The sequence below is a fragment of the Bradyrhizobium sp. SSBR45G genome, assembly GCF_030159255.1.
GTDB lineage: Bacteria > Pseudomonadota > Alphaproteobacteria > Rhizobiales > Xanthobacteraceae > Bradyrhizobium.
Genome location: NZ_BSCT01000045.1, coordinates 1 through 56302, shown reverse-complemented (window position 1 = coordinate 56302; position 56302 = coordinate 1). Strand labels below are relative to the sequence as shown.

The window sequence follows — 56302 nt, the reverse complement described above, 5'->3', positions numbered from 1 at the left end:
CGACGGCCTGCGCGCCGGCGACAAGGTCGTCGTCGACGGCTTCCAGAAGTTCGCCGCGGGCGACAAGATCGCGCCGCAGGCCTGGACCGAGGTCAGCGCCGCGACCCAGATCGAACCGAAGTCAGCGGCCCGGTAGCGCCGATGCCGAGTTTCTTCATCGACAGGCCGATCTTCGCCTGGGTCGTCGCGCTGTTCATCTGCCTGATCGGCGCGATCGCGATTCCGCTGCTGGCGGTGGCGCAATATCCGATCATCGCGCCGCCCTCGATCTCGATCTCGACCAGCTATCCCGGCGCCTCGCCGGAAAACCTCTACAACAGCGTGACGCGGCTGATCGAGGAAGAGCTCAACGGCGCCTCCGGCATCCTCAATTTCGAATCGACCAGCGACTCGCTGGGACAGGTCGAGATCACCGCGAACTTCGTGCCGGGCACGTCGACCAACGACGCCTCGGTGGAGGTGCAGAACCGCCTCAAGCGCGTCGAGGCGCGGCTGCCGCGCGCGGTCATGCAGCAGGGCATCCTGGTCGAGGAAGCCTCCGCCGCGGTGCTGCAGATCATTACCCTGCAGTCGACTGACGGCAGCCTCGACGAGGTCGGCCTCGGCGACTTCATGATCCGCAACGTGCTCGGTGAAATCCGGCGCATCCCCGGCGTCGGCCGCGCCACGCTGTATTCGACCGAGCGCTCGCTGCGCGTCTGGCTCGATCCGGCCAAGCTGATCGGCTACGGCCTCACCGCCGACGACGTCACCAAGGCGATCGGCGCGCAGAACGCGCAGGTCGCCTCCGGCAGTATCGGCGCCGAGCCGGCGACATCAGTGCAGCGCACCTCGGCGCTGGTGCTGGTCAAGGGCCAGCTCGATTCGCCGGATGAGTTCGGCGCGATCATCCTGCGCGCCAATGCCGATGGCTCGACGGTGCGGCTGCGCGACGTCGCCCGAATCGAGATCGGCGGTTTGAGCTATCAGTTCAACACCCGCCTCAACGGCAAGCCGACCGCGGGCCTGTCGGTGCTGCTGTCGCCGAGTGGCAACGCGCTGGCGACCGCTGGTGCGGTCGAGGCCAAGATGAAGGAGCTGTCGCGCTTCTTCCCCTCCACCATCGCTTATGAGATCCCCTACGACATCACCCCGGTCGTGAAGGCCTCGATCAAGCGGGTGCTGATGACCCTGGTCGAAGCCGTGGTGCTGGTGTTCGTCGTGATGTTCCTGTTCCTGCAGAACATCCGCTACACCATCATCCCGACCATCGTCGTTCCCGTGGCGCTGCTTGGCACCTGCGCGACTCTGATGCTGGTCGGCTACTCCATCAACATGCTGACGATGTTCGGCATGGTGCTCGCGGTGGGTATCCTCGTCGACGACGCCATCGTCGTGGTCGAGAACGTCGAGCGCATCATGACCGAGGAGGGGTTGTCGCCGAAGGAGGCGACGCGCAAGGCGATGGGCCAGATCACCGGCGCCATCATCGGCATCACGCTGGTGCTGATGGCCGTGTTCGTGCCGATGGCGTTCTTTCCCGGCTCGGTCGGTATCATCTACCGGCAGTTCTCCGTCACCATGGTCGCGGCGATCGGCTTCTCGGCGCTGCTGGCGTTGTCGCTGACGCCGGCGTTGTGCGCGACTCTGCTGAAGCCGGTCCAGGCCGGCCATGGCCACGCCAGGACAGGCATATTCGGCTGGTTCAACCGCTTCATGGACGGAAGCCGCAACCGCTATGTCGGTGTCGTGCGCGGCGGCCTGCGCCGCACCGGCCGGCTGATGCTGATCTACGCGATCTTCCTGGGCGGCCTTTCCTGGGCCTTCATCCAGCTGCCCGGCGGCTTCCTGCCGGTCGACGACCAGGGCTTCATCACCACCGACGTGCAGACGCCGGCCGACTCCTCCTATGCGCGGACTCAAGCCGCCGTCGAGGCGGTCGAGAAATATCTCGCCAAGCGCGCGGGCATCGAGGACGTCACCTTCCTCACCGGCTTCAGCTATGCCGGCCAGGGCGTCAACACTGCGCAGGCCTTCATCTCGCTGAAGGACTGGTCCGTGCGCGGCAAGCGGGACAGCGCGGCGGCGCTGGTCGCCGACATCAACCGCGATCTCGCTTCGCTCCGCGACGCCAAGATCACCGCGCTGCAGCCGCCGCCGATCGACAATCTCGGCAACTCCTCGGGCTTCAGCTTCCGGCTGCAGGACCGCGGCCAGAAGGGCTATGCCGCGCTGACCGCGGCAGCAGATCAGCTGATTGCGGAGGCCAATGCCAGCCCCGTGCTGCAGAAGGTCTATGTCGAGGGCCTTCCGCAGGGACCGCAGGTCAATCTGATGATCGACCGCGAGAAGGCCGGCGCCTTCGGCGTCACCTTCGAGGACATCAACAACACCATCTCGACCAATCTCGGCTCGACCTACGTCAACGACTTCCCGAATCGCGGCCGCATGCAGCGCGTCGTCGTCCAGGCCGACCGCATCAGCCGCATGAACGCGGACGAGATCCTCAACTACAGCGTCAAGAACACCAAGGGCCAGCTGGTGCCGTTCTCGTCCTTCGCCACCATCCAATGGGCGAAGGGACCGACCCAGATCGCCGGCTTCAACTACTATCCGGCCATCCGCATCTCCGGTGAGGCGAAGCCGGGCTACACCTCGGGCGACGCGCTCAATGAAATGGAGCGCCTCGCCGGCAAGCTGCCGCGCGGTTTCGGCTATGAATGGACGGGACAGTCGCTGCAGGAGAAGCTGTCAGGCTCGCAGGCGCCGCTGCTGCTCGGGCTGTCGGCGCTGGTCGTGTTCTTGTGCCTGGCAGCGCTCTATGAGAGCTGGACGATTCCGCTCGCGGTGTTGCTCACCGTGCCGCTCGGCATTCTCGGCGCCGTCGTCGCCGCCAATCTGCGCGGGCTGTCGAACGACGTCTACTTCACGGTCGCGCTGATCACGATCATCGGCCTTGCCGCCAAGGATGCGATCCTGATCATCGAATTCGCCAAGGACCTGCGCGCCCACGGCAAGCCGCTGGTCGAGGCGACGATCGAGGCGTGCTCGCTGCGCTTCCGCCCGATCATCATGACCGGCCTCGCCTTCGTCTGCGGCGTGCTGCCGATGTCGATGGCCACCGGCGCCGGCGGCGCCAGCCAGCAGGCGCTCGGCACCAACGTGATGGGCGGCATGATCGCGGTGGTGATTTTGGCGCTCCTGATGGTGCCGGTGTTCTTCGTCTCGGTGCAGCGCGTGCTGGCAGGGGATCGGGAGAAGGAGCCTGTGGCGGAGCGCGAGGTGTACGGACCGCCGGCGCCGGTGAAGCCTTAGGTGATCACGATGCCTCGCTCAGTCAATTGAGCCACGATCTCGCCACGCTGCCGGTGCGCTCCCCTCCCCCACTTGCGGGGAGGGGTCGGGGGCGGGGGCCCACGAGGCCCGCTCGAGGTTATGAAATCCGCTCCAATCCCTCGACGCGGTTGATCTGAAATAGCCAAAACACGAGCGTCGACGTTCATTCATGTCAGCCAGAAGGGTGTGCACTCGACGAACGTCAGCGTCCGGAGACCCCCACCCCCGACCCCTCCCCGCAAGGGGGAGGGGAGTTCACCGCCGTTGCGGAGAAGAGCGGGCCCACCTCGCCGGCTGGAGTTTACCACGCGGTGCGTGTATGCTTTGCCGATACGTGACGGGTTCGGCATGTCGATGGTCTCTCGCAAAATTGCTCTCGTGTTCGCGCTCGCGGCAACCTGCTTAGCCGGCCACGCAGCCCACGCCCAATCGGGCCCTGTGAAATATTGGCTGCCCGGCTGGCCGATCGGCTTCAGTGATTCGGGCGGCACTCAGGGACTGGACTCCTACGGCAATTTTCCGAGCTTCACCGGTAACGGCAGCAACAGTGGCTTCTTCGCGCGGTCCTACAGCGTCACGAACAACTGGTCGTCGCTGGCGGGCACAGGCCTCAGCTCCAACATCGTCAATCGCTACGGCTCGCTCGGCTCGTACACGACCGAAGGCGCGCAATACGGCTACACGTTCAAGAGCGGCGTCAGCTTCTATGGCGGCTTCGAGACGCTGAAATACAATCCCGGTCTCGGCGGCCCGTTCGCGACATTCGATTCGCGGTCCACCTCGACGCCCGCCTACGCCATCAACGGTGGGGTCGAGTTCAAGCCGACGAGCAACGTCAGCCTGTCGCTCGGCTTCAGCTATGCCGGCCAATCGTCCGATCGCCTCGACAGCGACATCAACTCCCCGGCACTGCCCGGCGCAACGCCGCAGGCGTTCACCAGCGGCCGGCGGTAACGTCCAGGCTGCAGGTGGTGGCTTTCAGGCCATAGAACCCGGCCGTAACTCCATTACAGGTGTCGTCCCGGACAAGCGCGCGGAACGCGCGCGCAGATCCGGGATCCATACCCCCAGGGAGGTGTTTGGGGCACGCGGGTCGATAGATCGCGATCAATCACGATGGCCGGTGGTTATGGGTCCCGGCTCAAGGCCGGGACGACACCGAGTGTGAGGCGAGTGCGGCAACGCCACGCTATGAAGGCAAACTGCGCCGCCGCTCAATCGAACTACCCCGCCGCCTTCAGCACCTTCAGCAGCTCGCGGTGGATGACCTCGTTGCCGCAGGCGACATGGCCCGTGGTCAGCGCATCGTCCTTGCCGTCGATGCCGGAGACGGTGCCGCCGGCCTCGCGCACCATGATCAGTCCGGCCGCGATGTCCCAGGGCTGCAGGTCGCGCTCCCAATAGGCGTCGAAGCGGCCGGCGGCGACGAAGGCGAGGTCGAGCGAGGCGGCGCCGAAGCGGCGGAGCCCCGCGACCTTGACCTGCAGCGAGGTCATCTCGCGCAGGAACAGCTGGTGGTCGCCGCGGCCGATATGCGGCAGGCCGCAGGCGATGACGCATTCATGCAGCTGTTTGCGGGCGGCGACGCGCAGCCGCTGGTCGTTGAGGAACGCGCCCTTGCCGCGCTCGGCGATGTACAGCTCGTCATTGGCCGGATTGTAGATCACGCCGGCGATCACGGTGTCCTCGCGCTGGAGCGCGATCGAGATCGCGAATTGCGGGATGCCGTGCAGGAAATTGGTGGTGCCGTCGAGCGGGTCGACGATCCAGGTGTGCGACTTGTCGCTGCCTTCGCGCTTGCCGCCTTCCTCGCCGAGGAAGCCATAGCCGGGCCGGGCCTTGGAGAGGTCTTCGTACAGCATCTCCTCGGCCTTCTTGTCGGCGCGGGAGACGAAGTTGGCCGGACCCTTGAGCGACACCTGCAGGTGCTCGATCTCGCCGAGATCGCGCTTGAGGTTGCGGCCGGCCCGGCGCGCGGCCTTGACCATGACGTTGATGAGGGCGGAGTGGATCATGTGCTCGATGCGCTGGGCTGACCGCACCTTGCGGTGCGCGCCTCGCCCATGCACGGGCGGAGGCGGTTGAAAATGGCTGGCTGTGGGTGCCCTGCCGGGGCGGCCGCGTCAAGGGCGGATCAGCCGCCGGTCATCTCCAGGTCCGACGCTCGCAGGTCACTTGATCGTGCCGAGCCAGCGCTTCGCCAGTGCTTCGCCCTTGGCGCGGTCCTCGGGCGGCATGTCGGCGAATTTCTCTTCCAGCTTGGGGTCGCCCTTGCCGGCGGTCTTGGCCACCAGGTGCCACTTGTAGGCCTCGATCTTGTCCAGCGGCGTGGCGATGCCGTACCAAAGCACCCAGGCCAGCCGGTTCTGGGCGACCGGGCTGTTCTGCCGCGCCGCCCGGCGCAGCAGCGCAATCGCGGCCGGCTGGTCCTTCGGGACGCCGCTGCCGTTGAACAGGGCAATGGCATATTCGACCTCGGCGTCGATATTGTCGGCGATCGCGGCGGCCTGCAGCAGCCGCGCCGCTTTTTCCAGGTCCTGCGGAACGCCGGTTCCCGACTTGTAGAAGGTTGCGAGCGCGTATTGCGCTTCGGGGTTGCCGGCATCGGCCGCCACCCGCAGCAGCTCGGCGGAGCGCTTGAGATCCTGCGGCAGCGTCTGACCGTCGAGATAGAGCAAAGCGAGATTATAGGCGGCCTTGGGCTCGCCGAGCTTGGCGGCGGAGGCGAGCAGCCTCACCGCCTCCTGCTTGTCGGTCGGGCCGCCGCGCCCCGCCAGCCGCATCATCGCCAGCGCGAACATGGCTTCCCGGTCGCCGGCCTCGGCGGCACGCTTGTACCAGATCGCCGCCTTGTCGTAGTCGCGGCGGATGCCCATGGCATTTTCGTAGAGCTGGCCCAGCATCGCCATCGCCTTGGGATCGCCCGACTGCGCCCGCGGCGTGGCCAGGTCGAAGGCGGTCTTGTACTGGCCGCGCTGATAGGCGCCGTAGACCAGGTCGACATTGGCGTCGTTGGCGGCGGGCTGCGGCGGCGCGGCCTGCGCCGGCGCGGCTGGCTTGCCGGTTGGGGCTGGGGCGGCCTTCTTGGCGGCGGCGGCCGGCGCGGGCGGCTTCGGCTTCTCGGCGGCTTTCTCGGCCGGCTTCGGTTTATCGGCGGCCTTATCAGCCGGCTTCGGCTTGTCAGCCGGAGGCTGCTGCATGGCCGGCGGCGTCAACGAGATCTGCGCGCGGGCGCCCGCTCCGATGACCAGGAGCGCTGCAACCAGGCTTGTCAGGCGCAGAATCGTCATCGCGGATCGTTCAGCTCTGCCCGGCGGCGGTGACTGGCGCCGCCGCATGGGCCTGGCGGATCGCCGTGCCGATCTCGGCCAGTGCCGCGGCGGGCCCGCGGGCGTCGCTCCAGACGAGGTCGTCGACCAGCACGAAATCCGCCCCTGCCGCGACGAAGTCGGCGGCTTCCTTCAGCGAGATGGCATAGCCGACGCAAGGCGGCTCGAACAGCTCGGCCCACCAGGCCAGGCGCTCGTTGACGGCATCGGGCGATGGCCGCCGCCCCTGCGCATCGCGCTCGCCGAACAGCACATAGTCGGCGCCGAGCTCGCCGGCGCGCATCGAATCATGTCGTGTCGACAGCCCACCCCCGCCGGCGATCCGGTCCGGCTTCAGGCCCGGCAACGCCTCCTCGAGCGCGGCAATGCCGGTCAGATGTGCGCCATCCGCACCGGCGCGGGCCACGATGTCGGGGTGGCCGTCGATCAGCAACGCGGCGCCGCCGTTCTGGATCGCCGGCGCGAGAGCCTTGACCGTCGTGATCATGCTCCGCGGATCGCTCTCCTTGAGCCGCACCAGCACCGCGGCGACGTCGGCGCTGCGCAGGATCGCCGGCAGGCCCGCGGCAAACGCCGCGGCATCGGTGATGACCGGCGTCGCCAGATAGAGGCGCGGCTCGGGCCGCGCGGGAGTGGTCTTGCCGGACAAATTATGCCGCCTTCTCGTCGCGCCGCGTCATCACGTAGCGGGGAATCCTGTCAATGTCGATGTGGTGAGCCACGGCGCGCCCGGGGGCGGAGCGTGCGCTCTGCGGGTAGACCGTGGTGCGGTGATCCGCAAGCCCGCCAGGGTGCTCCGTTCGGGCGGCACAAAGGACCGTGCCGGGGGCCACCGTCGCAGCGACGACGGGGCTCAGTGCGAAGATGTCCATCATCTGCTCCAGACGACACCTGCCCTGCCCGTCAAACTAGACGGTTCTCGGGCGGATGCCGAGCGAACATTGGTCGCAGCCGGGGCAGGCTCTCACAGAGGTGAACGGGGAGTTCATCGTCGTTGGTCGAACGGTCTCTGACGTTCGCGGCGGTGAGCTCCCCTCCCCCTTGTGGGGAGGGGGCGGGGGTGGAGGTCCACAGGGCGCTGAAGTTAATGATCTGCGCCGAGAATCATCCTTCGCCCAATCATCGAAGTGGGCCCGTGGCGCGTGCATGCCTCTGCTGCTCGTCAGAGAAATATCGCCGATAGGCTTCACCGAGCCCATCATAATTAGTCCAACCCGGAGACCCCCACCCCCGACCCCTCCCCGCAAGGGGGAGGGGAGCTCACCGCCGTCGCCGCTCGGATGTGCCCTCGAAGCTGAGCAGACTGCTCTGCGCGAACTCACGCCACCTTCGGGTCGAGTTCGCCCTTGGCGTAGCGCTTGGCCATTTCGGCGGTCGTCAGCACGCGCTTGATCTTGCCGGCCTGGCCGGCGGTATTGAACTCCTGCAGGCGCTGCTTGCACAGCTTGGCCATCGCCTCCATCGCCGGCTTCAGGTACTTGCGCGGATCGAACTCTTCCGGGTGCTCCGACAGAACCTTGCGGATCTGGCCGGTCATCGCCATGCGGTTGTCGGTGTCGATGTTGATCTTGCGCACGCCGTTCTTGATGCCGCGCTGGATCTCGCTGACCGGCACGCCCCAGGTCGGCTTCATCTTGCCGCCATAGGAATTGATGATCTCCTGCAGGTCCTGCGGCACCGACGACGAGCCGTGCATCACTAGGTGCGTGCTCGGCAGCTTGCGGTGAATCTCCTCGATCACGTTCATCGCGAGGATGTCGCCGTCGGGCTTGCGGGTGAACTTGTAGGCGCCATGCGAGGTGCCCATCGCGATCGCCAGCGCGTCGACATGGGTTTCCTTGACGAACCTCACGGCCTCGTCGGGATTGGTCAGCAACTGGTCGTGCGACAGCTTGCCTTCGGCGCCGTGGCCGTCCTCCTTGTCGCCCATGCCGGTCTCGAGCGAGCCGAGCACGCCGAGCTCGCCCTCGACCGAAATGCCGCCGAGATGGGCCATGTTGGTGACGGTCTTGGTGACGCCGACATTGTAGTCCCAATCGGCCGGGCTCTTGCCGTCGGCCTTCAGCGAACCGTCCATCATCACCGAGGTGAAGCCGGCCTGGATCGCGGTCATGCAGGTGTCGGGCCCGTTGCCGTGGTCGAGATGCACGCAGACCGGAATGTGCGGATAGATCTCGGTGACCGCGTCCATCATGTGCTTGAGCATGATGTCGTTGGCGTAGGACCGGGCGCCGCGCGAGGCCTGGATGATTACCGGAGCGTCGACCGCATTGGCCGCTTCCATGATCGCCAGCGCCTGCTCCATGTTGTTGATGTTGAAGGCCGGGACGCCGTAATCGTGCTCCGCCGCGTGATCGAGCAATTGACGCAACGTAATGCGGGCCATGGCTGGAACTCCCTGATCAAGAATTGGACCGTGCGGCGGCTGGCGCACGCACCGAAACTGCTGCAACGTGCATAACGCGGCGGTGGGCAGAATCCAAGAGTAGCGGGGACGCAGGCGGCAGGAGAGGGATGTTCAGGGATGTCGAAGGTCAGCGCTTCAAGAGACGGCGCGTTGGCCGGCGGCGCGAGGCCTGAAAAATCAGCTCTTCCGGGCTTCGAGAGCCGCGAGGCGCTCCTCGACCTCGCTGACACGTTCATCAAAATCGCTGGCGGCCGCGCGCATCATGACCAGCATGCCCGCGGAATCGCGACGTTGCTTGCGAATGAGGTTCTCAACGCGCTCAAACCGCGCGTCGACAGATTGCCTGAACTGTCCCATCTCCGCCCGGAGCGCAACGATGCTCTCCTGGATCTTGATCAGGATCGAATGGACTGCGTCTGTCGGTAGCTCGGCCATGGATGGAACATAACAGAAACATCCATGGCCGACAAGCTGCGAGTATCAGGCCTTCAGCACCTCGACGCCCGGGAGCGGCTTGCCTTCCATCCATTCCAGGAAGGCGCCGCCGGCGGTCGAGACGTAGCTGAAGTCCGAGGCCACGCCGGCCTGGTTGAGAGCCGCGACGGTATCGCCGCCGCCGGCCACCGAGACCAGCTTCTTGGCCTTGGTCCGCTCGGCCGCGTGCTTGGCGGCGACCATCGTGCCGCGGTCGAACGGCGTCAGCTCGAACGCGCCGAGCGGGCCGTTCCACACCAGCGTCGCGGCGTCGTCGATCGCGGAATGGATGCGTGCGGTCGATTGCGGGCCGACGTCGAGGATCATGCTGTCAGGCGGGATCGCGTCGAGGCCGTAGGCGAAGGACGGCGAGTTGGCCGCGAAGTGGAATGACACGGTGGCGTCCACCGGCAGGATGATGGCGCAGTTCGAGGCTTCCGCCTTCTCCATGATCCGCAGAGCGGTGGCCGCCAGATCCTTCTCGGCCAGGGACTTGCCGATCTGCACGCCCTGCGCATGCAGGAAGGTGTTGGCCATGCCGCCGCCGATCACCAGCGCATCGACCTTGGTGACGAGGTTTTCCAAGAGGTCGATCTTGGTCGAGACCTTGGCGCCGCCGACGATCGCGATGACCGGCTTGGCCGGGCGGCCCAGCGCCTTGTCGAGCGCGTCGAGCTCGGCCTGCATGGTGCGGCCGGCATAGGCCGGCAACTTGTGGCCGAGGCCTTCGGTCGAGGCGTGGGCGCGGTGCGCGGCGGAGAACGCGTCGTTGACCCAGATGTCGCCGAGCTTGGCGAGCTCGGCGACGAACGCCGGATCGTTCTTCTCTTCCTCCTTGTGGAAGCGGGTGTTCTCCAGGCACAGCACGTCGCCGTCCTTCAACGCGGCGATCGCGGTGGCTCCAGGCGCGCCGATGCAGTCATCGGCAAAGGCGACCGGGCGCTTGATGACGCCCGACAGCGCCGCCGCGACGGGCTTCAGCGACTCCTTCGGATCACGGCCCTTCGGCCGGCCGAAATGGGCGAGCAGGATGACCTTGCCGCCCTTGCTCGCGATCTCGTTGATAGTCGGCGCGACGCGCTCCAGGCGCGTGGCATCGCTGACGTGACCGTTCTCCATGGGCACGTTGAGGTCGACGCGCAGCAGCACGCGTTTGCCTTTGACGTCGACGTCGTCGAGGGTGCGGAATTGTTTCATTGGAGCCACCGTAAAACGAGGGACTAATCAGTGGTGATGAAATCCGTCGGTGTTTTCCGGCGGATCGCCTTCCTGTCTCTTGGTCACCCGCATGCCCTGGCGAAAGCCATAAACGATGATGCCGATCAGCAATAGCGCGCCGGGGATTCCAAGCCAGTTGGGAAGGGGCATGTCGCCTCCTCAGCCGTCATTCCGGGGCGGTCCGCAGGACCGCACCCGGAATCTCAAATTTCCGGGTTGGATGCTTCGCATCGCCCCGGAAGGACTGGGAGTAGCTTACAGCAGCTTGCCGATCGCGACGGCCGTGTCGGCCATGCGGTTGGAGAAGCCCCACTCGTTGTCGTACCAGGACATCACGCGCACGAGGTTGCCGTTCATGACCTTGGTCTGGTCCTGGTGGAACGTCGAGGAGTGCGGATCGTGGTTGAAGTCGATCGAGACGTTCGGCGCTGACGTGTAGCCGAGGATGCCCTTCAGCTCCTGCTCGCTGGCGCGCTTCATCGCCTCGTTGATCTCCTTCGGGTCGGTGTTGCGCTTGGCGACGATCTTGAGGTCGACCACCGAGACGTTCGGCGTCGGCACGCGGATCGCGACGCCGTCGAGCTTTCCCTTCAGCTCCGGCAGCACCAGGCCGATCGCCTTGGCGGCACCGGTCGAGGTCGGGATCATCGACATCGCCGCCGCGCGGCCGCGATAGAGATCCTTGTGCATGGTGTCGAGCGTCGGCTGGTCGCCGGTGTAGGCGTGGATCGTGGTCATGAAGCCGGTCTCGATACCCACCAGATCGTTCAGCACCTTGGCGACCGGCGCCAGGCAGTTGGTGGTGCAGGAGCCGTTCGAGACGACGAGGTGATCCTTCGTCAGCGTAGCGTGGTTGACGCCGTAGACGATGGTGGCATCGGCGCCGTCGGCCGGAGCCGAGACCAGCACGCGCTTGGCACCGGCGGTCAGATGCGCCGAGGCCTTGTCCTTCGAGGTGAAGATGCCGGTGCATTCCAGCGCGATGTCGACGCCGAGATCCTTCCACGGCAGCTTCGAGGGATCGCGCTCGGCCGTCACCTTGATCTTGCCGTTGCCGATATCGATGCTGTCACCGTCGACGGTCACCGTGTGGGGAAAGCGGCCGTGCACGCTGTCGAAGCGCAGCAGATGGGCGTTGGTCTCGACCGGGCCGAGATCGTTGATGCCGACCACCACGATGTCCGTGCGGCCCGATTCCGCGATGGCACGCAGAACGTTGCGGCCGATGCGGCCAAACCCGTTGATCCCGACCCGGACTGCCATTTTCGTCTCCTTCAATGACGTTTCTCGTCCCCGTCTGCGTCCTCCTAACAGGGGCGCCACGAGGGTTTTGGAACTAATGCCGACCGGTTCTGCCGGACGGGAGCGGACGATAAGGCCCTTTTCGTAGCGCTTTTTCGCGCCGATCTCAACCGTCTGGTGCCGATTCTGCTGCTTTAGGACCGTGACCCTGCTATCAGCGCCAGCAACTCGTCGCCGTAGTGCTCCAGCTTCTTGTCGCCGATCCCTGGTATATCGCGGAGCTGGCCGAGCGTGGTGGGGCGGGCGCTGGCGATGCCGTCGATGGTGGCATCGTGCAGCACCACATAGGCTGGTACACCACGCTTGCGCGCGATCTCCGAGCGCCAGGCCCGCAGGCTCGCGAGCAGCGGGGCATCGGCCGCCGCGGCCGGCCGCGCCACCAGCTCGCCCCGCCGCGACTTGCTGCGGATCGCGCGGGTGCTCGCCGTCTCCTCGCGCAGCATCACGGGGATCTCGCCCTTCAGCACGCCGCGCGATGACTCCGTCAGCTTCAGCGCGCCATAGGCTTCGCTGTCGGGCGCGAGATGGCCCATCGCCACCAGCTGGCGCAGCGCGGCACGCCACTGCTTCTCATTAAGCTCGCGGCCGATCCCGAACACCGACAATTGATCGTGTCCGAACTGCTTGACGCGCTCGGTCGCGCGTCCGACCAGCACGTCGATCAGGTGCATGGCGCCGAAGCGCTGGCCGGTGCGATAGGCGCAGGACAGCAGCTTCTGCGCGATCACCTTGCCGTCGCGCATCTTCGGCGGCGACAGGCAGTTGTCGCAATTGCCGCAGTTGTCGCCCGCCGGCGTCTCGCCGAAATAGCTCAGCAGCAGCTTGCGCCGGCAGCCCGCGGTCTCCGCCAGCGCCACCAGCGCGTCGAGCTTGCGGATCGACACCCGCTTGAAGGCGTCGGCGCCGGTGGATTCGTCGATCATGCGGCGCTGCTGCACGATGTCGGACAGCCCATAGGCCATCCACGCGGTCGACGGCTTGCCGTCGCGCCCGGCGCGCCCCGTTTCCTGGTAGTAGGCCTCGATGCTCTTCGGCAGATCGAGATGCGCGACGAAGCGCACGTCCGGCTTGTCGATGCCCATGCCGAACGCGACGGTGGCAACGACCACGACGCCGTCCTCGTTGATGAAGCGGTCCTGGTTGCGCGAACGCACGGTTGGATCCAGCCCGGCGTGATAGGGGATCGCGGTGATGCCGGCCTCAGTCAGCGCCGCCGCGGTGTCCTCGACCTTGGCCCGCGACAGGCAGTAGACCACGCCGGCGTCACCTGGGTGACGGTCCTTAATGAAGGCCTTGAGCTGGGCCGGCCCATTGTTCTTGTCGACGATCTCGTAGCGGATGTTGGGGCGGTCGAAGCTCGCGACGAATTGCGGCGCATCGGTGAGACTGAGCCGCTCGGCGATCTCCTTGCGGGTCAGCTCGTCGGCGGTCGCGGTCAGCGCGATGCGCGGCACCTCGGGAAAGCGCTCGGCGATCACCGAGAGCCCGATATATTCCGGGCGGAAGTCGTGACCCCATTGCGACACGCAATGCGCCTCGTCGATCGCGAACAGCGCGATATCAGCGCGCTCCAGCAGCGACAGGCAGCGCGGCGTCACCAGCCGCTCCGGCGCGACGTAGAGCAGGTCGAGATCGCCGACGATGAGCCGTCGCTCGACCTCGTCGGCCTCTTCGCGCGACAGCGTCGAGTTCAGCACCGCAGCGTTGACGCCGGCTTCGAGCAGGCCCGCGACCTGGTCGCGCATCAGCGCGATCAGCGGCGATACCACGATGCCGCAGCCTTTGCGCAGCAGAGCCGGAAGCTGGTAGCACAGCGACTTGCCGCCGCCGGTCGGCATCAGCACCAGGCAATTGCCGCCCTCGGCGACGTGCCGGACCACCTTCTCCTGCGCACCGCGGAAGCCGGGCAGCCCGAACACCGAATGCAGCACCGCCAGCGCGCGATCGGCCGTCTCGGTCGTGGCGTTGGGGGCTGAGGGCATGGGGAGGTGGCTTCCGGAAGATCAGGAGAACCGGCGCATCAAGAGCGCCGGTTCTCGTATTGTCCTCGTCCAGGCGCGTCACAGTCAATGCATCTCCTCACCCTGAGGAGACCGCCGCAGGCGGTCGTCTCGAAGGGCGAGGCCAGAGCTTTCGACGCGGGCCTCATGGTTCGAGACGGCGCTACGCGCCTCCTCACCATGAGGGTCTAAACCGACTGCGCCGTGAGGCGATCAGCCCAGCCGCTTCACCGCGGCCTCCACCGCCGCTTCGGCGGTGATGCCGAAATGCTTGTACAGCTCCTTGGCCGGGCCGCTCTCGCCGAACGAATGCATGCCGATGAAGAGGCCGTCCTGGCCGATCACGGCGTCCCAGCCCCAGCGTACCGCGGCCTCGATCGCGATCTTGACCGGTGCGTTGCCGATGATCTTGGCCTTGGCCTCGGCCGGCTGCTCCAGCAGCAGCTCGAGCGAGGGCACCGAGACGACGCGCGCCGGGATACCGCGCTCGGCGAGCTGCTTCTGCGCGGCGACGGCGATCTCGACCTCGGAGCCGGTGGCGAACAGCGACACCTTGGCCTCGCCCTGCGCGGCGACCAGCTCATAGCCGCCGCGGCTGCACGGATTGTCCGACGGTGCTGACGTCCGCAGCTGCGGCAGGTTCTGCCGCGTCAGCGCCAGCACGGTCGGGCCGTTGGTGCGGTTGAGCGCAAGCTCCCAGCATTCGGCGGTCTCGATCGAATCGCACGGGCGGAACACGCGCATGTTCGGGATCGCGCGCAACGCTGCGAGATGCTCGACCGGCTGGTGCGTCGGGCCATCTTCCCCGAGGCCGATCGAGTCATGCGTCAGCACGTAGACCACGCCGGCGCCCATCAGCGCCGACAGGCGCATCGCGCCGCGCGCATAGTCGGAGAACACCAGGAAGGTGGCGCCGTTCGGCGCGAAGCCGCCATGCAGGAAGATGCCGTTCATGGCCGCCGCCATGCCGTGCTCGCGGATGCCGTAGTGGATGAAGCGGCCCTTCGGCGTCTTGGCCGAGAACGCGGTCACCGACTTGGCCTTGTTGTTGTTGGAGCCGGTGAGGTCGGCGGAGCCGGCCAGGAATTCGGACGGCATCGCAGCCGCGATGACCTCGATCGCGGCTTCGGAAGATTTGCGCGTGGCGACGTTGAGCGGGTTTTCCAGCAGCGCCTTCTTGTGATCCTTCAGCGCCTTCGCGAGGGCTGCGGGACGCTCGTGACGCAGCCGGCGTTCGAACTCCGCCCGCTTGCGCGGGCCCATCTCGCCGAGCCGCGTCTCCCATTCGGTGCGTGCCGGCGCGCCGCGACGGCCCGCCTCGCGCCAGGCGGCAAGCACGTCATCGGGCACAGAGAAGGCTTCCTGCGAAATGCCGAGCTTCTCCTTGGCGCCCTTCAATTCCTCCGCGCCGAGCGCCTCGCCGTGCACCTTGGAGGTGCCGGCCTTGGTCGGCGCGCCATAGCCGATCGTGGTCTTGCAGGCGATCAGCGACGGCCGGGACGACTTCTGCGCCCGCGCAATGGCGGCTGCGATCGCCTCCGGATCATGGCCGTCGATCAGCTCGGCGGCCCAGCCGCAGGCCTTGAAGCGCTTCACCTGGTCGACCGAATCGGCGATCGAGAGCGGGCCGTCGATCGAGATGCCGTTGTCGTCCCACAGCACGATCAGCTTGTTCAGCTTCCAGTGCCCGGCCATCGCGATCGCTTCCTGGGAGATGCCCTCCATCAGGTCGCCGTCGGAGGCCAGCACATAGGTGTGATGATCGACGATCTTCTTGCCGTACTCGGCCTGCAGCATCTTCTCGGCCAGCGCCATGCCGACCGCGGTCGAGATGCCCTGGCCGAGCGGGCCGGTGGTGGTCTCGATGCCCTTGGTGCGGAAATTCTCCGGATGGCCGGGGGTCAGCGAATCAACCTGGCGGAAGCGCTTGATCTGGTCGAGCGTCATCTCCTCGTTGCCGGTCAGATACAGCAGCGCATAGAGCAGCATCGAGCCGTGGCCGGCCGACAGCACGAAGCGGTCGCGGTCCGGCCAGGCGGGCGCTGCAGCATCGTATTTCAGCACGCGGGTGAACAGCACGGTGGCGACGTCGGCCGCGCCCATCGGCAGGCCGGGATGGCCGGATTTTGCCTTCTCGACGGCATCCATTGCGAGCGCGCGGATGGCGTTGGCCATGCGGGAATGTTCGACCTGCGTCATGCTGGAATCCGTCCAAACGTGAAATGCTGATGACAGGAGAGCCGCCGGTATTGCTGGCGGGCCGGGATTTTGCGGGCTGATTAGCACCTCGGTTCCGGGAATCAAAGGCAATGCAACGTCCCGGACGTCCCAAAAGTTGCTTAGTAGTGCATAGTTTCGGCCGAGCGTTGCGCTTGGCTCGCCCAGCACGTAAGATTTTGCCCGTAAGCGCTTGCCGGACAGCGGCTTTTGTCGCTATCCCGGCGCGGTGTAAGGGCCTCGCATCCGTGCCATGAACGATCACCCTGCCAAACTTGCCGGTCAGGTGGAACCCGGCGCCGCCGATATCGAGGCGGCGACGCGGCGCCTCATGACGGCCCTCGACGCGCTGGAGAGCGCGGTCGAGCGGCGGCGCGAGGCCGATCGCGACGAGGACGAGCTGGCAACGCGCATCCAGGCGCTCGGCGCCGACCGCTCGCGCCTCGCCGACGAGCTCGACGGCTCGCTGATGAAAACGCGCCGGCTCGAGCGCACCAACCGCGAGATCGCCGAACGCCTGGACACCGCGATCGGCACCATCCGCGCGGTGCTCAATGGCGGCGGGCAAGACGGCGCCGAAGACGACGAGGATGACGAATGAGCCACATCAACGTCACCATCAACGGCCGTCAATATCGCATGGCCTGCGAGGAGGGCCAGGAGCTGCGGCTCCTGAAGCTCGCCGAGAGTCTCGAGACCCGCATCACCAATCTGCGCGGCAAGTTCGGCGAAATCGGCGATGCCCGATTGACCGTGATGGCCGCGCTCACCGTGTGCGACGAGCTGATCGATGCCAATCAGCGCGTGCAGGTGCTCGAGCAGGAGCTCGAAGGCCTGCGCAACGTCCGCAACCAGGCCAGCGACCGCGCCCGCGCGACGCAGGTCGCGGTGGCAAAAGCCCTCAACGCCGCCGCCGAGCGTATCGAGCGCACGACGCAGGTGCTGAACCGCACGATCGGCGGCGGGGTCGCGATCGGGTAGGGTTGATACGAACTAACAACTCATCAATGTGTCAGATCGCTGTTGACTTCCTCCGTCATTGCGAGCGTAGCGAAGCAATCCAGGGCAAAGCAAAGACTCTGGATTGCTTCGCTGCGCTCGCAATGACGCCGGGAATTGCAGCGCGCCGTAGGGTGGGCAAAGGCGCGCCCGCGACCCTGTTGCGCCAAACGCAGATGCCTGGCGCGACGTGCCCACCGCGTCGATTCGTAGTCGCTGGTTTTGTAGGAGTAGAGGGGCATGCAAGGTCATTTGTTGCTCGCGATCCTGGGGATCCGGAGTAGCTATGCACGCAACGTCGAAGTCGCTCTGCAGGATGACGGCTTGCCTCCCGATACCCTGCAATGGTGGCTGGCGCCGACCGGGTGCTGGCGAATCAGGACGTTCGCCATCGACCACGACATTCACACTCATGAGGTCGATGGCCGAATTGACGACATCCTGGCGGCCGCCTCGAACGGCAATCGCAAGCGGTATGGCGACATCATTGCCAAGGAACATCTGATCCACTTCACCGATTGCAGCGACAACACCGAGGTTCATGCAAGGTTCTCGGCGATCGCGCTTGCTCCGAGGCTGGAGGTCGCCGCCGGTCGCTTCGCATTCTGGAAACCCGATGACGCCAGATATTCGACGCAGAGTCGCCCCCGAGAGTAGCTATCGGTTCAGCGCGACAGTGACGGTCACTTGCCGACACTCTTGAATTGGAACGGGCCCCGGTCCTACCATCCTGGCCGGGCATCAGGGGGTAAGCGTTCGATGCCGTGCCGAGGCTTGATTCTGTCGCTGCTTGCGCTGCCGTTGCTGTCGGGCGGCGTTGCCGCGCAGACCGGCGCGGCCACGGCGCCCTCGGTCTGCAGCAAGATCGGCGAGGACGGGGCAGGGGAGCGCGAAGCGGCCTGCCTGCGCGAGCTGCGCGGCCGCGTCAGCCGCACGGGCGAGGTGCTGTCCATCCGGCTCGAGACCGGCCAATTGAAGACGTACCGGAATGATCAGAAGTCGTGCGACAACGACGACGCGCAGCATTGCATCCACCATGTCCTGCTGGGCTATCATCCGGAATCGCGGGTGTACGCCATCGGCATGTCCTACTACGAAGGCAGCAGCGTGCAGCTGCTCAGCGCTCGGACGGGCGCGACCCTGGGAATGCGCGGCGTGCCGCATTTCACGCCGGACGGGACTCGTTTCGTCGTCATCGATAACGACTACGCCTATGGCGGCGAGGATGACCTGGCGATCGGCTCGTTTGCGAATGGAGAGCTGTCGATGGACTGGCACTATCGCTCTGAAAATGGGCCGCGGGAATGGCGGTTCGAGCGCTGGACCGACAACGACCATGTCGCCCTTCAGGTCTTTCCCGCCGACAGCGGGAAGAAATGCCCCTTGGACGATTGCAAGGCGTTCCTGGTCCGCTTCGGCTCAAGCTGGATGGTCCGGCCGTCGCCGCTGCCTTGGTAGGGTGGGGTGCCGCCGGCGCCTTGGTCGCGTTTGGCGCCGGCTGGCTGCACTCAAAGCGCATCGAGACCGTCGATGATGTAGCCGATGGTTTCCAACGGATAGATCGCGGCCACTGCACCGACGCCGAGGCCGATGAGGCCGAACACGATGCCGCCGATCCAGCCGATCCATTGAAGCCCGAGGGCCCTCCCCACGAATGTGCCGGCCGCGATCGTACAGATGGCCCACAGCGTCTGCAGGATGAGTCCGATCGTTCTCAGCATGCGTGACCTCGCGCGTCAGCGGTCTCATCCGTCCCCTTTCAACTTGTCTCGCCACTGCCCCATTGTGCAGCAGCGAAGCCGATCACATCGTCGCGATGCGATCGTGTTGCGAGCGCTTGTCGTTCTCCGCTGGCTGACCTAGCTTCGACGCGCGGACCGATCGAATCTCGCAAAGCCATAAGCGGGATCGTCCGCGCATCAGGGAGGTTGCTCTTGAACAAGCTGAGTCTGGCGGCGGCGGCCGTCGCGTTCACCACGATCGTCGCGCCCTTGGCGGCCGCACCGCTGCCCGAGGCCAAGCCCGACGAGGTCGGCTTCTCGCAGGCCGGCTTGGCGCGGATGGATGATTTCTTCGCCCGCGAGATCGCGGCGAAGCGCGTGCCCGGCGCGGTGGTCGCGATCGCGCGAGACGGCAAGCTCGTGCACTACAAGGCCTATGGCCAGCTCGATCCGGTCAAGGGCACGCCGATGCCGCTGGATGCGATCTTTGCGCTGGCCTCGATGACCAAGCCGATGGCTGCGGTCGGCGCGCTCACCTTGATGGAGCAGGGCCGGCTGCCGCTGCAGTCGAAGCTGTCGGACTACTATCCTGGATTTGCCGGCATGAAGGTCGGCGTGGCGCAGGAGGACGGCACGCTTCAGTTCGAGCCGCAGATCAGGCCGATCCTGATCCATGATCTCTACCGCCACACCTCCGGCCTGATGTATGGCGGCCGGCCCGACAGCGCGAGCCCGGTGGCGCGGCTCTATCCCGATGGGACGGCGCCGGCGATCGAGGGCGACACCCAGGCCTTCATCGAGCGCATCACCAAGCTGCCGCTGGCGCACCAGCCGGGCACGCAGTTCGAATACAGCTTCTCGATCGACGTGCTCGGCGCCGTGGTCGAGAAGGTTAGCGAGCAGCGGCTCGGCGAATATCTCTCGGCCAACCTGTGGAAGCCGCTCGGCATGGTCGATGCGACGTTCGCGCCGACGGAGGCGCAGCGGCCGCGGCTGGCGCGGCCGTTCCCGAAGGATCCGCTGACCGGCAAGCCGCAGGCGATCAAGCTGCTGGACACGCCGACCAAGTCGGATTGCGGCGGCGCCTGCTCGTTCGCGACGATCGGCGACTACGTCCGCTTCGGCCAGATGCTGCTCAACGGCGGCGAGCTCGACGGGCAGCGCATCCTGAGCCCGAAGACGGTGCATCACATGACCTCCAACCATCTCGGACCGGAGATCAAGAACACGGTCGCCACGATCGAGCCGCATCGCGCCGGCTTCGGCTTCGGGCTCGGTGTCGCCGTGCGCACCAGCGAGGGCCTGTCGGCGGTGCCCGGCAATCCCGGCGAGTTCAGCTGGAACGGCGCCTTCGGCACGCAATTCTTCTGCGATCCCAAGGAGCGCCTGGTTGTGGTGGTCGGCACGGCCGCGCCTGGCGACCTGCGCAAATATTATCGCGAGCAGGTGCAGGACATCGTCTACGGCGCAATGGTCAGGTAGCGCTTGACGTCAGCGAACGGCGTGGCCGCTTCGGTCCGATGAGGCGTCCGTGCTGAACGGACGGCTCGAACGCCACTGCTCGACCAGGAAGTCGACGAACAGCTGCGTCTTTGGCGAGGCGATGCGCGATGGCTGAAAGAGAGCATGGAGCGGGACGGGGGCCCGCTCCCGCTCGCGCAAGATGCGCTGCAGCCGTCCTGCGGCAAGCTCCCGCTCCACCTGCCATAAGGGCACCCGCGCGATTCCTGCACCGTCGACAGCGGCCGCGACCATCGCGTCCAGGCTGTTGACCCAGAGGCGACCTGAGATCCGGACCGTGCACTCAGGTCGCGGATGCCGATCGAAGCGCCAGAGCGCGGCACCTGGACGATCGGAGAACACCAGGCAGTCATGACGCGCGAGGTCATCAGGCGAATCCGGCACGCCGCGCGCGTCGAGATAGGCCGGCGACGCGCAGACGATCATCTGCAGGTCGGCGAGTTTGCGTGCGACCAGTTGGGAATCGGCGAGAGCGCCGATCCGCAATGACAGGTGGACGTCTTCTTCGACCATGTCGACGGGACGGTCGACCAGCAGCAGATCGACCGACATTGCCGGGTACCTGCGCAGAAACGAACCGAGCAAGGGGGCGATCAGCTGCCGTCCGATCAGGCTTGGCGAGCTGATGCGGACACGACCGGCTGGTTCGCCGCGGCCTGGCGCCAACGCTGCTTCAATGTCCTTGATGTCGCTGAGAATGGACTTCGCGCGCGCATAGAGGATGCGGCCTTCGTCCGTGAGCGCAAGCTGCCGGGTGGTGCGCAGCAGCAGGCGGGCGCCGAACTGCTCCTCCAGTGCACTGACGTGCCGGCTCACCGCCGTCAGCGACATCGTCAGCGACCTTGCCGCAGCGGACAGGCTGCCCGTCTCCACGGCTTTCACAAAGGTCTCCATTGCAGCCAGCTGGTTCATCGGCATTGTTCCGAATTTCGCAAGATAGCTCCCCGCAATCTACCGATACCGCCTGAATGCGAAAGGCACTACGTTGGCCCTGTGCCCATTCCGGCCTCCGCCACCGTTTGGTGGAATGGCCGCCGCCGTTGCCCGTGCGCGGCGATGGGCGTTGATGCAAACAGGATTGCGATGTTTCTCCTCGACATCTCCGAGTTGGTTGAACTGGCGGCGCTCCTGGTCGCGGTCGGCGCTGTCGCCGGCTTCCTCGCCGGCGTATTCGGCATCGGCGGTGGCGCCATCCTGGTTCCGGTGCTCTACGAGTGTTTCAGGATCGCCGACGTACCGCTGCAAGTCCGCATGCCGCTGTGTGTGGGCACGTCGCTGGCGATCATCATCCCGACCTCGATCCGGTCCTACCGCGCCCATTTCCGGCGCGGTGCGGTGGATATGGCGATCATCAGAGCCTGGTGGATCCCGATCGTCATCGGGGTCGCCGCCGGCAGCGTGGTCGCGCGCGTCGCGCCGGAGCGGCTGTTCAAGATCGTGTTCGTCGTCGTTGCCTATGCCGCCGCCGCGCGATTGCTGCTGGCGCGCGCGACCTGGAAATTCGGCGACGACCTGCCAACCGGCCTGTGGATGCGGGTCTATGGCTTCGGCGTCGGCATCCTCTCGACGCTGATGGGCATCGGCGGCGGGCTGTTTTCCAATCTGCTGATGACCTTCTATGGACGGCCGATCCACCAGGCGGTCGCGACATCATCGGCGCTCGCTGTGCTGATCTCGATCCTTGGCGCAGCCGGCTATGTCTATGCCGGCTGGCCGGTGGCTGCGGACTATCCCGGCGTTGCGGCATTGCAGCCGCCATTTGCGTTGGGCTACGTGTCGCTGATCGGCGCCATTCTGGTGATGCCGACAAGCCTCATGACGGCGCCGCTCGGGGTCAGAGCTGCGCACGCCATGTCTCCGCGCAGACTCGAAGTGGCCTTCGGCTGCTATCTCTTTCTCGTCGGCAGCCGGTTCGCACTCACCCTGGCGAGTGGCGGCTGATGTCGATTGTTCCGCGCCGCCGGCGCGTCCGCTTCGAGGTTTCGGTGCGAACCTCCGGGCGAGCGCGGCCGACGCGTCGGCGGTGCAGGTCCGAGGGCCGCATCTTATCAGCTTGACCGCATGACGGGCGCTGCATAGGAGAGCCATCTGGAAGGCGGTTCCAGGATATCCTCCTCATCACCGCAGCGGACATCTCGATGCTCACCGTTCATCACCTCGGCAAATCCCAATCCGAACGCATCGTCTGGCTCTGTGAGGAGCTGGAGATCCCCTATGAGTTGAAACACTACACGCGTGATGCCAAGACCATCCTGGCGCCGGCGGAGTACAAGGCGCTGCATGCGATCGGTGCGGCGCCGGTCATCACCGACGGCGAGCTGCTGCTCGCCGAGTCCGGCGCCATCGTCGAGTACATCACCGCGACCTATGGCCAGGGCCGGCTGCGGCCCGGCGCCGGCGATCCCAACTTCGCGCCGTTCCTGTACTGGTTCCACTTCGCCAACGGCACCCTGCAGGCGGCGATGGGGCGGGTGATGATCCTCAACCGGCTCAATCTTCCGGACGACAATCCCGTGCTCGGCGCCATGCGCCGACGGCTCGACCTCGCCTTTGCGTCCGTCGAGACGCGCTGCGGCGAGGCGGACTATCTGGCCGGCGACGCGCTCACCACGGCCGACATCATGACCGTGTTCTCGCTGACGACGATGCGCTACTTCCTGCCCTACGACCTCGCGCCGTTCCCGAACATCCGCAGCTATCTCGCCCGCATCGGCGCCCGCCCGGCCTATCAGCGCGCGATGGCCAAGGGCGACCCAGGCATGGCGCTGTTGTTGAGTTGATCCAACGCGTCCTGCGCGCCAAAATGTTCGTCATTGCGAGCGAAGCGAAGCAATCCAGGGCGGCACGAAAAGCCTGGATTGCTTCGCTTCGCTCGCAATGACGTTTTCGGCATCGGCAGCGAACGCTGCGACGCCTGATCTGCTCACTTCTGCCGCTTCCGGCTCCAGTCCAGGAACGAGCGATACAGCTCCTCCTTCTCGGCCTTCGAGGTCGGCGCCCGGGCCTGCGAGGCGAGAAACGCTTCGAAGCGCTCCTGTTGCGAGAGGCTGCCGGTCGCGGCCGGCGGCAGGCCGACATCGGCCTCCTTCTTCATGCGCTCCAGCACCGTGTCGACGTAAGGGTAGCGCTGCCAGCCGGGCACCTGGGCCTCGAGATTGAGATCCTTCCAGCCCGGATGAAACGGCGGCTGCTGCAGGCGGGCGAGGTTGGTGAACAGGGTATCGACGAAGCGGTTGACGCGGTCGGCGCGGTCGCTGCCCGGCTTCCAATTGTAGACAGCCAGCACCGAGGGTACCGCGATGGTCTCGACCGATGTGTCCGGCGCCAGCAGAGCCGGGTAGGTCTCGGCCTTGATCGACGTCGGGTAATAGAAATCCGAGAACTGATTGGTGTAGGGGATCGGCACGAAGTGGAATCCCGGGTCGGCCGTCTTCATGCCGCTGAACACCTCGCCCGGCTTCGACGCGACATAGACCATCGCCGCGATCTCGCGCTTGTGCAGCTTCTCCAGCGCGACCGGGCCGCCCACGGCGACGGGCTCGATGTCGATGCCGAGCCGCCGGAAGATCAGCGGTCCGGTATGCGCGGCCGCGACGCCCGCCGTGCCCACGGCGATCTTCTGCCCCTTCAGGTCCTGCAGCGTCTTGAATTCCTCGCGCGCATAGATGTGCACGTCGGAGATGAAGAACCTGAGCACATAGCGGATGCGGTCGTTGATGTTCGAAAGCCCGGCCTGCTTGGCATAGAAGTCGAACGCATCGGCATAGGTGATGGCGACGTCGATGCCGCGCAGATACAGCAGGTCGGCGATGTTCGACGTGGTCCCGCGCGTCACCATCGGGATCAGGCGCATGTTGTCGCCGTCGTCCATCGTCCGCGCCATCTCGCTGGCAAAGCGCACGAAGCCGCCGTCGGGCAGGCCTGCCGCGAGGCCGACGGTCCACTGGTTCATGCGCAGCTTGATGGCGGCTTCGTCCGAGGCGCTCCGCGGCTCGGCTGCACGCGCCTCGGCGGCGCGCGTCTCGGGAGCACGTGCCTCGGGAGTCCGCGCCTCGCGCGTCTCGGCAGTGCGCTTCCCGAGCTGACGGGCCGGCTTGAGAGAGAGCGGCGCTGCCGGCTCCTCTTTGGCAGCCGCGGGCTGCTGCGGGATCAGCTCCTGGATCAGCGCCTGAGCCCGGGCCGGGCGTTCGACGGTGAACAAGGCAGCAGAGATCGTTGCCAGCGCCATCAGCGCTGGACCGGCAATTGCTTGACGCATGACAACAGTCCCCCGATCGCGTCTGCTCGCACGTCCCCGCGAACAGACTGATGATATCGCTTCAATCCAAGGTCGTAATTAAGTGAGACTTAAACCTGGCGGATTTGGGGCGCCGACAACCTATGGTTTGAGATAGCTCCAGCCGCTCTCCTGCAGTTCCATCAGGCGTACCGCACCTGATGCCACGAGGCTCGCTTCGGCCACGATGGGAATCGGATGACCCTCGCGCTTCTCCATGCCGCGCCTGGTGATGTTGCAGGCGGAGAATTTGATCTTGGCGGGAAAGCTGAGCTCGGCGATCTGCTTGAGCCGGTCCTTCACCGGCGAGGTATCCTCGCGCAGCATGTTCAGCCCGGGCCCGTAGGTGACGAGCTCGATCTCGACATCCTCGCCCTTCTCCTTGAACGTCTCCATGATGTTGCTGGCGTTGTTCAGCGCCAGGTTCATGACGGCCGGATCGTTCTGATCGACCTGGATCGAGACGCGGTGAATCTTGACGTCGGCGGCGAGGCCCGCGGCCGCTGACGCAATCAGCAGCGCGCAAGCGGCGGTGACGGTCTTGAGATCGAAGCGCATGCCAGCTCTCCAATGGACGCAACAGATATGTACGCTACAGGGCATTTGGATGTAGTGGTTGTTTCTCACAACCTGAGCGGCCAATCGATGAGCCCGAATCGTGGCGACACTATGCGCTGACGGCGCGAGGCCGCCGCGCGAGCGCCGTGAGTCTGCTCGTGAATGATGACGGGTGATCATCGGAGCTGTTCGCGCGCCGGTACGCGATAGCGACGCGCGGCTCGCTTTCAACACGCGGCAGCCGTCGCGTGGCGTCAAACCGAAAGTACGACCGCGTTATAGGCCATGTGAAGCGCTACCGTCGGCGCAAGGCGGCCGTAACGTTTGAACAGCATGGCGTTGATCATGCCCAGCGTGGCAACCGGTGCCCAGGCGAGTGCCGGATGATAGATCGCAAAGAAGGCACCGGCCCCGACGACGGCGCGCCAGCCGCCCCATTCTCGATCCAGCGCGCGGTACAACAGGCCGCGAAACAGCAACTCCTCGGCAAACGGTGCCAATCCGATGGCCATCATCATCTGCGCCCAGCGTTCCCCCGGCAAGGCGTCGAGCCGGCTTCGCCCGGTATCGAGCGCCTCAGCAAGAGCGGGCCACCAGTGCAACAGCTTCAGATAAAGGAGACCGAGCAGACCCAGACCGGCGCCCACGGCCGCGGCGCCCGCGATCAGGAGCACAGCGCGAAGCGCGCCGCCCAGGTCGAGCTCCAGCAGCGGGCGCGGCTTTCGCTCCGCGCTGCCCCACAACCAGATATCGCGTTGGGTGACGCCACGCCCGGCGAGGAAGGTGCTGACACCGATCGCCGCGGCGGTCGCACATAGCCCGTAGATCAGGGCGGTTGTGCCGACGCGGCCCTGGCCGACACCGGCTGCCGCCACTCCCGACAGCACGGCAATGGCTTCGACCATCGTGCTGATCGCGACCATGGCGTGCAGCAGCGTCGGCGCGGGCGGCAGCGTCTCCGACCATGGGTCTGCCAGAAAGGGCAGGCGGTAACGGAAGTTCTGCCACATCGCGGCAGCCGTCAGCAGCGAGTAGACCACGCCGGCAATGGCGAGGGACCATTGCTGGGTGAACGCGCCGAAGGCAAAGCTCATGCTGCCGAGCGCTGCGGCCAGCCTCAGCCCCGCCGGCGGCTTTTCCCGCTCTCCCGATGACGTCGTCACGGTGGCAAGCGTCACCGCCTTGTCTGCAAGCGAACGGGCGAAGACGTACCAGGCGAGGCCGAGCGCAAGGATGCCTGCGATGTCGGACGGAAAGCGAAACGCGGCATAGAGCAGGATCACACCGACGATCGCGGTCGCAATCTCGGCCCACAGCTTCGCCTTGGCCTTCAACAGGCTTTCCAGTCCGCGCGGCCAGGTCTGGGCGATCCACAGCGCCTGCCCTTCGGACGCCAGCGATTTCGGGCCGAGGATCAGCAGGAAATACGTGCCGAACAGGATCGCGGCGCCGCAGATGGTGTTCCACGCTGCCGTCGCGCTCGACACCAGGCCGCGCATGTTGAACACCTGCACCGCCGCAAGCGACAGCGGAATCAGCACCGCCTGCAGCAGCGCGCTACCGTCGCGCCGGAACCACAGCAGCTCCTTGCGATAGAGCGGATCGCGCCCGAACCGCAGCTCCACGGAGCCGCGCTCGGCCGCCGTCCGCGGCCTGTAGCTCAGCCCGGCCCGTGTGCTGACTCTGGCGAGTGCGAGAGCGCAGAGAATCAGGAGCGCAGCCAGCAGCCCGCACCACAGCACGCCCTTCCAGAACACCCATTCGCCCGAGCCGGTCTGTCCGATCAAGACACGTGTGTGCGGCCAGGGCAGGCTGCTCGCTGCCAGCAGCCAGTGACTGATGGTCGTGAAGATGGTCGGGACCTGCGTGGCCAGGAACACGAAGGCCAGCATCGAGGCGAAACCAAACCAGCCGATCAGCCCCATCACCGCGCCGCGCTTGCGCGGCGACAGCCGCAGCAGGGCCCAGATCTCGACGGCCTTGCTCATGCACGCCAGCGCAATGGCCGCGGGAATACCGACCAGGAGTGCGCCGGCGAGTCCGCTCCCCCAGCCATAGGCCAGGCCATACAGCACACCGGGAAAGACCGGCGCGGTGAGGTAGAGGGGGTTGGCCGCGATCGGTGCGATCATTTCGGCACAGAAGACCGCTGCCGGCGGAACGGGATGGCTGAACAGCCATTCCCAGACGGGATCGCGTGACCGTTGGGTGTCGAGCTCCGGTCCCTCTCCCTGGCAGATCATCATCAGGCACCACCACGCCACGAGGATCAGCGCGATGATATCGGGCAACTGGCCCGACTGCTCGCGCAGCAATCTGGACGACAGCAGGGCTTGCGGATTGTTGCGGACGGTCGCCGTGAGCTGCGTAGCGATGGCCGCCTGGTCGCCATGGGTCTGACGGGCAAGCTGCGCGGCCTCGGTCGCGATGTAGCGATCCTCCGCGCGGCTGATCTGGGCGCGCCGGCCGGGCGCGGCGGCCGCCTCGGCTTCGCCGCCCGCGATCCGGACGGCGAACCAGTCATCGACGACAACCCGCCCGTTCGCCTCGGCCTGGACCTCCTCGGCCGACCGGACCGCGAACGCGACCTCGACGGCGGCGCCGATGTTGAACACCAAGGCAAGGAGGATGGCGAATGCGAGCGCGACGAACGGGCCGACCGCGAACCCGCCGCGCTGGCGTCGCTGCGTGAGCGTGCGTTGCGTGCGTCCGGCCGCGCGCCTGCGGGCTGCGCCCAGCAGCAGCCGGACGACCGTCCAGAACCGGGGCGCAGCGGCGCGATCACTCATGGAGCGGCCGGCATTTGGGTCAGTTCGCGGAACACGTCCTCCAGGCTTTTCTCGCCATGCGCGGCGCGGAGCGCGTCGATGCTGCCCTTGGCCACGAGCGCGCCGCGATCGATCACCACGGCGTGCGAACAGAGCCGTGCCACCTGGTCCATCAGGTGAGTGGAGAACAGCACGGTGGTGCCCTGCGCCGCGATGTCGACGATCAGGTCGTAGAACAGGTGCGTGCCCTCGACATCGAGACCGTTGGTCGGCTCGTCCAGAATCAAGAGCTTCGGCCGATGCAGCAGCGCGAGCAGCAGCCCGAGCTTCTTCTTCATGCCGCGGGAATACTCCTCGGCAAAATGATCGATCTCCGCCGTCAGCTGCATGCGGTCCATCAGCGGCTGGATGCTCGCCATCGTCGAGGGCACATCGAGGCCGTGCATGGCGGCCGATAGCTGCAGCGTCTCGCGCGCGGACAGATATGCATAGAAGACCGGCTCGTCAGGCAGGAAGCCGATGATGCGCTTGAGCGCGACGCGATCGTCGAAGGCGTCGAGGCCATCGACCTGAAGGCGCCCCGAGGTCGCCTTCAGGATTCCCATCAGAAGACGAAACAGCGTCGTCTTGCCTGAGCCGTTGGGGCCGAGCAGCCCGCAAATCTGCCCGGCCGGAACGGAGAACGAGACGCCGTTCAGCGCGCGCTTGTCGCCAAATGTCTTCACGAGGTTGTCGACGGAAACGAGCAGCGGCGGTCGCAGCCCGCTTGACGGGACTGAGGCCTCCGGCATGACTGGTCTCCTTTCGATCATCGGTGCGGCACCTGGCCGACACCGGCTGCGTGATCGGGATACCGTATTGCCAGGCGCCAAAAAGGCAAGCGAGGGGAACTTGCAGCCCTCGATGGTGCCCGCGGGTATGCGTCCCTGCGCGGAGACCCATGGCAAAAGCGGCTTCTTGTTGTACTCCGTCTCGGCCATTGCGCCCATCGACAGATCACGCAGGTTGGGTCCCCGGGTCGGCGCCGCCCCGGCGCTTGCGCGCCGTTGTGGCTTGCCCGGGACGACGGCGATGTTGAGGTAAGAGGCCAGCCGTTTGTGCTCGCGCAGGCCACCCATAGCGCTCCAAGCTCCGCTGTCGTCCCTGCGAACGCAGGGACTCATAGCCACCGCTGTTTGTTGTTGCGCTCGGTCGCTGCCATCGTGCCCCAAGAGAGATCACGCGGTATGGGTCCCGGGTCGGCGCCGCCCCGGCGCTTGCGCGCCGTGGTGGCTTGCCCGGGACGACAGCGGAATGCTGGTTGCTGCGATCGTTTCGTCGCGATGCATGGCTTCTCACCCCGACATCCGCTGCACGACGGGCAATCCGCGCATGTCCATCATGCGCAAATTGCCCGTCGCGTTACGATGCCGCAGGCGGCACGGCTTGTCGTGTCGGGCAAATCGGGGCGATGCTCTCGCCCGTCCTGCTGCCGCATGAGGGGCGTGTCGCGACCGTCACGAGACGTTGGCAGTGGGATGCGATGGGCGTGTGTCGGCGCAGCGTGAGTTGATCGCGCGGACGAACGATCGATGCACGACCGGTCAAGTCGCGTGGTCCTGACACCCCGAAGCTGGTGTCACGTTGGCGAGGATGCTGATGCATTGCGCCGACAATGGTGGCCAACAAGCCCGGCGCACCAGGGAGATCGCGAAGCAGCCGTTCAAACCGTCGCGCAGGGAGGGCCGGGTGATTCCGGCTGCACCTGTGGTACCTGCCGCCTGCATTTTTTCTCGCAGGCGGGCCATGGGCGTCAGCCGACGCCCGGCCTTCCCTGCGCCCTCTGTCTTGGAGAGGGCGATCGACATCAACAACTCGGACGCTGAGCGCCGCGAGAGTGCGATGACATGTCCATGACGATCCGCCCTGCCGTGATCGGCCGAGCCATTGCCTCGCTAAAGCTGTCATCGCCTGCGAAAGCGCGCGATCGAGCACGCCGAAGCCTCTCGGTTCAGCCATTGTCGTCACGGCGTGCTGGGTCGTCCAGTCCCGTCTTCGCCTTCGGCTTCGACGCGGCCACGAACACGCAGGCGCGCCGGAGCTTCAGCGAAGGCGGCGAGCCGGGCGACGACACCCAGGGGGTGGCGACGGCGTCGGGCCTCATTGCGTCGGCACCGCTGGCAAAATCACCGCGCGATGGTTACATTGCGACTGCGAGGCTGCGACGCGCGTCCGGAACCAACATATCCCCGGGGCCTTATCGATCCTTAAGGGAACTGTCCCTGGCCAGGTCCGTGGACCTGGACATATGGTGCCCACCTACTTTCGTAGGGAACTCCGGGATCGAGCGTTTCAACGGCGATTGCGGCTTCGCGCTTGTTTTCCAACCTCCTCTGTCCCCTCCGGTTGCCGACCTGCTGCGTTTCTGCAACGTTTGCGCGCCCGCGTCCGCGGAGCCCGTCACGGAGGTCACGTCGCATGCCGATGAAGGCCGCTCAGCACACCAAGCAGCAGCTGCGTGCCGCAGCCCTTGCTGCCCGCGACGCGTTGAGCGACGAGGCGCGCCGCGCCGCCGCGCAGGCCATCGCCGCGCGTGGGCTGCCCTTCGTCCTCAAGCCGGGCATGGTGGTCTCCGGCTACGTGCCGATTCGCAACGAGCTCGATCCGATGCCGCTGATGCACGCGCTGGCCGGGCAGGGCGCGCGGCTGGCGCTGCCGGTCGTCCTGGCGCGCGGCCATTCGCTGTCGTTCCGGGCATGGTCGCCCGGCGACAGGCTGACGCTCGGTTCGCTCGGCATCCCCGAGCCGTCACCGGTGGCCGCCGAGCTGGTCCCCGACGCGATGCTGGTGCCGCTGGCGGCCTTCGACCGCACCGGGCACCGCATCGGCTATGGCGGCGGCTACTACGACTACACCTTCTCGCACCTGCGGAAAACGCACCACGTCATCGGCCTCGGCCTCGGCTTCGCCATCCAGGAAACCGCGGCGATCCCGGCCTTGGCCCACGACGCGCCGCTCGATTATGTGCTAACCGAAGCCGAGACCTTGGATTTCCGGAGCAGTTAAGTTGCGAATTCTCTTCGTCGGCGACGTGGTCGGCCGAGCCGGCCGCAGTGCCGTGTCAGACCACCTTCCAGGCCTGATCCGCGACTGGGCGCTCGATCTCGTCATCGTCAATGGCGAGAACGCGGCCGGAGGTTTCGGCATCACCGAGGCGATCTATCAGGAGCTGGTCGATGCCGGCGCCGACGCGGTCACGCTCGGCAACCACTCGTGGGACCAGCGCGAGGCGCTGGTGTTCATCGAGCGCGCGCCGCGCCTGGTGCGCCCTGCGAACTATCCGCCCGGCACGCCCGGCCGCGGCGCCGCGCTGGTCGACGCCAAGAACGGCGCCCGCGCGCTGGTGGTCAACGTGCTCGGACGCGTGTTCATGACGCCGTTCGACGATCCGTTCGCCGCGATCGGCCGTGAGCTCGGCGCCTGTCCGTTGCAGGAGGCGGCGGATGCGATCGTGGTCGACGTGCATTGCGAGGCTTCGAGCGAGAAGCAGGGGCTCGGCCATTTCTGCGACGGCCGCGCCAGCCTGGTCGTCGGCACGCACACGCATGTGCCGACTGCCGATCACCAGATCCTGCCCGGCGGCACCGCCTACATGACCGATGCCGGCATGACCGGCGACTACGACTCGATCATCGGCATGCAGAAGGACGAGCCGCTGCGGCGCTTCCAGTCCGGCATCCCGTCGGAGCGCTTCGCGCCGGCGATGGGCGAGGCGACCTTGAGCGGGGTGGCGGTCGAGACGGACGATGCGACGGGGCTAGCAGCCAAGGTCGCCCCCGTGCGCATCGGCGGCCGGCTGTCCCAGGCGAGGCCTTCCTTCTGGGGCGCGTAGCCTCAGCTGTTGAGGCGAAAGCCCATCCGGAACGCGCCCCAATGGCGGCCCTTGACGAAGATCGGTGCGGAAAGGTCCTTCATCAGCACGAACTGCCCGCCGCCCATGTCGCGGCGGTAGGTCTGCAGCAGGAACGGCTTGTTGCTGGCAGCGGCGACCTTCTTCACCGCGCGGTCCTCGAACAGCCGGCGGTTGCGGCAGTTGGCGTTGTTCCAGACCGGGTCGGGCCCTTGCGGCTTGCGGTAGTTCGGATTGTGCGTCGGCAGATAGCCGCCACGGGCCCAGGCGACGCAGAAGGCGATGCGCGGATCGCTGCTCTGGATCGGGTCCTGGATCGCAGGCAGGACGCGGTCGGTGAATTCGACGTAGCGCGTCATGTACTGCTTGGGATTGGTGCCGGGAATCTCGCGATAGCTCTCGTCCATCAGGTCGGCGAGCGTGATCTCGCCGCGATCGACCGCCGCCTCGAAGGTGGCCGCGATCTGCCGCGCTGTCTCGACGACGGTCTTGATCAGCGGCGCATCGGCGGTCTCGACGCCGCTCTCGGCGATCAGCCCGATCAGCGCCTCGGAATGATCGAGCAGTCTGGCGATGCGGCTGTCGGCCTGCTGGAGCTCGACCGAGGACTGGTCGACGCCCTTGGCGAGCTCGTTGAGCTCGGTGATGACGGCGTCGCAATGGGCGAGGTTGGAGGTGGCGGCACGCGCCACGCCGTCGATCTCCTGGCCGACGCTGGTGAAGCCGTCCTGGACGCGAACGATGATGCCGCCGATCTGCTGGGCGCCTTCGCCGGCGGTCTTGGCGCGCGAGGAGGCCTGGCCGCTCTCGCCGAGCAGGCTCTTCACCTGCGAATCCAGCCCGCGCAGGGTGTCGCCGATCTGCTGCGTGGCCTGCCGCGTCGCCTCGGCGAGCGACTTCACCTCGCTCGCGACGACCGCGAAGCCGCGGCCGGCGCTGCCGGCGCGGGCCGCCTCGATGGTGGCGTTGAGCGCCAGCAGGTTGGTCTGCTTGGCGATCGCCTCGATGGCGACCGAGACCTTGGCGACCTGCGACAGCGCATCGCCGACCGAGCCGAGCCGCTGCTCGATCCGCTCGACCGAGTTGACCAGCTCGGAGATGTGCTGCACCGCGGTTTCCACCACGCTGCGCGACTGCGCGATGTCGCCGACGGCGGCGGAGGTTGCGGTCTGCACCGCCTGCGAGGCGGTGGCGATGTCGTGATTCGCCGCGACCATGGTCTTGGCGGTCGCCTGGAGATGGCCGAACCGCTGCGACTGGTAGCTGACGCGGGCGGCTACGTCCTGCACGTTGCCGGCGACGTCGGCGAGCTCGACGCCGAGGCCGCCGATGCGGTCGGCGATCTCCTCGATCAGCCGTTCGGCGCCGGAGCGGGAATCGTGGCTTTCCAGAATGGCGCGTTGCGCGACGGACATGTCCAGGCTCCGGTCTCGAAGAGGTCGACAGGATTGTCGGTGAATCTCTGCGTCAGCTCACAATTTGTAGGCGGTGCGGAAACCGCCCCAGTGCCGGCCGCGGACGCGGATCGGCACGTCGATCTCGCGCATCATGACGGTGTTGCCGTTGCCCATGTCGCGCGCGTAACTCTGAATCAGGTAGGGCCGCTGATTGCGACCCGCCGCGAGCCCGGCCGGATCGTTGAAGATGCGGCGGTTGCGGCTGCTGGCGGTGTTGAAGGCGACATCGCCCGGCCGCTGCGGATGCGAATAGATCCGGTTATGCACCGGCAGGTAGCCGTTGCGGTCGATGGCGACGCAGAACGCCATCCGCTGGTCCTTGGCCAGGAAGGCCTCCTGGAAGGACGGCAGCGCGCGCTCGGCCCAATCGAGAATCCGGCTGCGGTGCTGCTGCGGATTGGTGCCGGGGATTTCGACATAGTTCGTGTCGAACATGTCCTCGAGCGTGATCTCGCCGCGCGCGACCGCGCTGTCGAAGATCCGGTTCAGCTCGGTGCCGGCCTCCAGCGCGCGGGTGACGAACTCGTTGTTCTCCTCGTGCAGCGCCCAGAGCTTGTCCTCGATCTTCTCGCGCAGCTCGGCGCTCGGCGCGTCGAACCGGGCCTGGGCGCCTGTCTTGACCTGTTCAATCACGCGCAGCCGGCAGGGACCGACATCCTCCAGCACGGCATCGAACCGTTCGTTCACAGGCAGCCTGCTTGCGTCGGGACCGGTGATCAGCGCGCCGTCGTTGGAAATCTCGTAAACCGGTGCGGTGATGGTGCGCGTGCCCGACTTGATCTCGAGCTTGAGATGGCAGGGCAGGCGTTCGCTGCCGCTGCGCGCGGTCCGGTCGCCCTGCCGCAGCAGCACGGCGCAGCGCGCCTTCAGCTTCTGGGCATACATCGTCACCGCGCGGCCGGCGTCGGTGACGCGCTCGCCGTAGCTCTCGGCCTGCTGGGTGGCGCCGCCGATGTCGGCGGCGCTGTCGACCACCGAGGAGATGAACTGCGAGGCCTGCGCCGCATTGTTCGACATCTCGACGGTGGTCTGGTTCTGCTCGGCGACAGCCCCATTGACGTTGGTGAACACCGGCCGGATCGCCTCGATCGCCTGGGCGATGCGATGCACCGCGTCGGCCGAGCCGGCGGCGTCCTTCTGCAGCGCCTCGATCTTGCGGGTGATCTCCTCGGTCGCGTTCTGGGTCTGCACCGCGAGAGCCTTGACCTCGGTCGCCACCACGGCAAAGCCGCGGCCGGCTTCGCCGGCGCGGGCGGCCTCGATGGTCGAGTTCAGCGCCAGCAGCGTGGTCTGGCGCGCAATCTGCGAGATCAGGTTGACGACGTTGCCGATCGCCGCCGAGGATTCGCGCAGGCGGTCGACATTGGCGCGGGCCTCCCGCGCGGCGGCGCTGGCCAGGTCGGCGAGCTGGCCGGCATCCTGGACCTGGGTGCGGATACCGTGCGCGGACTGGGTCACCTTCTCGGCGGCCTGTGCGAAGGTCGCGGCGGTTCCTTGCGCGGCGCTGCTGCGGCCGCTCAGGGCGTCGGCGCGCTGGCGGATGTCGGTCAGGGTCGCCGACGTCGCCTCGGCGCCGCTCGCGACCGCGTTCGCGGCCCGCTCGAGCTGGCGGATCATGCCGCCGAGCTCCACCTCCAGCAGGTCGAGGATGGCCTTGGCCGAATCGCCGTCAGAGGATGCCGGCGGCTCGGGTGCTGCGGCCGGCTTCGATTCGATCACCGGATCGGGCGCAGGGGCACGTCTTGCAAGGAAACCAAACGCCATGGGGTGGACCCGGTCCGCGAGAAAAGGTGCAGAGGGGCGGCATCCTTGCACTTGACAGTGAAGCCATGGTTAACATTTGCCTTATGGCGAGCAGTGCCCCCGATGTTCCGCCACCGGTTGCACACACCCGTGAGTCCGCCCCAAATCTTTGATTTTGACGTTCCCGCAGCCTATAAGGCCGCGCTTCCCACTGACCTCATCCGAATCCAAGAGACCTCGCATGGCCGGCCATTCCCAATTCAAGAACATCATGCATCGCAAGGGCCGGCAGGACGCGATGAAGTCCAAGCTGTTCGGCAAGCTGGCGCGCGAGATCACGGTGTCGGCCAAGCTCGGCACGCCGGATCCGGCGATGAATCCGCGGCTGCGCGCCGCTGTCGTGGCGGCCCGGGCCGAGAACATGCCCAAGGACAACATCGAGCGCGCCATCAAGAAGGCGCTCGGCGGCGAGGGCGATAATTATGACGAGATCCGCTATGAGGGCTACGGCCCGGGCGGCGTCGCCGTCATCGTCGAGGCGCTGACCGACAACCGCAACCGCGCCGCCTCCGACATCCGCTCCTACTTCACCAAATCCGGCGGCAATCTCGGCGAGACCGGCTCGGTATCGTTCATGTTCGACCGCGTCGGCATCATCGAATACGACCGCAGCGTCGCCTCCGATGACGCCGTGCTGGATGCCGCGATCGAGGCCGGCGCCGACGACGTCATCTCGGGCGAGGGCGGCCACGAGGTCTATGCCGCGCCGGAGAGCCTGCGTGAGGTCGCCAAGAACCTCGAGGCCAAGTTCGGCGAGCCGCGCAAGGCGGCGCTGACCTGGAAGCCGCAGAATACGGTCGCGGTCGACGACGAGACCGCCGAGAAGCTGTTGAAGCTGATGGATCTCCTGAACGAGCACGACGACGTCCAGAACGTCTATGCCAATTTCGAGATCTCGGACGCGCTGATGGCGAAGATGGGCGGTTGACGGACGCTTAACCACATCGCCGCCCCGCCGGCCGGCTGTTCCGTTTATGTTTCCCAGAGGGCGGCGCGAGGCTATCTCTATCCCATGAAAGCCCAGCCGATTCGCGCAGCCGTCCGCATCATCGGGATCGATCCCGGCCTCCGCCGCACCGGCTGGGGCGTGATCGAGAGCGAGGGCAACCGGCTGATCTATGTCGGCTGCGGCTCGGTCGAGCCGCCCGACGACCTGCCGCTGGCGAGCCGGCTGCTCGCGATCCATGAGGGGCTGTCGGCGGTGCTCGGCCGCTTCTCACCGATGGAGGCCGCCGTCGAGCAGACCTTCGTCAACAAGGACGGCGTCGCCACCTTGAAGCTCGGCCAGGCCCGCGGCATCGCCATGCTGGCGCCGGCGATGTTCGGAATTTCGGTCGCCGAATACGCCCCCAACCAGGTCAAGAAGACCGTGGTCGGCGCCGGCCATGCCGACAAGGGCCAGATCGCTGTCATGCTGAAGATCCTGCTGCCCAAGGCCGACCCGCCGTCGGCGGACGCGGCCGACGCGCTGGCCATCGCCATCACCCACGCCCATCACCGCCAGGGCCAGGCGCTGCGCATGAAGGTGGCCGGGCTATGATCGGCAAGCTCAAGGGGCTGATCGACTCCATCACTGAGGATTTCGTCATCCTCGACGTCGGCGGCGTCGGCTACCAGGTGCACTGCTCGGCGCGCACCCTGCAGGCCTTGCCGTCGCCGGGCGAAGCCGCCACACTGTCGATCGAGACCTATGTGCGCGAGGACCAGATCAAGCTGTTCGGTTTTCGCTCGGATGTCGAACGGGAATGGTTTCGTCTTTTGCAGACCGTGCAGGGCGTCGGCGCCAAGGTCGCCCTCGCGGTGCTCGGCACGCTGCCGCCGAACGATCTCGCCAACGCCATCGCGCTGCGCGACAAGGCCGCGGTGGCGCGCACGCCGGGCGTCGGACCCAAGGTCGCCGAGCGCATCGTCACCGAGCTGAAGGACAAGGCGCCCGCCTTTGCCGATGTCGATCCCGGCGTGGTGCGTCTGTCAGGGGCCATCGAGGAATCTCGTGCGCCGCGTCCGGTGGCGGACGCGATCTCCGCACTCATCAATCTCGGCTACGGCCAGCCGCAGGCGGCAGCCGCCATCGCAGCCGCCTCGCGCGCGGCCGGCGACAAGGCCGAGACCGCGCAACTCATCCGCCTCGGCCTCAAAGAGCTGGCGAAATAGGCTATCGTCGCCCGGCCAGGCGAGCAGAAGGACATCCGTTTCCCCCATGGTGAGCAAGAAGGACAAGGAGCTGATCGAAGCGGCGACATCGGCGGTCAAGAACCGCTACCGCAACGACTGGCAGGAGGTCGGCGCGGCCATGCGCACCCGCGACGGCCGCATCATCACCGGCGTCAACATCGACGCCTATCTCGGCCGCAACGCCGTCTGCGCCGAGGCCATTGCGATCGGCCGCGCCATCACCGAGTTCGGCGACCACGGCATCGAGACCATCGTCGCGGTGCGCCATCCCAAGCCGGGCGAGCCGGGCGAGGTCGCCGTCGTGTCGCCCTGCGGTACCTGCCGCGAGCTGATCCACGATTATGATGCGAAGGCCCGCGTCATCGTGCCGTCGAACGGCAAGGGGCCTGCGGCCGTGACCATCGGCGAACTGCTGCCGAACAAGTACAGGCGCGGCAACGAATGAAGCCGCCGGCGCGCCGATTGACGGTGGGATTAGCCGAGACCGTCAGACGGCAATTCAGTGTCGTCTCGACGCCGGAACGATCCGCATGAACCTGAGGACGCCGCGCATATTCGCGATCTTCTGGCTCGGGGGCACGCTCATCTCGGCGCTCATGATATGGTTGACGACGCCGCTACTGGTCTTGGTTGCGGGCGTTGGGGATAGTTTGCTGGCTCAATGGGATGCGCTTGGTGTCCGCTTGATTGCTGCCTTGGGGCTCGGCGTAGCCTGGGTGATGCCCGGGCAACTGTTCGTTGCCACGGCTGTGGCCATTCAGTTCTCTTTCCTGAAGCGGCTCCGATGGCCATTCGTCGTGTTCGTGATGATCCCCGCTGCCGCACTTCTCGCGACCTATCGGGATATCGCGGATTGTTGTGAACGGCCCGTGCCAAGCGACGTCCAGAAGCTGCTGTACTGGACGATGATCATGGCTCCTGCCGAGCTAATTTGCGCATGGTATGTTTCGAAGATGCCGCTTCCACTACACCATCAGCAGTTGTCGGCGGGTGAACCATGATGAAGCCTCCTGCGCGCATGGTGAGCCCGGAGCGGCGCTCGGACGATGTCGGCGACACCGCGCTACGTCCGCAGCAGCTGTCGGAGTTCGTCGGCCAGCAGCAGGCGCGCGCCAATCTGTCGATCTTCATCGAGGCGGCGCGCAAGCGCGGCGAGGCGCTCGACCATGTGCTGTTCGTCGGTCCTCCCGGCCTCGGCAAGACAACCTTGGCGCAGATCGTGGCGCGTGAGCTCGGCGTCGGTTTCCGCGCGACGTCGGGCCCGGTCATCGCCAAGGCCGGTGACCTCGCGGCGCTGCTGACCAATCTCGAAGAGCGCGACGTGCTGTTCATCGACGAGATCCACCGTCTCAGCCCGGCGGTCGAAGAGGTGCTCTATCCGGCGATGGAGGACTTTCAGCTCGACCTCATCATCGGCGAGGGCCCGGCGGCGCGCTCGGTCAAGATCGACCTGTCGAAGTTCACGCTGGTCGGCGCCACCACGCGCGCGGGCCTGCTCACCAATCCCTTGCGCGATCGTTTCGGCATTCCGATCCGGCTGAACTTCTACACGGTCGAGGAGCTCGAAGGCATCGTCACCCGTGGCGCCCGCGTGCTCGGGATCGGCATGACCCCCGATGGCGCCAACGAGATCGCGCGCCGCGCCCGCGGCACGCCGCGTATCGCCGGCCGGCTGCTGCGCCGCGTCCGCGACTTCGCGTCAGCTGCCGACGCGAGCGCGATCGATCGCGCCATCGCCGATCACGCCTTGAGCGCACTGGAAGTAGATGCTGCCGGGCTGGATGCGATGGATCGCCGTTATCTGACAACCATCGCACTGAACTACGGCGGCGGACCGGTCGGCGTCGAGACCATGGCGGCGGCGCTGTCGGAGCCGCGCGACGCCATCGAGGACATCATCGAGCCTTATCTCATCCAATGCGGCTATCTGCAGCGCACCCCGCGCGGCCGGCTCCTGACCACGCACGCATTCAAGCATCTCGGGATGGCCGAGCCGAATCGCGATCCCAGCCAGTTCGGCCTGTTCGGCAACGACGACGATGCTTAACGAATCTGCTGACAATCTGCACAGACGCACCCGAAATCGGTTGCAATGATCCGGGAAAAGGAAGCCGCTGCGAGGAGTTTGTCCATGCTGTCACGCCGTCGCTTTCTGTCATTTTCGGGCGGCCTTGCCGCCACCGGTTTTTCCACCGCCACCTACGGCGTCGGCGTCGAGCCGCTCCGCCTCGGCGTCACCGACTATCATGTCCGTCCGCGCAACTGGCCGGCAGGCCTCAAGCTGAAGATCGCGGCGATCGCCGACGTCCATGCCTGCGATCCCTGGATGTCGCTGTCGCATATCGAGACCATCGTTCACAGGACCAACGCGCTGAAGCCGGATCTGATCGTGCTGCTCGGCGACTATGTCGCCGGTCATCGTCATCACATCGGACGCATCGACGCTTCGGAGTGGGCGCCGGTGCTTGGCGGCCTGAAGGCGCCACTCGGCGTCCACGCCATTCTCGGCAACCACGACTATTGGGATGACAGGACGGTGCAGCGCGACGGCCATGGCGCGCCGTTCGCCCAGAAGGCGCTCGAAACGGTCGGCATCCCTGTCTATGAGAACGACGCCGTGCGCCTCAGCAAGAACGGCCATGCCTTCTGGCTCGCCGGCCTCGGGGATCAACTGGCCTACATGCCGGCCCGCCGTTTCCGGTCGGTGCCGCGGATCGGCGTCGATGATCTCGCAGCGACGCTGCGCAAGGTGATCGACAGCGCGCCGGTGATCCTGCTGGCGCACGAGCCTGACGTGGCGCTTCGGGTGCCGGCGCGGGTGTCGCTGCAGCTGTCCGGCCATACGCATGGCGGGCAGGTGCGCGTGCTCGGCTGGTCGCCGGCGGTTCCCGCGCGCAACGGTGTCAACCTTGCCTACGGTCACATCCGCACGCAGTGCGACGTCATCGTGTCCGGGGGGCTCGGCTGCAGCATCATGCCGGTGCGGATCGGCATGCCGCCGGAGATCGTGCTGGTCACCGTCGGTGGGGAACCCGTGGAGCTGATGTCGTAGCTTGCCCTTGCGCTCGCCGTTGAACTGGGCAAAACGATCGCCATTTCCGGCAATCGAGGGCTTCCGGTGACCCAACATCTCGACGGCGACATCCGCGACGGCCGCCATCACATGCAGGTCCGCGTCTACTACGAGGACACGGATTTCTCAGGGATCGTCTACCACGCCAACTACCTCCGCTTCATGGAGCGCGGCCGCACCAATCATCTGCGGCTGATGGGGGCCGAGCAGCACGCGCTGTTCGCGGAGGCCGAAAGCGAGGCGCCGGGCTTCGCCTTCGTCGTGCGCTCGATGACGCTCGATTTCCTGCGGCCGGCGCGCATGGACGACGTGCTCGACGTGGTGACGTGGCCGATCGCAGTCAAGGGCGCCTCGATCACCTTGGCCCAGGAGGTGCGGCGCGGCGAGGAGATTCTCGTCAAGGCCGACGTCCGCGTCGCCTTCATCAGCGGCGGCAAGGCGCAGCCGATTCCGAAGGCGCTGCGTGATCTGCTGAAGGCGGACCTCGCCTAGCCGGTCAAGCCGGCGTGGCCGGCGAGACCTCCTGCGGCCTGGTCAGCAACTCTCCCTCGCGGCGCAGATTGCCCGCGTCGAGTAGATCCTTGAGGCTGGTCAGCACAGCCTCGCGCAACTGGGCGCTGGTCGATCCGAAGCCGAACAGGCGGGCCACCGCCTGGATCAACTGGTCCTCCTCGGCGCCAAAGTTCTGCTCCACGACCTGCAGGATGGCCGCCTTGATCTCTTCCGGCGGCAGCATCTCCGGCTTGCGCAGCGTCGTCGACTGCACGTCCTCGCGATTTCGGACAACGATCGTCTGGCCGGGGACAACGTAGAACGGACCACCGGCGATCTGTCCCTTCGCGACCGCCGCGTTCAGCGCCGCGCGGACGGCGTCGCGGATGCGATTGCCGGCGCGGGCGAGGCCCCAGGCCGATCTGATGCGGACGATGATTTCCGATTCATGCACCGGCCCTTCGACGGCGACGATCTCGACGACATGCCGCGTCATGTTGGAGAGCGACGTCTCGTGCGGCTCGATCTCCCGGCGCACCCGCAGCTTCGCCTCTTCGTAGGGGATCACCGTCGGCGCCTGTGCGATGACCTCTGCGGGGCGGTCCGCGGTGGCTTTTGCCTCCGGCACATCGGGTTCTACCGGAGGCTCGGGCTGCGTCGCGGCAGCGCCTTCGTCGATCTCGCGCCAATGCGCCTTCGCCGCCTCGATCGCGCGCAGGACCTTCTCGGTCTCCTCCTTGGGACGGAGGAACCAGTCGGTCGACCAGATGCGATGCAGCACCCAGCCATGCGCTTCCAGCACGTCCTGGCGCAGGCGATCGCGGTCTCGCGCCGAGCGCGAGGCGTGGTACTGGGCGCCGTCGCATTCGATGCCGAGCAGGAAGCGGCCGGGCTTGTCCGGATCGACGATCGCGAGATCGACGAAGAAGCCGGCGGTGCCGATCTGCGTCTTCACCTCATGGCCGAGCGCTCCCAGCTTGGCCGCGACCTGCTCCTCGAACACCGAGTCTGGATCACGGCCGGTTTCCTGTGCAAGGCCGAGCTGACCAGTCTGTGCGAAAGTCAGGAACGTCTTCAGCGCGGCGATGCCACGGCCCTTGGCGCGCGATAAATCGATGTCGTCGCCGCTGATCGAGGAGAACACCTCGCAGCGCAGCTTGGCGCGGGAGATGAGCACGTTCAGGCGGCGCTCGCCGCCGTCCGAGTTCAGCGGGCCGAAGCTCATGGAGACGAACCCCTCCTTGGTCTTACCGTAACCCATCGAGATGAAGATGACGTCGCGCTCGTCGCCCTGGATGTTTTCGAGATTCTTGACGAAGAACGGCTCGCTCGTGCCGCGGACGAAGAAGTTCTCGGTGTCGGGGCTTTCCTTGCGCAACAGCTCGAGCTGGTCCTGAATCGCCTGCCGCTGCGCCACGGAGAAGGTCGCAACGCCCAGGCTTCTCTCAGGCGTCTCACGCGCATGCCGCATGACCGCCTCTGCCACGATGCGGGCCTCCCTCGGATTGGTCCGGCTGCTGCCGCGCTCGTAATGCGCATCGGGGTTGTAGTTGAACTTCAGCCCCATGCCCGCCACGGCGTCATAGGGGCTCGGCACGATGAACAGCCGGTTGTCGTAGAACTGCTTGTTCGACACCGCGATCAGCGACTGGTGCTTGCTGCGGTAGTGCCAGTTCAGCATCCGGTGCGACAGGCCCTTGGCGAGGCAGAGGTCGAGAATGCTCTCGGCGTCCTTCACCTGGAAGGTCGGTTGATCCTCATCGTCGCTGTCCTCGTCATCGTTTCCGGTCAGCTTGGCGAAGAAACGCGTCGGCGGCAGCTGGCGCTCGTCACCGACGACCACCATCTGCCGGCAGCGCGCCACGGCGCCGAGCGCATCCACCGGTTCGATCTGCGAAGCCTCGTCGACGACGAGCAGATCGAAGGCGATCGCGCCGGGCTTCAGGAACTGCGCCACCGAAAGCGGGCTCATCAGAAAGATCGGCTTGATCTGCTGCACGACCGGGCCGGCGCGCTCCAGCAGTTGGCGGATCGGAAGATGATTGCGCTTCTTGGCCAGCTCGCCGTTCAACACGCCGAGCGGGCCGATGCCGCCCGCATTGCGTGGCAGTGCCGCGGCATGCTCATAGGCGATCTGGTCGCGGGCGAGCTGCATGCGCTCGACGTCGAGCTTGCGGAAGCCGTCGACGAGACGGTCGTGCGACTCTCCGTCGAAACGCTTGAGCTGCGGGTGCTGCGCGAAGATCACGCTGCGCATCGCATCGTAGTAGGAACGATCGAAAGTCTGTTGCAACGCGTCGCCCGGCAACGAGCCGTCGAGCGTACGATCGACCAGAGCCGCGAGACCATACGCACGGGCGAGACGGATCCGCTCCATGAATGCGATCCAGCGGGTGAGCCGCTCGGTGGAGCTTTGCCACTCCGAGAAGGTCTCCGACAACTCGTCGAACCGAATTCGGTCGCCCGCGTCGAGCGGGATGCGGTTGGGCTCCAGTTGCAGAAAATCGATGAGCTGCTGCAGGCTGGATCTCAGGCCCGCGAGGTCGTTCTTGAATTGAGTGATCGCTTGCCGGTCGTCGGCCGACAGCGTGAGATGCGTCAGGCGCTGGCGCGTCTCGTCGTTCGCGAATGGCTTCGGGAATGCGCTCCACCAGGTCGTCAATGTCGACAGCGCCTCCCAGTCCGACTGCTCCTTCTGCCACGCGGTCCCAAAGGCCGCGCTCCCTGCATTCTCCAGCTCCGCGAAGGACCGGCGCGCGGCCTGCGCAGCGATGAGACCGTCGATCAGCAGCAGCCGCTGATCGACCGATTTCGGCATCGGCACCTTCAGGTAAGACGTCAGCAGCGCCATCTGCGCGCGATAGCGCGCGCTGAGCAGCCGAAGCCAGGAGTTGCCCTTCTCCGCGATCACCTTGCGGCAATCGGCCATCGCTGCATCCCAGGCGGCCTCGACGAACGCGGATTCGAACGCGGTCTTCAATTTGGCGTAGCGGAAGCCCCTGTCGACGATATCGGCGACCTCGTGCGGCCGGCTCCAGATCGGATCGCGGAAGGCCGCCTTGTCGCACTCGGGCATTGCCGCCGCAGCCTCGGCGAATGCCAGTACGCCAGCGGCATCGGCCAAGGTGGCCGGTGACGGCAGTTCGAACAGCGCGCCCATGCGGGCCGCGCCCGTCGTAACGTCGCCGAGACCCTTTGCAATCTCGTCCAGCGATGTCCGCAGGCGCGCCATTTCGGTCGGATCGAGTGCGTCGCGGCCGACGCCGCGCCACGGGTGCAGATGAGGCGCGCCGTCGGCTGCGATCCGCTCAGCCAGCTCGGCGATCAGCTCGCGTCTTCGCTCCAAGTCCAACGGAGTCCAGGAGGGCGCGCCCTGCAATGGCCGCGCCGGCTGTGCCGACGTTTCCCCACAACGGATGAGATGACCCAGCAGCCGGAACGGCGTCAGCTCGCTCGGCTGGTGCGGCTGGTGCATCATGTCGGCGTGCTGATTGAGGCCGTCGCGGCTGTCGGTCAGGTGCTGCACCAGCGTCGCCTCGCCGCGCGGCGCGGGCACGGCAGCCGATTTGCAGCGCTTCAACTCTTCCAGCAGGATGCGTTTGTTGGCCTTGTTGGAATGAAGCTCGAGCGCGAGGGAGCCGAGACCGACAGCCTTCAGCCGCCGGTGCACGACGTCCAGCGCCGCCATCTTCTCGGCGACGAACAGCACCGTCTTCCCCTCGGCCGCAGCCGAGGCGATGATGTTGGTGATGGTCTGTGACTTGCCCGTGCCCGGAGGTCCCTTGACGACGAGGTCGCGGCCGCGGACCACTTCCTCGATCACCACGGCCTGCGACGAATCGGCATCGACGACGTGGTTCATCGCGACCGGCTGGATCACGGGATCGATCCTGCCGTTGTCGGCGACGATCGGCTCCGACGCTTCGAAGCCGTTCTGCAGCAGCGCCGTGATCAAGGGGTGCCGATCGAGCGCGCCGTCCGTGGGCCAGTTCTCGGGATCGAGGTCGCGATACATCAGGAATTTGGAGAACGAGAAGAAGCCGAGGACGATCGCGTCTGCCCGCACCTCCCATCTCTTTTTCGTCGCGACTGTCTCGGCGATGCCGGCGAGATAGCCGGCGATATCGACATCATCCTCGTCGCCGAAATCCGCGAGCTTCAAGCCGAATTCAGCGTCGAGCTTGGCCTGCAGCGAGAGATTCGGCGAGGGCGGCTCCGCGCGGGAGACGAGATGAAACCGATCGGCGGCGCTGCTGCGTTCGAGCCGGACGGGCAGCAGGACGAGAGGCGCAAAGCGCTCGACGTCGGATTTGTCGTCCTCGAACCATTTCAGCAGTCCGAAGGCGAGATAGAGGATGTTGACGCCCTGTTCCTCTTCCAGCGTGCGTGCGTCATACCAGATGTCGAGTAGGCGCTTCTGCAGCGCCTCGGACGTCAATCGGGTCTGGAGCCGCGTGTCGGCTGGCCGGGTCTGCGCCTCCGATTCGTTTTCGGTCGGCTTCGACTTGGCGGCCGACGTTTCGGACTGAGGCGGCGGCACGGCTGCGACTGATGCGTCGCCCCCCGTTTCAGCAACCGCTTCGGCCTTCGATGGCAGGAAGGTGAAGCGCTTGCCTTCGCCGAGCAGCTCGAACAGCGCAGCCGATCGTGCGCCGACGATGTCGATGGTGCGGATGGTCTTGGTCTTGAGCGGGATGTGCACGAGCCGGTTGCGCGTGCCCAGATCGAGCAGCGCGCGCCGGTCCGCCAGCAATCGGTCTCGTACGGATGTGCTTGCCACGTGCAATCCTCCTGCGATTCGAGGATTGCAACCCGAAGTGATCGCGGTCAAGCGTTCGACACGATGGAGATGTGGTCATGGAACGATGGATCATCTCCCTTGAAGTCACATTCTCTCCAGAGGGAGATGAAACGCGCCCGCCGTCAGGCCGCTGCCCTGTGCCGCGCGAGTTCCGCCTTGTAGAGCTCGAACTCCTCGGCGATTGCGCGTGCAATCGACGGGCGTGCACGCAGGCGCTCGTAGTAGGCCTTCACGGCCGGCCATTTCGCGAGTTCGACGGGGGGCGTCGCCATGGTCCAGTTGATCACAGTCACGAGATAGGCATCTGCGACCGTGAAATGATCGAGCAGATAGTCTCGGCCGCGCAGGTGGTTGTCGAGATGGTCGAGCCGCGACAGGTTCTTCTTGAGAACGTGGGCCTTCATCTCCTCGGGCGCAGTCTTGTCGAGGATCGGAATGAACAGTCCCTTGTGCAGCTCGGTGCCGATGAAGCAGAGCCATTGCTGCAGCCGGCTGCGGTCCATGCCTGGGCCGGTGCCGAGTTGCGCGTCGGGGAAGCGGTCGGCGACGTATTGCAGGATCGCGGCGTTCTCCGTCAGCAGGTCGCCGTCATCGGTGCGCAAGGTCGGGACGAGGCCGAGTGGATTGGCGGCGCGGAAATCCGAGCCGTCGTCGAGGACGACCTTGGTCTTCGGATCGACCTCGAGGTAATTCGCCGCGGCGCCCGCTTCATAGAGCGCGATGCGGGTGGCCAGCGAGCAGGCGAGCGGCGAGAAATACAGGTCCATGGACGTCTCCCTGGGGCTCCGGACCGGAGCGTTCATTGATTTTTATACTGTCTCGCATAATATAAAATTGGTCAAGGGATTTAGTGCGAAATGGTACAAAAAAAGAAAGGGCCGCCACAGGGCGGTCCTCCTGCCGAAATCACCGCGGCGCCCGCCGAGCCGAAGCGGCGCGGGCGGCCGCGGGCCTATGAGCCTGATGTCGCGCTCGGCAAGGCGCTCGAGCTGTTCCGGGCGACCGGCTTTGCCGCGACGTCGCTCGACGATCTCAGCGCCGCCACCGGCATGAACCGGCCGAGCCTCTACGGCGCCTTCGGGGACAAGCGGGAGCTCTATATCAAGAGCTATCAGCGCTATCGCGACAGCGCCCGGGCCACGATCGGCGAGATCTTGCGCCAAGACTGGCCGGTGCGCCGGCAGCTGGAGGCGCTGTTCGCCGCGGCGCTCGACATCTATCTGTCGGGCGAGGAGGGGCCGCGCGGCTGCTTCACGGTGATGACGGCGGGCTCCGAGGCGATCGCCGATCCCGACATCCGCGCCATGGTGCAGAATGCGGTAACCGAGCTCGACAAGGCGTTCGCGCATTGCTTCCGGCGCGCCAAGGAAAAGGGCGAACTGCCGGACAGCGCCGACCCCGTCGTGCTGGCGCAACTGGCGTCGGCGACGATCCACTCGATCGCGGTCCGCGCCCGGGCGCGGGTGCCGCGCGAGGCGCTGGAGGCCATCGTTGCCGGCGCAATCGATGTCTTGGTGGGTCGAAAATAGCGTCTTAGTACCCCCTGACTCGATCGACGAGATTGCGCAGCGCGCCGCCGGCTTCGAACGCCCCGATCTGCTCGGCGACATAGCGCGAGATCGCGTCGGCATCGGTGTCGGCGGCGTTGTGCGGCGTCAGCACCACCTTCGGATGGGTCCAGAACGGGCTGTCGGCCGGCAGCGGCTCCTGGCCGAACACGTCGAGCGAGACCGCGCCGAGCGTGCCGTCGTCCAGACAGGCGAGGATGTCGGCCTCGTTCTGCAGGCCGCCGCGACCGGCATTGATCATGGCGGGGGCGCCGAGCGGCGAGGAGCGCCTGAGCTGGGCGAACATCTTGCGGTCGAGAATGCCGCGCGTATCCGGCGTCAGCGGCAGCAGCGACACCAGGATGTCGGTCCGCGCCAGGAATGTGTTGAGCTGTGCCGCGCCGTGGAAGGTCTCGATGCCCTGGACCTGCTTTTCGCTGCGGCTCCAGCCGGCGACCTGGAAGCCGATGCGCTTGAGCACCTCGGCCGCATCGATCCCGAGCGTGCCGAGCCCGAGAATGCCGACGCCGATCGCGGCCGCCGGCCACTGATATTTCGGCGCCCAGCGCTTCGCCCGCTGCGACTCGCGCAGGTAAAGCTCCTGGCGATGGTGCATCAGCACGTGCAGCACGACATATTCGGTCATGCGTTGGGTGAGATCGTCGACGGCAACACGGACCAGCGGCACGCTCGGCAGGGTCTTGTCGGCCATCAGCGCGTCGACGCCGGCGCCGAGATTGAAGATCACGCGCAGGTTCGGAAAGCCGGCGAGCTCGCCGGGCACCGGCTTCCACACGGCGGCGTAGTGCACGTCGGCCGGGTCGAGCCCGGCGTCGGGCAGCAGCACCACGGGGCGATCGCTGCAGACATCGTTGAAGCGCGCCTTCCAGCGCTGCGGCGACCAGTTGTCGGTGCCGCCATGGATCAGGAGCGCCAGCGCGCCTTTGGTCATCGGAGGGTCCTCGAGCTTAAGTGACCTGTCCCACATACCAGATCGCGCGGGCAGGCCAATCTCCGCTCCATCAACACGGAGACATCGTCATGCGCAAACTGCTTCTCGCCACCGCTTTCGTCATCGCGTCCGCTGCGGTCTCGGCCCAGGCCCAGACCATCGACGTCGGCTCGATCCTGTCGGCCAACGGCATTTCCATCGGCAAGGGCGGCGGTCAGCCGCAGGCCGGTGGCCAGCAGGGCGCCGCGACCGGGATGGCCCAGGGCGCCGGCCAGCAGCAGGGCGGCCAGAGCGGACAGGATGCCGCGGGCCAAGGCCAGAGTCAGGGCCAGTCGCAGAAACAGGCCAGCCGCGCCAAGCAGCCGCGCGAGAGCGCCCAGGAAACGCGGGCGCGCAACATCGCCGCCAAATACGGCATCTCCTGGTAGGCGGATTGTTCCTGTCGGCGGAACCCGCGAAAATTCTTCGCGGGCCTGTCGGCCGCGGGCATACTCCGACGTCTTGAAGACGAACGGAGATGCCTGCCGATGCTGTACGCGTTGCTCTGCTATCACGACGAGGATGTGGTCTGCGCCTGGACCAAGGACCAGGATGAAGCGGTCATGGCCAAGCTCGCGGTCGTCCAGGAGAAGCTGATCAAGCAGGGACGGCTCGGCCCGGTGGCGCGGCTGTTGCCGACCACGGCGGCGACCACCCTGCGCAAGGAGGATCCGCCGCTCGTGCTCGATGGTCCCTATGCCGAGACCAAGGAGCAGCTGCTTGGCTTCTACATTGTCGACTGTGCCAATCTGGACGAGGCGCTCGAGGTCGCCCGCGAACTCGGCGAAGCCAATCCCGGCGGCTCCTACGAGATCCGTCCTGTCGGCACGTTCAGGCCGGGCGGAGCGCTGGCATGACCGATGCGGCCTGGATCGATGCGGCCCTGACATCAGCGCGTCCCCAGGCCGTCGGTGCGCTGCTGCGCTACTTCCGCAACATCGACACGGCGGAGGAGGCGTTCCAGAACGCCTGCCTGCGCGCATTGAAGAGCTGGCCGCAGAACGGGCCGCCGCGCGATCCGGCGGCGTGGCTCATCATGGTCGGGCGCAATGCCGCGATCGACGAGGTCCGGCGCAGCCGCCGCGAGCAGCCGCTGCCGGACGACGAAGCGATCTCCGACCTCGGCGACGCCGAGAGCGCGCTCGCCGACCGGCTCGACGGCTCGCATTATCGCGACGACATTCTCAGACTGCTGTTCATCTGCTGCCACAAGGAGCTGCCGGCCACGCAGCAGATTGCGCTGGCGCTGCGCGTGGTCTCCGGACTCAGCGTGAAGCAGATCGCCCGGGCCTTCCTGGTCAGCGAGGCCGCGATGGAGCAGCGCATCACGCGGGCGAAGGGGCGCGTCGCGCAGGCCGACCTGCCGTTCGAGACGCCCGGCGCGGTCGAGCGGTCGGAGCGGCTGGTGGCCGTCGCCGCGATGATCTACCTGATCTTCAACGAGGGCTATTCGGCCAGCGGCGACACCGCCGATGTTCGCCGGCCGCTGTCGGAGGAGGCGATCCGGCTGGCACGGCTGCTGCTGCGGTTGTTTCCGGGCGAGCCGGAAATCATGGGCCTGACGGCGCTGCTGCTGCTGCAACACGCGCGCAGCGCCGCCCGCTTTGATGCGCAGGGATCGCTGATCCTGCTGGACGACCAGGATCGCACGCGGTGGAATCAGCCGATGATCGCCGAAGGCCTGGCCTTGATCGACAAGGCGATGCGGCATCGCCGCAGCGGTCCCTACCAGATCCAGGCGGCGATCGCGGCGCTGCATGCGCGCGCCGCGCGTCCCGAGGATACCGACTGGACGCAGATCGATCTGCTCTATGGCGCGTTGGAAGTCGTGCAGCCCTCGCCGATCGTGACGCTGAACCGCGCAGTGGCCGTCTCCAAGGTCCGGGGTGCGCAGGCCGCACTCGACCTGATCGCGCCGCTTGACGGGCGGCTCGCCAATTATTTCTATTTCTTCGGCGTGCGCGGCGCGCTGCTGATGCAGCTCGGGCGCAACGACGAGGCGCGGACGGCGTTCGACCGCGCCATCGCGCTGGCGCACAGCTCGGCCGAGGCCGCGCACATCCGCATGCAGCTCGACCGGCTGATGCGCGACAGCTCGGCGGCGCAGGCCGAGGCCGGTCAATGAATCGCAGCTGAGGATCGGCTCAAAATTTTCAGCCGAGTTGTCGGCGGCGTGAGCGGTCATTCGTTCTTGGAGCAGCATCACGGAGGGAACTGCCGATGTCGACGATCACCCTGGACCAGCCGGTCTCGCGCGCCGAATTGTGGGGCGGCCGCATCCTGAGCGGGCTGGTGATCCTGTTCCTGCTGTTCGACGGTGCGATCAAGCTCGTTCCGCTCGATGTCGTCACCCAGGCGATGGATCAGATGGGCTATGGCGGCAGCGACGGCATGGCCCGGGCGCTCGGACTGATCACGCTGCTCTGCACATTGCTCTATGCGCTGCCGCCGACCTCGTTGCTGGGCGCAATCCTGCTCACCGGATATCTCGGCGGCGCCATCGCCTCGCATGTCCGCATCGGCAGTCCGCTGTTCAGCCACGTGCTGTTCGGTCTCTATCTCGGGCTGATGGTGTGGGGTGGTCTGTGGCTGCGCGACCGCCGCCTGCGCGCGCTGCTGCCGCTGCGCTGACGCACCAGCTTTTCAACCAAGGAGGATGACATGATCTGTCCCTATCTCACCTTCAACGGCAATTGCGAGCAGGCCCTCAAGCACTACGCCGATGTGCTCGGCGCCAAGGTCGACATGATGATGCGCTATGGCGAGGCTCCGCCGGAGATGCCCTCGGCGCCCGAGCACAAGGACAGGATCATGCATGTCAGCTTCTCGATATCAGGGGACGTCATCATGGCCTCCGACGCGCCGCCGGCGTATTTCCGGACGCCGCAGGGAATCTCGGTCTCCCTGCAGATCGCAGACCCCGCCGAGGCCGAGCGCAAGTTCAGCGCGCTGCTCGAGGGCGGCGCCGTCACCATGCCGTTCGGCAAGACGTTCTGGTCCAAGGGCTTCGGCATGGGCGTCGACCGGTTCGGGATTCCCTGGATGATCAATTCGCCGGCCGACGGCTATTGAGCGGCTAGCGGCAGGAGGGGTACATCGCCTTCAGATCGCGCCCGCGCAGCACTAGCAGCCGCGACGTCAGTCCGCCGCGGCGCACGATCCAGCTGCGCACCGGCGCCGGGTAGGTGCGCAGCACGATCTGCGAGGCCTCCGGCTCCGCATAGGTGCGGCCGCGCCGGTCGACCGAGCGTGCGGCGTGGAAACCGAGCGCGGCGCGCCGCGTCACGCAGATGCGATCCTCAGGTACGACGCTGAGCACCAGCGTGCAGGCCGACAGGCAGGGGCCGTCGATGACGACGCGCTCACCGGAGGCACGCACCTTCTCGAACAGTTCGAGGAACGAACCGACTTCGCCGCCGGGCGAGGAGACGATGCGGACATCGGCGCGCGCCAGCATCGACGCGATGCCCCACAGGACGACTGCGAGCAGCACGGTGAGGATGATGCGCATCCGGCTCGGCATCGCGTCAAGCGTTCCTGCGTTGGCCGCGCAATGTCGGCAGCCCGATTCCGGCGGCATCGAAGCCACCGTCCACGGCCAGCACCTGGCCCGTGATGTAACTCGATCGCTCGGAACTGAGAAAGAAGATGGCGTCCGCCAGCTCCTCTTCAAGGCCGTAGCGGTTGAGCGGGATGGCGTCGTGATAGTCGGCGCGAATCTCCGGCGTGTGCACGTCCCTCGCCATCGCCGTCTCGACCGGTCCAGGCGCCACGGCGTTGACGCGGATGCCGGCGGAGGCGAGCTCGACCGCGAGCTGTTTGGTCAGATGCGCCAGCGCCGCCTTGCTGGTGCCGTAGGCCGAACGCAAGGTGGAGGCGCGCACGGCCGAGATCGAGGTGATGTTGACGATGGCGCCGCCGTGCTCGCGCATCAGTGGCACCGCAGCCCGCGTGCACAGGAATGGTCCCGTCAGATTGACGTCGAGAATGCGCTGCCAGTCGGTTTCGGTGGTTTCCATGACTGACGCGAAGCGTGCGACGCCGGCATTGTTGACCAGCGCGTCGAGGCGCCCGAATAGCCTGGTGATGCGCTCCAGCGCATCGGCCACCATCGCGGCGTCAGACACGTCGCAATGCAAGGCCAGCGTCCGGTCGGGACATTTGAGCGCGGCTGTGGCGTCGCTGAGCAGCTTGGCCTCGATGTCGAGCAGGGCCACGCGCCAGCCCTCCTGCAGAAATCGCTTGGCGGTCGCGAGCCCGATGCCGCGCGCAGCGCCGGTAATCAGGGCGACCTTGTCGATGAGCTCCGTCGTCGATGGTTCGGTCACGGCAATCGGCTCCTTCGGCCGGCGGCCCGGCTCTTGCTCTTACGGTTGCTATCTCTTGTGGGTTCCCGCTGCGTGGTTCCTAACACGCGCGGTGCGGACCGCCTGTGAAGGCCGTCACATTTGTCAGTGTGCGTTCAATTCAGATCGGTGCCGCGTAGCGCAGCGAAGTTCGCAGCCCTTGTCAAACAGCCAAGGGTAGTAATGGACGCGCCAACTCGCGTTCTCGCGGCGCAATAGCGTCCGAGTCATGCTGGTATTGGTGTCCCCTCACCGATCGGAGGGAGCAGGGAAGACCGGGAGCTCGCCGCCCCCATGGCCCCCGTGCGGAAAAAATGCACGGGGCAGGAACCACAGGTTCGGCTGGGGCATCCCGGCCTTCCCTGCGCGATGGTCGGACGGCTTATACGTGCTCTCCCCGGGGACCGGCTGTCTTGCCCCCGTTTCTGCCACATTGCGTACACGCAACGGACACGACATCAGCATCGGGATGCCAGGACCACACGATTTCGCCGTACGCGCCGCGTTGTTCGTCTGCGTGTCCTTCATATGAGCATGATGTTGTCAGAAAGCTGTGGCGCAATAGGCGTCAACAGCCTCCGGCTCCGAATCATGCTCCACGCTGCAACATCGACGCGTCCACCGCATCCCGCTCTCAACGTTCGTGACGACCGCGAAACGTCCCTCTCGATCGGGAACAGGATGTGGTTAATAGAACCTAAATTCTGGAAAAAAGAAATAAGAAAATTTTCGCGGCAAGGACTGGACAAGGGTGATCGGCTTGAAACTCTTCACGAAAAAGAAATCCTGGCGCAGCGGATTCGCGGTTTGCGCCGGAGCGTCCAAGCAGGCATTCGGCCTCCGATGTGATCGGAGCCCGACGGTTGATTTGCCCGTCGGGCAGGGGTGTCGGGTTGCGTCTTGGACGAACCCCGAACTGGTAGCGTAGAGTCAGGTCTCGGTAGAATCGACATGGACGGTCAATCCATCAGCCAGCGAATCACATCGTTCTCATGCAGCACGGAGCAGCTCGCGCTGTCGCGCCGGCCAGGCAGCTGGCTGAGTGCGCGCCGCGCCTTGCTGCTGTCCTGCGTCGTCGTTGGTCTGGCGACGAGCGGCACGGCCCGGGCGGAAGGCCCGGTTGCTGCGAAGCCGGCGGGAGCGGAGCAGGCGGCGCGCGACGCCGCGCCGCCGCCATCGCTCGAGCCGCAAAAGACCGAGCCTCAAAAGACTGAGCCGCAAAAAGCAGAGCCGCAAAAGCCGGAGGCACGAAAGCCGGAGTCCGAGACCGTCGGACGCCCCGCCGAGGCGCAGGCGCCAGCACCGAAGGTGGTGGTGCCGTCGACCGAGCCTGCAAAGCCGGTCACGGCCGAGCGCAAGAGCGACACGCGGACGGCCGGACGCGAAACCAAGGACACGAAGAATCTGACCGTCCCGCAGCGGGCGCTGCCGGCCGAGGTGGCGCAGATGATCGGCCGCAAGATCTGGCTCAATGAAGCCGGCGGCCGGCGCGACGCGATCACCTCGTGGAATGCTGGTGAGGAATTCGCCTCGCTCGGGATCGGTCACTTCATCTGGTATCCGGTGACCGCGAAGCCGCCCTATGAAGAAGGCTTCCCCGGCCTGGTCGCGTTTCTGCGCAAGGGCAAGACACCGCTTCCGGCTTGGCTTGACAAGAACCCGGTCCCGCCATGCCCGTGGAACAGCCGGGCCGAGTTCAAGAAGAATTTCAACTCGCCCCAGATGCGCCAGCTGCGGCAGTTCCTGCTCGACACGATGGCCGAGCAGACGCAGTTCCTGGTGGCGCGTGCGCAGGGCGCGATGGACAAGATTCTCGCCAATACGCCTGACGGCGCCGAGCGCGAGCACATCGTCGCGCAATATGCGCGCGTCGTGCGCGCCTCGGCGGATCTCTATCCGCTGATCGACTACATCAACTTCAAGGGCGAGGGCACCAATCCGTCGGAGACGGCGGTCGACAAGGAAACCGGCCAGCGCCAGGGCTGGGGCCTCAAGCAGGTTCTGCTCAAGATGAACGGCTCCACGACGGAGCCCAAGGCCGTGCTCGCCGAATATTCCGACGCGGTGCAGGTCGTGCTGCAGCAGCGGGTTCGCAACCTGCCGTCGAATCGCGTCTGGGAGGCGGGTTGGCTGCGCCGCGCCGAGACCTATCGCCGCCCGATCGCGCAGCTGGAGCAGGTCCCCGAACGTCCGACGCGAAGATCCTCGCGCTACAGGGCCGACAACACGCCATTCTGATCGACAGATTCGATCGACGGGGGAGCGCGCGATCCGCGCTTCGCCCGCGCGGCGCCGGATCACATCCTATCGGTCTTTTCCTGTCTGGGCTTTCTTGGCGGCAACGACCTTCTGATAGGCCGCCTGCAGCCGCTCGCCGACGCTCGGACCGGCCTTCCTGCGGCGCTTCACGCCGAGATGGATCTCGCGCAGCTCATCCATGAGCTCGGCCCACATCTTCGGCCCGCCTTCCATCAGCAGCTTGGCGCGGATGCCGAGCTCTTCCGAGACCGGCAGATATTTGTAACCCCAGCCGGCCATCTGCGCGAGGATCGGCAAGAGCTCGATGCCCTGCTCGGTCAGGGAATAGATGCCCTTCTGCTTGTGGCTCGGATCGTCCTCGCGGCTGATGATGCCGGCGGCGAGCAATGTTTTCAGCCGGTCGGCCAGGATGTTCGAGGAGATACCTTCCTCCGACCCGCCGAGCAGCTCACGATAGTGCCGGCGATTCCCGAAAATCATGTCGCGGATGATCAGCAGGCTCCATTTGTCCCCCACCACTTCGAGCGTGAGGTTGATCGGGCAGCCGGAGCGGTGAATGTCGGACATCGGAGTCTCATGGGCAGGTCGGGAATAAACCGCTTGCAATATTGCATCGGTCTGGGCATCCTCCAACTGCTTGCGAAACAAGATCAGTTGGGAGGTGCGTCGATGGCAAGGCTGGTGTTGTGGAACATGATGACGCTCGACGGCATGGTCGCGGGCGAGAACGGCGACATCTCGTGGCACGAGGATGTCTGGGGCGACGAGCTGGAGCGGTTCTCCGAGGCGCAGCTGCACGAGGCGGGCGGCCTGGTGTTCGGCCGGGTGACCTACGATCTGATGGCCGGGTACTGGAGAGGTGCGAGCGGCGTCATCGCCGAATTCATGAACAGCATCCCCAAGCATGTCGCGTCGCGCACCCTGTCTCGCCTGGAATGGTCGAATGCGCATCTGCTGGGTCCGCAGTTGGCTGTCGACGTGGACAGGCTCAAGACAGACAGCCCCAAGGATCTGTTTCTGTTCGGCAGCGCGGACCTGGCTTCGACGCTTATCGCGCACGATCTGATCGATGAGTTTCGGCTGGCGATCAATCCGCGCATGCTTGGACGCGGTGTGCCGCTGTTCAAGCCGGGGCAGGCGATGAAGCTGCGGCTGATCGATAGTCGCCCGCTCTCCAATGGCGTCGTGATCGTGCGCTATATGCGCGTGCGGGATGTGTGAACATTCGCGGTTTGCGAGGTTTCGATGAGTACGCGGCGGCATTGTGACACGACCATCGCGCGTCGTACTCGGTGCACCTCTCCCCGCTTGCGGGGAGAGGTCGGATTGCATCGTCAGATGCAATCCGGGTGAGGGGGGCTCTC

Annotated in this window: 54 protein-coding genes and 1 other RNA gene (1 of these 55 cut by a window edge); 29 read left to right on the top strand and 26 right to left on the bottom strand. The window is 66.2% G+C overall.

The genetic code is table 11. From position 1 onward, the window contains the following. The 3 genes from QQL87_RS33010 to QQL87_RS33000 all read left to right on the top strand — a co-directional run. On the top strand, positions 1–136 hold the final stretch of the coding sequence (locus QQL87_RS33010; protein WP_284423256.1) for an efflux RND transporter periplasmic adaptor subunit. It extends 1058 nt beyond the left edge of the window; only the last 136 of its 1194 coding nucleotides appear in the window; the start codon falls outside the window, past its left edge; its stop codon occupies positions 134–136. A gap of 5 nt (positions 137–141) precedes the next feature. Continuing rightward, positions 142–3294, top strand: a complete 3153-nt coding sequence (locus tag QQL87_RS33005; protein WP_284423255.1) for a multidrug efflux RND transporter permease subunit — start codon at positions 142–144, stop codon at positions 3292–3294. Between the two features lie 369 nt (positions 3295–3663). Next, positions 3664–4269: an outer membrane protein gene (locus QQL87_RS33000; protein WP_284423254.1), complete on the top strand. Its 606-nt coding sequence runs from the start codon at positions 3664–3666 to the stop codon at positions 4267–4269. Between the two features lie 269 nt (positions 4270–4538). On the opposite strand, the gene QQL87_RS32995 is transcribed toward QQL87_RS33000, so the two are convergent. The 11 genes from QQL87_RS32995 to tkt form a co-directional block, all read right to left on the bottom strand. Continuing rightward, entirely contained in the window at positions 4539–5330 is a 792-nt protein-coding gene (locus QQL87_RS32995) for an inositol monophosphatase family protein (RefSeq protein ID WP_284423253.1), read from the bottom strand. Positions 5331–5486: 156 nt separating this feature from the next. Further along, positions 5487–6605, bottom strand: coding sequence for a tetratricopeptide repeat protein (locus tag QQL87_RS32990; protein WP_284423252.1), 1119 nt, complete (start codon positions 6603–6605; stop codon positions 5487–5489). 10 nt (positions 6606–6615) lie between these two features. Then, a complete protein-coding gene (locus QQL87_RS32985; protein ID WP_284423251.1) occupies positions 6616–7293 on the bottom strand; it encodes a thiamine phosphate synthase in 678 nt (225 codons plus the stop codon). Between the two features lies 1 nt (position 7294). Next, the gene (locus QQL87_RS32980) at positions 7295–7516 is read right to left on the bottom strand and encodes a hypothetical protein (protein ID WP_284423250.1); all 222 of its coding nucleotides are present in this window, start codon (positions 7514–7516) and stop codon (positions 7295–7297) included. Positions 7517–7962: 446 nt separating this feature from the next. Next, the gene (gene fba, locus QQL87_RS32975) at positions 7963–9030 is read right to left on the bottom strand and encodes a class II fructose-bisphosphate aldolase (protein WP_284423249.1); all 1068 of its coding nucleotides are present in this window, start codon (positions 9028–9030) and stop codon (positions 7963–7965) included. Positions 9031–9228: 198 nt separating this feature from the next. Beyond that, on the bottom strand, positions 9229–9486 hold the full coding sequence (locus QQL87_RS32970; RefSeq protein ID WP_284423248.1) for a hypothetical protein: 258 nt from the start codon (positions 9484–9486) through the stop codon (positions 9229–9231). 45 nt (positions 9487–9531) lie between these two features. Continuing rightward, positions 9532–10722: a phosphoglycerate kinase gene (locus QQL87_RS32965; protein WP_284423247.1), complete on the bottom strand. Its 1191-nt coding sequence runs from the start codon at positions 10720–10722 to the stop codon at positions 9532–9534. 27 nt (positions 10723–10749) lie between these two features. After that, complete coding sequence (locus QQL87_RS32960) at positions 10750–10893, bottom strand: hypothetical protein (protein ID WP_284423246.1); 144 nt, start codon at positions 10891–10893, stop codon at positions 10750–10752. 105 nt (positions 10894–10998) lie between these two features. Beyond that, on the bottom strand, positions 10999–12006 hold the full coding sequence (gene gap, locus QQL87_RS32955) for a type I glyceraldehyde-3-phosphate dehydrogenase (protein WP_284423245.1): 1008 nt from the start codon (positions 12004–12006) through the stop codon (positions 10999–11001). Positions 12007–12179: 173 nt separating this feature from the next. After that, the gene (gene recQ / locus QQL87_RS32950; RefSeq protein ID WP_284423244.1) at positions 12180–14027 is read right to left on the bottom strand and encodes a DNA helicase RecQ; all 1848 of its coding nucleotides are present in this window, start codon (positions 14025–14027) and stop codon (positions 12180–12182) included. A gap of 231 nt (positions 14028–14258) precedes the next feature. Further along, the gene (gene tkt, locus QQL87_RS32945) at positions 14259–16244 is read right to left on the bottom strand and encodes a transketolase (protein ID WP_284423243.1); all 1986 of its coding nucleotides are present in this window, start codon (positions 16242–16244) and stop codon (positions 14259–14261) included. A gap of 271 nt (positions 16245–16515) precedes the next feature. Here tkt and QQL87_RS32940 point away from each other — a divergent pair, with 271 nt between their 5' ends. From QQL87_RS32940 to QQL87_RS32925, 4 genes are all read left to right on the top strand, one after another. Further along, entirely contained in the window at positions 16516–16863 is a 348-nt protein-coding gene (locus QQL87_RS32940; protein WP_284423242.1) for a DUF4164 domain-containing protein, read from the top strand. Further along, positions 16860–17243, top strand: a complete 384-nt coding sequence (locus QQL87_RS32935) for a cell division protein ZapA (protein WP_284423241.1) — start codon at positions 16860–16862, stop codon at positions 17241–17243. The genes QQL87_RS32940 and QQL87_RS32935 overlap by 4 nt, the downstream gene beginning before the upstream one ends. 258 nt (positions 17244–17501) lie before the next feature. Continuing rightward, positions 17502–17918, top strand: a complete 417-nt coding sequence (locus tag QQL87_RS32930) for a hypothetical protein (RefSeq protein WP_284423240.1) — start codon at positions 17502–17504, stop codon at positions 17916–17918. A gap of 117 nt (positions 17919–18035) precedes the next feature. Beyond that, complete coding sequence (locus QQL87_RS32925) at positions 18036–18719, top strand: hypothetical protein (protein WP_284423239.1); 684 nt, start codon at positions 18036–18038, stop codon at positions 18717–18719. A gap of 50 nt (positions 18720–18769) precedes the next feature. Here QQL87_RS32925 and QQL87_RS32920 read toward each other — a convergent pair whose 3' ends face one another. Beyond that, the gene (locus QQL87_RS32920) at positions 18770–18982 is read right to left on the bottom strand and encodes a hypothetical protein (RefSeq protein ID WP_284423238.1); all 213 of its coding nucleotides are present in this window, start codon (positions 18980–18982) and stop codon (positions 18770–18772) included. 207 nt (positions 18983–19189) lie between these two features. On the opposite strand from QQL87_RS32920, the gene QQL87_RS32915 reads away from it, so the two are divergent. Then, positions 19190–20464, top strand: a complete 1275-nt coding sequence (locus QQL87_RS32915; RefSeq protein ID WP_502871244.1) for a serine hydrolase domain-containing protein — start codon at positions 19190–19192, stop codon at positions 20462–20464. Between the two features lie 9 nt (positions 20465–20473). On the opposite strand, the gene QQL87_RS32910 is transcribed toward QQL87_RS32915, so the two are convergent. Next, entirely contained in the window at positions 20474–21415 is a 942-nt protein-coding gene (locus tag QQL87_RS32910; RefSeq protein WP_284423236.1) for a LysR family transcriptional regulator, read from the bottom strand. A 171-nt stretch (positions 21416–21586) separates the two neighbouring features. On the opposite strand from QQL87_RS32910, the gene QQL87_RS32905 reads away from it, so the two are divergent. Then, on the top strand, positions 21587–22444 hold the full coding sequence (locus tag QQL87_RS32905) for a sulfite exporter TauE/SafE family protein (RefSeq protein WP_284423235.1): 858 nt from the start codon (positions 21587–21589) through the stop codon (positions 22442–22444). Between the two features lie 197 nt (positions 22445–22641). Next, a complete protein-coding gene (locus QQL87_RS32900) occupies positions 22642–23283 on the top strand; it encodes a glutathione S-transferase family protein (protein WP_284423234.1) in 642 nt (213 codons plus the stop codon). 143 nt (positions 23284–23426) lie between these two features. Here QQL87_RS32900 and QQL87_RS32895 read toward each other — a convergent pair whose 3' ends face one another. From QQL87_RS32895 to QQL87_RS32875, 5 genes are all read right to left on the bottom strand, one after another. Further along, entirely contained in the window at positions 23427–24761 is a 1335-nt protein-coding gene (locus tag QQL87_RS32895; RefSeq protein WP_284423233.1) for a TAXI family TRAP transporter solute-binding subunit, read from the bottom strand. Positions 24762–24881: 120 nt separating this feature from the next. Beyond that, the gene (locus QQL87_RS32890) at positions 24882–25337 is read right to left on the bottom strand and encodes a DsrE family protein (protein ID WP_284423232.1); all 456 of its coding nucleotides are present in this window, start codon (positions 25335–25337) and stop codon (positions 24882–24884) included. A 254-nt stretch (positions 25338–25591) separates the two neighbouring features. After that, entirely contained in the window at positions 25592–28126 is a 2535-nt protein-coding gene (locus tag QQL87_RS32885) for a CPBP family intramembrane glutamic endopeptidase (RefSeq protein WP_284423231.1), read from the bottom strand. Then, complete coding sequence (locus QQL87_RS32880; protein ID WP_284423230.1) at positions 28123–29223, bottom strand: ABC transporter ATP-binding protein; 1101 nt, start codon at positions 29221–29223, stop codon at positions 28123–28125. Before QQL87_RS32880 ends, QQL87_RS32885 begins: the two co-directional genes overlap by 4 nt. 872 nt (positions 29224–30095) lie before the next feature. After that, on the bottom strand, positions 30096–30248 hold the full coding sequence (locus QQL87_RS32875) for a hypothetical protein (protein WP_284423229.1): 153 nt from the start codon (positions 30246–30248) through the stop codon (positions 30096–30098). Positions 30249–30297: 49 nt separating this feature from the next. Between QQL87_RS32875 and ssrS the strand changes: the two genes are divergently transcribed. From ssrS to QQL87_RS32860, 3 genes are all read left to right on the top strand, one after another. Further along, positions 30298–30459: non-coding RNA, 6S RNA (ssrS, locus tag QQL87_RS32870), on the top strand. A 109-nt stretch (positions 30460–30568) separates the two neighbouring features. After that, positions 30569–31150 carry a 5-formyltetrahydrofolate cyclo-ligase gene (locus QQL87_RS32865; RefSeq protein ID WP_284423264.1) on the top strand — a complete coding sequence of 194 codons (582 nt, stop codon included), beginning with the start codon at positions 30569–30571 and terminating at the stop codon, positions 31148–31150. 1 nt (position 31151) lies between these two features. Continuing rightward, a complete protein-coding gene (locus tag QQL87_RS32860; RefSeq protein ID WP_284423228.1) occupies positions 31152–31976 on the top strand; it encodes a TIGR00282 family metallophosphoesterase in 825 nt (274 codons plus the stop codon). 2 nt (positions 31977–31978) lie between these two features. Here the strand turns inward: QQL87_RS32860 and QQL87_RS32855 are convergent, their stop codons facing one another. Together QQL87_RS32855 and QQL87_RS32850 are read right to left on the bottom strand one after the other, a co-directional pair. Continuing rightward, complete coding sequence (locus QQL87_RS32855; RefSeq protein ID WP_284423227.1) at positions 31979–33409, bottom strand: methyl-accepting chemotaxis protein; 1431 nt, start codon at positions 33407–33409, stop codon at positions 31979–31981. A 57-nt stretch (positions 33410–33466) separates the two neighbouring features. After that, positions 33467–35215, bottom strand: coding sequence for a methyl-accepting chemotaxis protein (locus tag QQL87_RS32850; RefSeq protein ID WP_284423226.1), 1749 nt, complete (start codon positions 35213–35215; stop codon positions 33467–33469). 220 nt (positions 35216–35435) lie between these two features. Between QQL87_RS32850 and QQL87_RS32845 the strand changes: the two genes are divergently transcribed. The 8 genes from QQL87_RS32845 (at position 35436) to ybgC (ending at position 40994) form a co-directional block, all read left to right on the top strand. Next, positions 35436–36182: a YebC/PmpR family DNA-binding transcriptional regulator gene (locus tag QQL87_RS32845; RefSeq protein ID WP_284423225.1), complete on the top strand. Its 747-nt coding sequence runs from the start codon at positions 35436–35438 to the stop codon at positions 36180–36182. 84 nt (positions 36183–36266) lie between these two features. Next, on the top strand, positions 36267–36794 hold the full coding sequence (ruvC, locus tag QQL87_RS32840) for a crossover junction endodeoxyribonuclease RuvC (protein ID WP_284423224.1): 528 nt from the start codon (positions 36267–36269) through the stop codon (positions 36792–36794). Next, on the top strand, positions 36791–37408 hold the full coding sequence (gene ruvA, locus QQL87_RS32835) for a Holliday junction branch migration protein RuvA (protein ID WP_284423223.1): 618 nt from the start codon (positions 36791–36793) through the stop codon (positions 37406–37408). The genes ruvC and ruvA overlap by 4 nt, the downstream gene beginning before the upstream one ends. A 46-nt stretch (positions 37409–37454) precedes the next feature. Then, positions 37455–37874: a cytidine deaminase gene (locus tag QQL87_RS32830; protein WP_284423222.1), complete on the top strand. Its 420-nt coding sequence runs from the start codon at positions 37455–37457 to the stop codon at positions 37872–37874. Positions 37875–37959: 85 nt separating this feature from the next. Further along, a complete protein-coding gene (locus tag QQL87_RS32825; RefSeq protein WP_284423221.1) occupies positions 37960–38430 on the top strand; it encodes a hypothetical protein in 471 nt (156 codons plus the stop codon). Beyond that, a complete protein-coding gene (gene ruvB / locus QQL87_RS32820; protein ID WP_284423263.1) occupies positions 38430–39476 on the top strand; it encodes a Holliday junction branch migration DNA helicase RuvB in 1047 nt (348 codons plus the stop codon). Before QQL87_RS32825 ends, ruvB begins: the two co-directional genes overlap by 1 nt. A gap of 84 nt (positions 39477–39560) precedes the next feature. Then, positions 39561–40481, top strand: coding sequence for a metallophosphoesterase (locus QQL87_RS32815; protein ID WP_284423220.1), 921 nt, complete (start codon positions 39561–39563; stop codon positions 40479–40481). Positions 40482–40547: 66 nt separating this feature from the next. Next, positions 40548–40994, top strand: a complete 447-nt coding sequence (ybgC, locus tag QQL87_RS32810; protein WP_284423219.1) for a tol-pal system-associated acyl-CoA thioesterase — start codon at positions 40548–40550, stop codon at positions 40992–40994. A 4-nt stretch (positions 40995–40998) separates the two neighbouring features. On the opposite strand, the gene proA is transcribed toward ybgC, so the two are convergent. Together proA and QQL87_RS32800 are read right to left on the bottom strand one after the other, a co-directional pair. Then, the gene (gene proA / locus QQL87_RS32805; RefSeq protein ID WP_284423218.1) at positions 40999–45774 is read right to left on the bottom strand and encodes an anti-phage protein ProA; all 4776 of its coding nucleotides are present in this window, start codon (positions 45772–45774) and stop codon (positions 40999–41001) included. A 143-nt stretch (positions 45775–45917) separates the two neighbouring features. Beyond that, a complete protein-coding gene (locus QQL87_RS32800) occupies positions 45918–46562 on the bottom strand; it encodes a glutathione binding-like protein (RefSeq protein WP_284423217.1) in 645 nt (214 codons plus the stop codon). 90 nt (positions 46563–46652) lie between these two features. Between QQL87_RS32800 and QQL87_RS32795 the strand changes: the two genes are divergently transcribed. Beyond that, on the top strand, positions 46653–47324 hold the full coding sequence (locus QQL87_RS32795; RefSeq protein WP_284423216.1) for a TetR/AcrR family transcriptional regulator: 672 nt from the start codon (positions 46653–46655) through the stop codon (positions 47322–47324). 4 nt (positions 47325–47328) lie between these two features. Here the strand turns inward: QQL87_RS32795 and QQL87_RS32790 are convergent, their stop codons facing one another. Beyond that, complete coding sequence (locus tag QQL87_RS32790) at positions 47329–48294, bottom strand: 2-hydroxyacid dehydrogenase (protein WP_284423215.1); 966 nt, start codon at positions 48292–48294, stop codon at positions 47329–47331. 89 nt (positions 48295–48383) lie between these two features. On the opposite strand from QQL87_RS32790, the gene QQL87_RS32785 reads away from it, so the two are divergent. The 5 genes from QQL87_RS32785 (at position 48384) to QQL87_RS32765 (ending at position 51405) form a co-directional block, all read left to right on the top strand. Next, positions 48384–48722 carry a hypothetical protein gene (locus QQL87_RS32785; RefSeq protein ID WP_284423214.1) on the top strand — a complete coding sequence of 113 codons (339 nt, stop codon included), beginning with the start codon at positions 48384–48386 and terminating at the stop codon, positions 48720–48722. A 99-nt stretch (positions 48723–48821) separates the two neighbouring features. Continuing rightward, the gene (locus tag QQL87_RS32780; RefSeq protein WP_284423213.1) at positions 48822–49190 is read left to right on the top strand and encodes a YciI family protein; all 369 of its coding nucleotides are present in this window, start codon (positions 48822–48824) and stop codon (positions 49188–49190) included. Next, positions 49187–50458, top strand: a complete 1272-nt coding sequence (locus QQL87_RS32775; protein ID WP_284423212.1) for an RNA polymerase sigma factor — start codon at positions 49187–49189, stop codon at positions 50456–50458. Before QQL87_RS32780 ends, QQL87_RS32775 begins: the two co-directional genes overlap by 4 nt. Positions 50459–50595: 137 nt before the next feature. After that, positions 50596–50964 (top strand): DoxX family protein, encoded by a 369-nt coding sequence (locus QQL87_RS32770; protein WP_502871246.1) that lies wholly within the window; start codon positions 50596–50598, stop codon positions 50962–50964. A 30-nt stretch (positions 50965–50994) separates the two neighbouring features. Continuing rightward, complete coding sequence (locus QQL87_RS32765) at positions 50995–51405, top strand: VOC family protein (protein WP_284423210.1); 411 nt, start codon at positions 50995–50997, stop codon at positions 51403–51405. A gap of 4 nt (positions 51406–51409) precedes the next feature. Here the strand turns inward: QQL87_RS32765 and QQL87_RS32760 are convergent, their stop codons facing one another. Together QQL87_RS32760 and QQL87_RS32755 are read right to left on the bottom strand one after the other, a co-directional pair. Beyond that, on the bottom strand, positions 51410–51856 hold the full coding sequence (locus QQL87_RS32760; RefSeq protein ID WP_284423209.1) for a hypothetical protein: 447 nt from the start codon (positions 51854–51856) through the stop codon (positions 51410–51412). A gap of 4 nt (positions 51857–51860) precedes the next feature. Next, a complete protein-coding gene (locus tag QQL87_RS32755) occupies positions 51861–52667 on the bottom strand; it encodes an SDR family NAD(P)-dependent oxidoreductase (protein ID WP_502871245.1) in 807 nt (268 codons plus the stop codon). Positions 52668–53630: 963 nt separating this feature from the next. On the opposite strand from QQL87_RS32755, the gene QQL87_RS32750 reads away from it, so the two are divergent. Continuing rightward, positions 53631–54917, top strand: a complete 1287-nt coding sequence (locus QQL87_RS32750) for a hypothetical protein (RefSeq protein ID WP_284423262.1) — start codon at positions 53631–53633, stop codon at positions 54915–54917. A 66-nt stretch (positions 54918–54983) separates the two neighbouring features. Here the strand turns inward: QQL87_RS32750 and QQL87_RS32745 are convergent, their stop codons facing one another. Beyond that, a complete protein-coding gene (locus QQL87_RS32745; protein WP_284423207.1) occupies positions 54984–55505 on the bottom strand; it encodes a winged helix-turn-helix transcriptional regulator in 522 nt (173 codons plus the stop codon). Between the two features lie 102 nt (positions 55506–55607). Between QQL87_RS32745 and QQL87_RS32740 the strand changes: the two genes are divergently transcribed. Further along, positions 55608–56159, top strand: a complete 552-nt coding sequence (locus QQL87_RS32740; protein ID WP_284423206.1) for a dihydrofolate reductase family protein — start codon at positions 55608–55610, stop codon at positions 56157–56159. The last annotated feature ends 143 nt before the right edge of the window (positions 56160–56302 follow it).

Excerpts from the sequence above, each read along its gene's own strand:
- QQL87_RS33005 (WP_284423255.1), top strand. The coding sequence starts at position 142 with ATGCCGAGTTTCTTCATCGACAGGCCGATCTTCGCCTGGGTCGTCGCG.
- QQL87_RS33000 (WP_284423254.1), top strand. The coding sequence starts at position 3,664 with ATGTCGATGGTCTCTCGCAAAATTGCTCTCGTGTTCGCGCTCGCGGCA.
- QQL87_RS32995 (WP_284423253.1), bottom strand. The coding sequence starts at position 5,330 with ATGATCCACTCCGCCCTCATCAACGTCATGGTCAAGGCCGCGCGCCGG.
- QQL87_RS32990 (WP_284423252.1), bottom strand. The coding sequence starts at position 6,605 with ATGACGATTCTGCGCCTGACAAGCCTGGTTGCAGCGCTCCTGGTCATC.
- QQL87_RS32980 (WP_284423250.1), bottom strand. The coding sequence starts at position 7,516 with ATGGACATCTTCGCACTGAGCCCCGTCGTCGCTGCGACGGTGGCCCCC.
- fba (WP_284423249.1), bottom strand. The coding sequence starts at position 9,030 with ATGGCCCGCATTACGTTGCGTCAATTGCTCGATCACGCGGCGGAGCAC.
- QQL87_RS32970 (WP_284423248.1), bottom strand. The coding sequence starts at position 9,486 with ATGGCCGAGCTACCGACAGACGCAGTCCATTCGATCCTGATCAAGATC.
- QQL87_RS32965 (WP_284423247.1), bottom strand. The coding sequence starts at position 10,722 with ATGAAACAATTCCGCACCCTCGACGACGTCGACGTCAAAGGCAAACGC.
- QQL87_RS32960 (WP_284423246.1), bottom strand. The coding sequence starts at position 10,893 with ATGCCCCTTCCCAACTGGCTTGGAATCCCCGGCGCGCTATTGCTGATC.
- gap (WP_284423245.1), bottom strand. The coding sequence starts at position 12,006 with ATGGCAGTCCGGGTCGGGATCAACGGGTTTGGCCGCATCGGCCGCAAC.
- recQ (WP_284423244.1), bottom strand. The coding sequence starts at position 14,027 with ATGCCCTCAGCCCCCAACGCCACGACCGAGACGGCCGATCGCGCGCTG.
- tkt (WP_284423243.1), bottom strand. The coding sequence starts at position 16,244 with ATGACGCAGGTCGAACATTCCCGCATGGCCAACGCCATCCGCGCGCTC.
- QQL87_RS32940 (WP_284423242.1), top strand. The coding sequence starts at position 16,516 with ATGAACGATCACCCTGCCAAACTTGCCGGTCAGGTGGAACCCGGCGCC.
- QQL87_RS32935 (WP_284423241.1), top strand. The coding sequence starts at position 16,860 with ATGAGCCACATCAACGTCACCATCAACGGCCGTCAATATCGCATGGCC.
- QQL87_RS32930 (WP_284423240.1), top strand. The coding sequence starts at position 17,502 with ATGCAAGGTCATTTGTTGCTCGCGATCCTGGGGATCCGGAGTAGCTAT.
- QQL87_RS32920 (WP_284423238.1), bottom strand. The coding sequence starts at position 18,982 with ATGCTGAGAACGATCGGACTCATCCTGCAGACGCTGTGGGCCATCTGT.
- QQL87_RS32910 (WP_284423236.1), bottom strand. The coding sequence starts at position 21,415 with ATGAACCAGCTGGCTGCAATGGAGACCTTTGTGAAAGCCGTGGAGACG.
- QQL87_RS32905 (WP_284423235.1), top strand. The coding sequence starts at position 21,587 with ATGTTTCTCCTCGACATCTCCGAGTTGGTTGAACTGGCGGCGCTCCTG.
- QQL87_RS32900 (WP_284423234.1), top strand. The coding sequence starts at position 22,642 with ATGCTCACCGTTCATCACCTCGGCAAATCCCAATCCGAACGCATCGTC.
- QQL87_RS32895 (WP_284423233.1), bottom strand. The coding sequence starts at position 24,761 with ATGCGTCAAGCAATTGCCGGTCCAGCGCTGATGGCGCTGGCAACGATC.
- QQL87_RS32890 (WP_284423232.1), bottom strand. The coding sequence starts at position 25,337 with ATGCGCTTCGATCTCAAGACCGTCACCGCCGCTTGCGCGCTGCTGATT.
- QQL87_RS32885 (WP_284423231.1), bottom strand. The coding sequence starts at position 28,126 with ATGAGTGATCGCGCCGCTGCGCCCCGGTTCTGGACGGTCGTCCGGCTG.
- QQL87_RS32880 (WP_284423230.1), bottom strand. The coding sequence starts at position 29,223 with ATGGGTGGCCTGCGCGAGCACAAACGGCTGGCCTCTTACCTCAACATC.
- QQL87_RS32875 (WP_284423229.1), bottom strand. The coding sequence starts at position 30,248 with ATGAGGCCCGACGCCGTCGCCACCCCCTGGGTGTCGTCGCCCGGCTCG.
- QQL87_RS32865 (WP_284423264.1), top strand. The coding sequence starts at position 30,569 with ATGAAGGCCGCTCAGCACACCAAGCAGCAGCTGCGTGCCGCAGCCCTT.
- QQL87_RS32855 (WP_284423227.1), bottom strand. The coding sequence starts at position 33,409 with ATGTCCGTCGCGCAACGCGCCATTCTGGAAAGCCACGATTCCCGCTCC.
- QQL87_RS32850 (WP_284423226.1), bottom strand. The coding sequence starts at position 35,215 with ATGGCGTTTGGTTTCCTTGCAAGACGTGCCCCTGCGCCCGATCCGGTG.
- QQL87_RS32845 (WP_284423225.1), top strand. The coding sequence starts at position 35,436 with ATGGCCGGCCATTCCCAATTCAAGAACATCATGCATCGCAAGGGCCGG.
- ruvC (WP_284423224.1), top strand. The coding sequence starts at position 36,267 with ATGAAAGCCCAGCCGATTCGCGCAGCCGTCCGCATCATCGGGATCGAT.
- ruvA (WP_284423223.1), top strand. The coding sequence starts at position 36,791 with ATGATCGGCAAGCTCAAGGGGCTGATCGACTCCATCACTGAGGATTTC.
- QQL87_RS32830 (WP_284423222.1), top strand. The coding sequence starts at position 37,455 with ATGGTGAGCAAGAAGGACAAGGAGCTGATCGAAGCGGCGACATCGGCG.
- QQL87_RS32825 (WP_284423221.1), top strand. The coding sequence starts at position 37,960 with ATGAACCTGAGGACGCCGCGCATATTCGCGATCTTCTGGCTCGGGGGC.
- ruvB (WP_284423263.1), top strand. The coding sequence starts at position 38,430 with ATGAAGCCTCCTGCGCGCATGGTGAGCCCGGAGCGGCGCTCGGACGAT.
- QQL87_RS32815 (WP_284423220.1), top strand. The coding sequence starts at position 39,561 with ATGCTGTCACGCCGTCGCTTTCTGTCATTTTCGGGCGGCCTTGCCGCC.
- QQL87_RS32800 (WP_284423217.1), bottom strand. The coding sequence starts at position 46,562 with ATGGACCTGTATTTCTCGCCGCTCGCCTGCTCGCTGGCCACCCGCATC.
- QQL87_RS32795 (WP_284423216.1), top strand. The coding sequence starts at position 46,653 with ATGGTACAAAAAAAGAAAGGGCCGCCACAGGGCGGTCCTCCTGCCGAA.
- QQL87_RS32790 (WP_284423215.1), bottom strand. The coding sequence starts at position 48,294 with ATGACCAAAGGCGCGCTGGCGCTCCTGATCCATGGCGGCACCGACAAC.
- QQL87_RS32785 (WP_284423214.1), top strand. The coding sequence starts at position 48,384 with ATGCGCAAACTGCTTCTCGCCACCGCTTTCGTCATCGCGTCCGCTGCG.
- QQL87_RS32780 (WP_284423213.1), top strand. The coding sequence starts at position 48,822 with ATGCTGTACGCGTTGCTCTGCTATCACGACGAGGATGTGGTCTGCGCC.
- QQL87_RS32775 (WP_284423212.1), top strand. The coding sequence starts at position 49,187 with ATGACCGATGCGGCCTGGATCGATGCGGCCCTGACATCAGCGCGTCCC.
- QQL87_RS32765 (WP_284423210.1), top strand. The coding sequence starts at position 50,995 with ATGATCTGTCCCTATCTCACCTTCAACGGCAATTGCGAGCAGGCCCTC.
- QQL87_RS32760 (WP_284423209.1), bottom strand. The coding sequence starts at position 51,856 with ATGCCGAGCCGGATGCGCATCATCCTCACCGTGCTGCTCGCAGTCGTC.
- QQL87_RS32750 (WP_284423262.1), top strand. The coding sequence starts at position 53,631 with ATGGACGGTCAATCCATCAGCCAGCGAATCACATCGTTCTCATGCAGC.
- QQL87_RS32745 (WP_284423207.1), bottom strand. The coding sequence starts at position 55,505 with ATGTCCGACATTCACCGCTCCGGCTGCCCGATCAACCTCACGCTCGAA.
- QQL87_RS32740 (WP_284423206.1), top strand. The coding sequence starts at position 55,608 with ATGGCAAGGCTGGTGTTGTGGAACATGATGACGCTCGACGGCATGGTC.